The sequence below is a fragment of the Winogradskyella immobilis genome, assembly GCF_021887715.1.
Taxonomy (GTDB): Bacteria; Bacteroidota; Bacteroidia; order Flavobacteriales; family Flavobacteriaceae; genus Winogradskyella; species Winogradskyella immobilis.
In genome coordinates this window covers 115,343-173,013 of the sequence record NZ_JAIQXX010000005.1, presented here as the reverse complement: position 1 = coordinate 173,013, position 57,671 = coordinate 115,343, and the positions used below count along the sequence as shown (strand labels likewise).

Genomic DNA, 57,671 nt, shown 5'->3' with positions numbered 1-57,671 from the left:
CCAAGTGATGCATAGTTATCATATAATTTTACTGGAGCTGCTTTATCTACCTTAGCCGCCTTGCCTTTTGCAGGTGTAAATGTTGATGCTACAGGAATTGAAAAAATATTATATTTCACCTCTTTTTTCTTAATGGTATTGGCATCATCTAAAGACGGAATATCTTTAATTTTAAAAGCATCAGAAATTGTAGGTGTATATGGCTTAATAACATTTACGGTTTGACTATCTATAGTGTCTTTAGTTCTATTTTGAGCATAATTAAATGTAAAACTCAATGCTAAGATTAAGATTAGACTCTGTTTGATTTTCATGCGATTTGATTTTTTAAGATAACTAATTGTTTTAGAATTACGATTTGAATGATTCTTGTTTCTAAAAGATTTTTTTAGTTATCATCTATTTCGATTGATGAATTTGTTTTTGCTTCTTCTGATTTAATTTTTGTCAACTCTGCCTTAGCTTCATTAACGACGTCTTTAAACTCTGGAAAATTAGAAATTACACTTTCTAAGATATAAGTCGCTTGAAATGCATCTTTTAATGCATAGAAGTTCTTGGCCATAATCACTAATCCTTTAGCTGAATACAACTTATAGCTACTGTAGTCTTTAGCTAATTTTTGAATTACTGTATTTGATGCGTCGTGCTGACCGTCTTTATTTTTAAAATATGCATTGTAATATAGTGCTTCTGCTGCTACACTACCCGATGCCAATTTTTCTACTTCAGCATAAGCAGATTTTGCTTTAGATTCGTTTCCTGTTTCTATAGCAGAACGTGCTATAATAAGTTTGGCATCACTTTTAATCTTAGCATCTAAATTAGAACTAGATAATACCTCATCTGCATAGCGTTCTGCATTTGTATAATCTTCGGTTTGGTAATACGCATTCATTAAATTAGATTGTGCATAAATGATATTCTGCGGATAATCGGCTTCTTGCTCTAAACGTTGCAATACAGGTATAGCGCTAGACCAATTAGAGTCGTTTAAATAGATTTCACTTAATTTAACTATAGCTTGCTCTGTGTATTCATTTTTAGAAGCATTAACCACAGACTCATAATGCGGTTGTGCATTTTCAAACAAGTCTTTTTTGTAGTAGAGTTGCGCTAAATAAAAGTGTGATTTTAAAGCATGTATTCCGTTTGAAAAACCATTTAAATATTTATTAAACTGACGAATGGCCTGATCAGTATTTCCATCTAAATATTGTTTTTCGGCAGCTAGATATGTTGTGTTATCTAATTCTGCATCTGTAATTTCCACATAATCTAAACTTCGTACCCATGAAGCATATTCGTCTACTCTACCTAAATCAATGTAAATTAAACGTGCTGTAGATACCGCTTGGATAGATTCTTCCGAACCAGCGTAATCTTTAGCAACTCTTTTAAATTTTGATAAAGCCCGTTCGTTATCATTAGCATTATAATGTACCAAGCCTTGACGTAAAAGTGATTTAGAAATAAATGCACTACGTTGATAATCTTTATTCAAACGATCGTACATGCGCATGGCTTTATCAGTATCACCAGCTTTTACATAAGAGTTTGCCAACTCATACATAGCATCATCTCTTAAACCTGATTTTGGATAGCCGTCAATAAATGTATTTAATTCTGAAATTTTAGTTGGTCCTTTTCCAATATAACCATAACTCATGGCTTTCTGGAATGCCGCATAATCTGTCTCTATTTTATTTAACCGAATTGCTTTTTCGTAGGCCGAAATTGCATCTTGGTATTTACTCGAGACAAAATGACCATCAGCCAGTCTTAAATAAGCATCGTTTTCTCTTAATTTATCTCCAGAATTAGAGCTAATAAATTTTTGAAAATATGCAGAGGCTTGTCCATAATCTTTAAGCTTAAAATAGGTGTATGCTAAATTATAATCTAAATTTTTAGATTCGGTAACTTGAGACGCTTCACCTTCTAACTGAAATTCTTTAAATCCAATTAGTGCTTCATTATAATTGGTGAGATTATAATCGGTTTCTGCTTTCCAGAATGTTGCTCTTGCTAAATAAACAGGATCGCGAGGTTCTTTAAGTGAGCTTTCAAATAAATCTAAAGCCTCGTTATATTTTGTTTCGTTATACAACTCAACTCCTCTATAAAAAGCTACTTTTTGATATGCTAATTTATTCTCAAAACTTCCTTTACTCTTTAATAAACTTAATGCTTCTTTATAATTTTTAGAGGTGATATAAGAATCTATTAATAACGTTTCTATTTCTTCTTTATAAGCTGTAGTTGGATAAGCCTCTAAATACCCTGATAATACTTGCGGTACGGATTGATATGGATTACCAATTTCGTAACTAATCTTAGCATAATTTAGCCAGGCATCTTCTTTAATTTTTTCATCAAAATCCATTTGAGATGCATTTCTAAATGCATTTAGTGCTTCTTGCTTTTTCTCTAAATTAATATAACTTTCACCTAAATGGTAATAGGCATTTTGAGCTACACCATTATTACCATCAATAATTTTGTTAAACTCCGAAATGGCATTTTCAAAATCATCTTGTTTATAATAAGCATATCCTAATTGATAATAATCAGTATTATTCCAACGTCCGCGTTTGCCTTTATAGGCTTTTAAATATGGAATGGCTTCTGCATAGTTGCCGAGGTTAAAATAACTCTCACCAATAATCTTTGATAATTCAGACACTTCTTCAGCATTACTCTTATTTATTTGCGCTTCGGCTAATTCAATAGCTTTTTCAAAACGACCCAATTTAAAATTTAAATCTGCTTGATAATAATTGAGTTTCTCTTTGTATTTTTCATTATCAGCAACCTGATCAAAATAACTGTTAGCTGTATCGTAATCATCGCCTTCATAAGCCATGTAACCGATATAATATTTAGCTTGCGAACCATAGTCTTTAGAGTTAGCAACACGGTTTAAATATTTTGTTGCCCCTCTTTTATCTTTAGTAGCATAAAGGCTATAACCGTAATTAAAATTGAATTTTTCACGTTCTGTACGTGCTATACTTCTATCATCAACTTTATCATACCATTTACGTGCATAAGCGTATTTTGAGTTTTCGAAATAATAATCTGCCACATCTAAAAATGCTGTGTTCCGTTTTGTACTTGTTGGATATTCTTCTACAAATTCTTCAATAAGATCATCTGCATTTTTTTGATTTAATCTTACAGCACAATTGGCAATATAATAGCTGCAATCTGATTTTAAAACTTCGTCTTCCGTGCTGTATTTAATATCGTCAAACAAGGACTGAGCAGCCTTGTATTGTTGATTATTATATAGCGTTAACGCTTTTTGATAATCTTGAAAACTACTCGTATATATGGCTGATTTTTGGGCAAAAAGGAATGTGGTTGTAAATAGAAAAACTAGAATTAGTTGTTTTTTAAATAACGGCATTAGCTTCGTTTTTTGATTTAATTATTTGATGACTTAATATTGATTCAAATATAAATCAATACAAAACCTATAACGACAGAATTCAATGATAATTATAAACCGACTTATTAAATTTTAACATTTGTGTTTTTTAATTAAATGATGGCATTGAATAAGATGTTTTTAAAAATGCCGTTAATCTAATCTGATAAGGTATTTGATATTGAATTATTAAATAATACTTTTACAGGAACTGAATTTTGAATATACATTACATGTCTGAAACTGTTTTACAACTTAAAGATGCAACCATTTACCAAGGTGAAAGTATGGTACTTGCCAATGTAAATTTTGAAATGCAGAAAGGTGATTTTGTATACCTTATTGGTAAAACTGGTAGTGGAAAAAGTAGTTTTATGAAAACGCTTTATGGTGACTTAGAACTTACTAAAGGTAAAGGCTCTATCGTTAACTTTAACCTTAATGGATTAAAAGAAAAGGACATTCCTTTTTTAAGACGAAAACTGGGTATTGTTTTTCAAGATTTTAAATTGTTACCCGATAGAACTATAAAACAAAATCTAGCCTTTGTTTTAAAAGCTACAGGTTGGACAGATAAAGGTAAGATTGCTTTACGTATTGACGAAGTTCTTGATAAAGTGGCCATGAAAACTAAAGGATTTAAATTTCCGCACGAGCTTTCTGGTGGAGAACAACAACGTGTAGCTATAGCTAGAGCTTTATTAAATGACCCAGAACTTATTTTAGCTGATGAACCTACCGGAAACCTTGATCCCCAAACGAGTATTGAAGTGATGGAATTATTATTAGACATTAATAAGAATGGGAATACCATTTTAATGGCTACGCATGATTATGCCTTACTACTAAAATACCCTAGTAAAACTTTAAAATGCGATGAAAACAAAGTTTTTGAGGTTGTACAAAGAAAATCATAAACTTCTCTAAAAAAATTAATCTTTTATTTATTCTAAAGAAAGCAATAAATCTAGAATATAAATGTTTAATTACATAGCTATACCAACTAATCTATTTTAGCTACTATATTTGCCTTAATGTTATCTGTTTTAATACCAACATACAATTACAACATTGTAACACTTGTCAATAATTTACATCAACAATTATCTGCTTTAGCATTTAATTTTGAGATTATTGTTTTAGATGATGCTTCTACTACTTATACAGGAGAGAATTCAGTTATTAATAATTTAAGTCATTCTACATACACAATTTTAAAAAAGAATATTGGCAGAAGTGCTATTAGAAATCATTTGGCGAAAATTGCTAAATACGATACGCTTTTATTTTTAGACGCAGATACTAAACTTATTAGCCAAGTATTTATTAAAAATTATATTGATGCTCTAAATAAGGATACACAGATTATTTATGGCGGTATTTTATATAAAGAAAATCCTAATCACAATCAAACCTTACGTTGGGCATATGGGAGAAAACGTGAAGCTTTGCCTCTAAAAAAACGCTTAAAACAACCACATTTACGATTTCTGACACTTAATTTTTTAATTAAAAAATCTGTTTTTGAGCATATTTCTTTTAATGAAAGTATTCCAAATCAAAGGCATGAAGACACTCTTTTTGCTATGGATGCAAAAACGCATCATATAAAAGTTGATCATATAGACAACCCTGTTTTGCATATTGGCTTAGAGTCAAACTCCGTTTTTTTTAAAAAATCTTTAGAGTCTATAGATGCTCTAAAACTATTTATAAATGAGGGTTTATTAGAAGCAAAACACACAAAATTATCTTATAATGTTGAGCTCATTAAAAAGTATAAACTTTCGGGGATAATTTCTTTTATATATACTGTTCTAAATAAAAGAATGCAAAAAAACCTGCATTCTGAAAACCCTAATCTTATTTTTTTTGATTTCTATAGAGTTGGATATTATTTACAAAACAATTAATTAAATGTCAGCATATATCTCTGTAATCATTCCATTATATAATAAAGCTGAATTTATAGCTGGCACTATAGAATCTGTAATTAATCAATCATTTAAAAATTATGAAGTCATTATTATAAATGATGGTTCTACTGACAATAGCTTAGAAATTGCTAAAGCATACTCATCAGATAAGATATCGATTTACAGTACTGAGAACAAAGGTGTTTCACACGCTCGAAATTATGGGGTTTCTAAAGCAAAAGCAGATTTAATTGCTTTTTTAGATGCTGATGATTTATGGCTAACAAATCATTTAGAAGACTTATATAAGTTATATAAATCTTACCCAGATTGTGGATTATATGCTAATAATTATGATAAAGTTTTTTTTAATAGTGCTGTTGTAAAAACTGTATTTAATGGTATACCTAATAATTTTCATGGAATTATTGACGATTATTTTAAAGCTTCTACAATAGATTGCATTGCTTGGACATCAGCTGTTGCGATACCTAAATCTGTTTTTAAAAATCTAAAAGGGTTTAATACAACTTTAAATTCTGCTGAAGACACCGATCTATGGATTAGAATAGCATTAAAATATAACGTAGCTTTCTCTTCAAAAGTAACTGCTATAAAAAATATCCATAATTTAAACAACCATCTATCTTTAAATATGAAAGCTACTGATGGCTTAACATTGGTTAATCAATTTACTTCTATTGAGAAAGAGAACGCTTCACTAAAAAAGTATTTGGATTTAAATCGTTTTTCTTTTGCAATTGAACGAAAAATGGGGAATGATATGAATTCTTTTAAGAATTTAAAGTCTAATATTGATACTAAAAACCTTAATTACAAACAACTTATTATTCTAAGACTTCCTAGATTAGTCTTAAAACAATTAATGCGTTTAAAATATATTCTTATAAAGAAAAGATTATACATTTCCCCTTTTAAATAATTTAAACTCTTTATAATCTCTTATATAATCTGCCTCACTAAATTCTGTAGACGCTAACACTAAACAAACTGCACCTGAAGAAAAATTTTCGATTTCTCTCCAAATCCCTGTTGATATATATAAACCTTTATCTGGTTTATTTAGCATTATAGATTTCTTTTCTTTTCCATCATCAATTACAACATCAAAACTTCCACTAAGTGCTATTATTACAGATTCTTGCTCTAAATGTGCATGTCCACCTCTATAAGCATCACTAGGAACATCATATAGATAATAAACACGTTTAATTGCAAATGGTAAAGCACCGTTTTCTATAACGGCAAGCTGACCACGTTCTTCATGAACTTTGGGAATCTGTATAATTTTAACTGACATATATCTTATCTATTTCACCTGCCTTTTTTAAGTCTTTATATTTTGAAATTCCTTCAAACCCCACTTTGAGTTTTTTTAATATCTGAAAAAAATTGATATGTCCATATCTCCAAATATGAAAAACATATTTAAAAACCCAAATATAGCTTAAACTGCCATAAAATCGATAATGAAGAGCTGACCTTGCATAAACAGCATTATCACTTCCCATTAATCGACCTGAGCTATGGTTAGGGTGGCTAACAATAGTTTGCTTTTGGTGATGCATCTTTAATTTTTTATCTAATGCATTTCTTAAAAAGACATATTCGGTTTCTCCTTTAAAAACTGATCCTACTCCAAAATAATGATTAAAATATATATTATGTTTTGCAAAAACGTCTCTTTTAAAAGTAATTACCCATGTATAAATTGCTTTAAGCGATTCTATATTGTGTGTTTTTACAGAAGCATAATTTGCATACAATTTTTCATCATCATCAATAGCTTCAAAAGAAATCATATCTGCCGAAGCATTTTTTATATATGCATTTTTTATGTATTCTATAAAATCTGGCATATAAATTATATCGTCATCTGCCATTAAACAAATATCACCAGTTGCTTTAGAAATTGCTAGATTTCTACTTGCAGGTGAGCCACGTTCAAATGAATTAATAACTTTAATGTTTTTGTATTCTGAAACTAATAATTTATCAGAATCTGTTTGGTTTACTATTAATATATTGTAATTTGAAAAGTGTTTGTTGTTTTTAAATATGGCTTCTAAGAATGTCAAGTCTGTTTTATACATCGTAGACATTAAAATTTCAATTTTATAAGCCATATTAAATAAGTATAGAAAGTAATTTATACGATTGCAATTTGATACTTTTGCGTAAAGATAAAAATAAATCTGTATGACCAATCAGCCCTTGGTTTCTGTAATATGCTTATGTTATAATCATGCTAATTACGTTATTGAAGCGCTTAATTCTGTAATTAACCAATCTTACAAAAATGTAGAATTGATTGTTGTTGACGATTGTAGTTCGGATAACTCTCTACAATTGATTAAAGATTGGAATCTGTCTCATAATATTCTGTTTATAAAAAACGAAACCAATTTAGGTCCTACTAAAGCGTTTAATATAGCACTAAAGCAAACAAAAGGCGAGTATATCGTTGATTTAGCCGCAGATGATTTATTAACTCATAAATCTATTGAAGAGCGTGTAAAAACTTTTGAATCTTCAACACATCAGAATTTAGGTATTGTTTTTAGTAATGTAGAATCCATTGACAATAATGGAAACCATATTGAATATCGCTATCCAATAGATAAAAATGGCAAAGCTATTAATCAACCAAAAACGGGAGATGTATATGCTGAGCTCTTAAGCACATATTACATAAGTGCTTCTTCTATGCTTATAAAAAAGGAAGTGTTAGATGATTTAAATGGCTATGACGAATCCCTTAGTTATGAGGATTTAGATTTTTGGATAAGATCTTCAAGGAACTTTACCTATGATTTTACTGATGCTATTTTGATAAAAAAAAGAATTTTGAAAAATTCTTTAGGGAAACAATTTTACCTAAAACAAGGCAAACATCTTGCAAAATCTACCTACATGGTTTGCAAAAAAGCACTTAAATTAAATAGAAATAAAGTTGAACACCGCGCATTAATAAATAGACTTAATTACGAAATAAGATTAAACATTAAAGTGGGCAATTATGCTATTACATTAAAATTTATGCGTTTGTATTTTACAACTCTAATTAAGACTTGGAGTTAATTTACTTCTTCTTATAATAGATTGAAACCATTATTATTACCGCAATAAAATAGAAAATATATCTTATAAAATGAGCTATAACGATGCCTTCTGTTTCATAATATTTTATAAATATTACCGATAAACCATAAAATAATATAAGTGAAAACAACTCTGTAATCACAAAACTTTTTACAAGACGTTTCGCTAGAAATTGATGTGCTAATATTATAGAAGCTAATCTTACAAAATCACCTAATAATTGCCATTTAAATAAAGGTGCCATCCCAGTGAAATTAGGATATATAATAGTTACAACAAGGTTTTTAAATGTATATATCAAAAGCATACCAACAGCAAAAATTGGAAGTACGGTTTTGTAAATATGAAGCACTTCATTTTTAAACGCCTGCTTAGTATGTATCTCAGAGAATTTCGGCAACACATACAGCGTTAAAACTCCCGAAATAAAAACCATATAGTTCTTTGAAATAAATGTCATAGCCGTCCAATTTCCGGCTTCAGATTCATTAATTTTATCTGTGATTAATGTTCTTATATCTAACTCAATATAATTCAATAAAAATGTAGATATAAAAGACATTAAAGTAAACGCTAGTAACTGATTTTTAAAACTAAAAGATGGTTTTATCTGCTTAAAATTGACATAGGATTTAAGTGTTTTTCCGAAAATTAAAAGCAGAACACCTAGTTGAATTATTGGGGAGATTGCTATGGCAAAAATTACGCCTTCTAAATTATAGTAATGCAATCCTAATAATAGTACAGCTGTTGATAATAAATACCCTATTATATCTATTTTAGCATACTTTTTATAATCTGAAAGGCCATTTACAACACCATTAAAAACACGATTAACAGCTATAAAAGGAATAATTACTGCTAGTATTTTAAAAATAAAAGTGTAACCTGATCCTTTAAACAAATAGTTAGAAAAAAAGTCAGCCCCGAAATATAGAATTATACCAGATATCAATGACCCTATAATAACAAACAGAAAAACTGTTGAAAACAGTTTGGTTAAAGTTTTCTCTTCCGATTTAAACTCTGATAAATATTTTACAACACCATTAAAAACACCTAATGTTGATATACTAACCAACATGGTCATTACATTTCTAATCTGACCAATTTTAGCAATCCCTACGTCTCCAACTGCTAAAGCAAGTATACGTTGAATAGCTAAAGAAATTAGTAAACGTACTCCAATAACAACAGAGTTAAGAGATGTTATTTTTAATACTGTATTGTCTGCTATAAATTTTGGAAGTTTCAATACGTGTTATTTATAGATTTTCGTCCTCGGATATTACTCCAAAAAGTGAGCTGCTAAAAAGTAGAAGCACAATACCAAAATACATTAAGTATGTAAAGAAGTGTCCCATAACTGCACCTTTTAAACCAAATACATCTACTAAATAAATACTAGAAAAATAAAGTGTAGTAAATAAAAATACTTCAAGAATTATGAAATGACTAAACATTTTTTTAGCCAAAAACTGGTATGCGATAACCATACCTAGTACTCTTATAAAATCACCTAGCAATTGCCACAAAAACAAATCTTCTGCTGGTAAAAATTCTTCTGTAAATATCAGTTGAATTACATATCTTCTTAGTAGATACATAAGAACTAATAACCCTCCGAAATAAGGCAATAAGCTTTTATAAAAGTTAACAACCTCAATTCTAAACGCTTTTTTAGTATCTATTGTCTTTAGTTTAGGCACTAAATACAATGCTATCAACGAATTTACAAACATTAAGTAATAATCCGAGATTCTATTCATTGCTTCCCAATAACCTGCTTCTTTTAATCCTATTTCTCCTATGATGTAATTTCTTATTAAAATTAAAACAATAGGCACTGCTACTACTGATGTTATTGCCATAATAGAATATGGACTTAACTTAACGAGTATATCTGATGATACTTTAGTAATCTTAACAAATGAAATAAGATTTTTTCTAAATAAGATTCCTACTAGTGTAATTAAAAAAATTAACGCTGGTGTTATCGCTATAGCAATCATTGCACCTTCAATCTTGTATTGCCAGATTAATAATAATGTTACTAATAGACTTGCTATTTGACCTATAATACTAATAACTAAAAGGATTCTATATTTAGAAAATCCGTTCATTATAGAAAAACAAAACAGATTTAAACCATAAAACGGCATTGCTATTGCTAAAATTTTAATAGCATTGGTATAATTATAATCAGCACTAAAAAGAAAGTTATTAATAAAATCTGCATTATAATATGATAAAAATGCAGCTAGCATTGTACTAATAAAACCTACATAAAATGATGTTGACAGTATTTCGCTTAATCGCTCATTATCATCTTTATATTCACCAATATATTTTACAATGCCTTTATAAAAGCCCAATACAGAAAAAGATTGAACCGCTTTTAAAAAGTTACTCAGATTACCTATAAGTGCTAAACCTTCTGCTCCAATAAAAATAGCTATAGCCTTAGATGTAAATATACCAGCAATTATTTTTATACCTAAAGATGTAGAGTTTAGGTTTGCTACATTAAACAGCACGTTGGAATTAATGTAATTATTAAATTTCTTCAATTAATATGCGTTTAAAATTTTAATAACTTTAGTGACGTCATCATCTATCATTACAGGGCTTATTGGCAAACTTACTACAGTTTTATGGATTTGCTCTGTTATTGGTAATGATAATCCATTATATTTTTTTAATGCTTCTTGTTGGTGCGGAGGTATTGGATAATGAATTAAATTCCCAATATTATGTTTATTTAGATACTCTATAAACATTTCTCTATCATCTACTTGAATTACAAAAGCATAAAATACGTGATCTTTTGAACCATTGTAGTACGGCAATTTAATCTTTGCATTTTCAACTTCTAACAGATAGCGTTTAGCTATTAGACGTCGCTTTTCATTATCAGCATCTAAATACTTTAATTTCACAGATAAAAATGAAGCTTGCATTTCATCTAAACGACTATTATAACCTATAATTTTATGATGATATTTTTTATCACTTCCATAATTTCGAAGTTTTAAAAGTATATTGTATAACTCTTCGTCATTTGTTGTTATAGCTCCACCATCTCCTAATGCACCTAAGTTTTTACTCGGATAAAAACTAAACGCAGCAGCATCACCTAGATTGCCTGCTTTTACATTAGATTCATTTATCGCACCATGAGCTTGTGCTGCATCTTCAATACATAAAATATTATATGTTTTACAAAATGTATTTATAGCATTCATATCTGCAAGTTGACCATATAAATGTACTGTAATAATTGCTTTTACATCTTTAGAAAAATGTGTTTTAATTTCTTCTATAGATATGTTAAATGTATTGCTATTAGCATCAATAAAAACGGGCTCTAAACCTGCATAAATAACCGATAATATAGTTGCAATAAATGTTGTTGACGGCACGATAACCTTATCACCTTCTTGCAAACGTCCTGTTGCTATATATCCTTTTAGAATTAGAGTTAATGCATCTAAACCATTACCTGTTCCAATACAATATTTTGTCCCGCAATATTTGGCATAGTCATCTTCAAATTGTTTTAATTTATTTCCTAATATAAAACGTGATGTATTTAGTATTACATCGAATTCTGATTGAAATTCATCATGAAATCTAGCGTTTATTTTATGTATATCTAAAAATGGAATCATTATAACATTATCTTATAAAAATCTTGATAATATGTTGAACATCCTAATTCTTCTTTTTGTTTTAGCAATCCTGGATTATAACCTAATTCTGTGTTTTCTGTTACTGTTCCCATTGAAAAAAAAGATTTGCCTTCATCTTTGTATTTATATATTAGCTTAAGAAACAAATATTCTATTGCCCTTAATTTTTCACCTAAATCTGTTGTAGCTCCATATTGCGATTTTACAATACTTCCTTTATCAAAGATGGTAATTCCTGCTAGAACTTCATCGTTAAAATAAATATTATATTGTTTTATATTATTTGGAAATTTAGATTTTAAATACATCATCTCTTTTAATGTATGCACTGGTTTAGTATTGTGTTTAAGAGCAAGCCTTGGGCAAAGTACTTTATTCCAAAATAGCGAGAAATCGGTTTCTTCTTCAATTACAAATCCTTTAGTTTCATTTTTCCTGTAATTTTTCAATTTAGATTTATGAATATTTAAAGGTTTACTATAATCGATGGCTAAAACTTTTTCCGATTTATAAACTATTGTATTTTCTTCGTTCTGTTTAAAATCTACATATTTTTGATTAGAACTTATATAAAATTCTGGTAACGCTTTTATATATAGATGAGTAATGTTATTCTGCTTTAAATAAGAATACAAATACCCTAACATGTCTGTATAATCTGACGAATCAAAATTTTCTGTAACTATTAATCCTCCATAAGTTAAACCTTGATGAGAATGGATAGAATTCTCTACGCAATTTGCTGGTAAAATCGCCTGTAATCTTTCATTTTCATATATAAGAAGTGAATTATCATGAAACCGATCTGAGTGATACTCCATGAAATCTCTATAGAACAAAAAGGTTGCGCTTTGAGATTGATTAATTACATTATTCCATTTAGCTTTATGTAAGTTTTGGTATGGTTGTATACTGAACACTAGTGTTTATCGGTTTTGACAAATAAAATTACAAGCTTTTATCTAACTTAACATTTGTAGTCTCTATCATGTACAAAGGTCTATTTATTGTATTTCTATTTATTCTACTTATATATTCTCCAATAACACCTATAGATAGAAGTTGTATTCCTCCAAGAAAAGCCGCACTTATAATTAATGATGTCCAACCTGTAATAGTCCGTTCTAAAATGAAATGTGAAATAACAGCCATTATAATAAGTAAAAAAGCAAAGAAAGAAATTAAAAAACCCAAACGACTAACCCACAATAATGGCTTGTCTGAAAACCCTGTAATACCATCTATAGCCAAACGGAACATTTTACTATATGTATATGCAGATTTTCCTTTTTTTCGAGATGCTCTATCAAATAAGACATAGCTCTGTTTAAATCCTAACCATGCTATTTGTCCTCTCAGAAACTTATTTTGCTCAGGCATATGTTGCAATGCTTTAACTACCTTTTTTGATATTAATCTAAAATCTCCAGTGTCTAAAGGAATTTCAAAAGGCACCATTCTTTTAAGAATTCTGTAGTACAATTTTGCTGTTATTCTTTTGAATAATGTTTCTCCTTTACGCTTTCGTCTTTTAGCATATACAACATCGAACCCTTTTTGGTGTTCTGCGTATAATTCTGAAATTAATTCTGGTGGGTCTTGTAAGTCTGCATCTATTATAACCACTGTTTCTGCATTGCAATAATTTAAGCCCGCTGAAACTGCTATTTGATGTCCAAAATTACGAGTTAAATTAACATAAAATACATTGCTATCTTGTTGTGATAAATCAATCAATTTTAATAAAGAATCGTCCTTACTCCCATCATTAACAAAGATTAATTCGTAATGCTTTACTATTTTAGACAATGTATTTTTTAATCTATTGTATAGTTCTTCAATATTTGTTGATTCGTTATAAATAGGTATAATAACTGATATGTCTTTTGTTTTAATCTCCATTAAATCTCTATTGCTTGACTAATATAACTAAACTATTTATGTTTCTTATGGGTTTCATAAATATTAAAATAAGGATTACTCCATACAATTTGGTAGTTATTACGCAGAAGAAAATCATTCATAGCTCCTGTAATTTGATTATTATGAAGATAATTATCTTCAGTTGTTGAAGACATATAATCTATTTTTGGTTCTGAAAATTCAACAATAGTTTCAAATTTTTGAACCACCACAACAGGTAATGTTTTAATCTCTTTCTCGGCTTTATATAATTTTTTATCAAATGTATTAATATCGTAAATCCAAGGCCACGAATTATACATATATGGTTTTGTCTCTGTTAAAAAATGAATCATCGGAATTTTATCATAAGCAAACAAATAATCATCCGGATCTACATAATCTTTTAAATTAACTAATAACTCGTTTATAATATCTGCACGTCTTTGGGTTGTGTATATGCCTTTTGTAAATTCACTATTTATAGCATATGTTTTATCTAATCGACTCCCATAATCAAAATAAGATTGTTGTGATGTATTATAAAATTTAAGTGCTATAAACGCTAAACTAAAAATAAATGCAAAGTATTTTGCGTTTCTTTTATTAATTGAGCTATTATTTATAGCACTTAACTTAAATCTTAAAAGTGGTTTAAGAATTATTGTGTTAAACCTAGAAATGAAATAAAAAAACAATGGTATTGACAACCATAAACACATATAACCAATAGATCTTATGCCACCTCCGCTTCCAAAAGGCAATAAAAATTGCAACACTAATGCCATTAAGGCTATTGATTTTATTTCTATCTGTTTTTTCTCAAATATTAAAACTCCAAAAACTCCGATATAACCTAAAGCATATAGACTATATATGCCACCTTTGTTAAGCCATAAAATAACGATACTAAATGTAATTATATGCGCTATCCATTTTATAATTTGATATTGTTTTATTCTTTTTTGAGTAAAAAAATAGCCCAGAATTAACACACAAAATGCTAACCCATATTTTATAATGCGTATATAATTGGTATAATACACTTTTAATAAATCTGTAACGTTATGGCTGCTGTTTTCTGTGTTTCCTATATCATATAAACTAACAACAGCATCTTTCATAATTTCTAATTGTCCTAGAGCTACCAATAATAAATAAACACTTAGAAATGCAGAAATAATTCCCACACAAAACGACAGCATATATTGTATAGAATTTCTAAATGATTTTTTATTAAAATAAAAGACTATAGGAATAACCATTAAAAAGGCAAATTGTGAAATGTTTGGAAGTCTAGAAAACACATTTAAACCAATAAAAAAACCTGAAAAAAGAAGAAATTTAGAATTAGATTTTATTAATCCTCTTTGAAGAAAATAAATACTTAATACACTTAAAAATGCCGTAATATGATTATTGTAAAAGACAAGAAACCCAAAATCGTTTATAAATAAAGCTATAGCCAAAGCAACTACTAATACATATGAAGATTTTATATAAGGTTTTAAAATATTAAATGATACTATAAAAGTGCCTGTATTAAATACTAAAGCTAAAATCTTAAACCAAAACACACCACCACCTGGGTACAATTGATACCACAATCCACCAACTATACCAGAGAGCCAATACACAAAATTATATTCCACAGATATAGGGTTACTAAAAATCTGTTGATAAAACGTTAATGCAAATCCATCATCACAAACATCAAAACCTTGAAAACCTAGTATCAATTGAATAAAGACTACTATAACAACAGCTAAATAAAAATCTTTTTGATTTGATTTATAATGGTTTATCATTCTTTGATTTTAATAAAGATTTTAAAGATATAAAATATAGGTTTCAATAATTTAATTAATGTAATTTTATAATCTCAAACTTCTATTAGTGTAAGACTATGCCATCTTTAGACCTTAGGCTGTTTTTAAAAATACCTTTTGTATATAGTAGCTATCAATATCTTGTTGGTGGCATTAAGGCAAGACACTTATTTATAAAAAATCATACTAATATTAAAAAAGGAGAAAAAGTCTTAGACATTGGTTGTGGACCTGGCGATATACTAGAGTTTTTACCTGAAGTTGATTATACTGGTTTTGATGTCGATAAAAATTATATAAATACTGCAAAATCTAAATACACTAATCACAAGTTTCAATGTGCTGATGTTAAAACATTTAATCTTGAGCATCCTGAAACTTTTGATATTGTTATTGCTACTGGTGTATTACATCATTTAAACGATAGTGAGTGTCTAACGCTTTTTAACTTAGCTAAAAAAGCTTTAAAACCTAATGGAAGATTTGTCTCTCTTGATGGTTGTTATATTCCTAATCAAAACAAAATATCTAAGTTTTTAATTGATAAAGATCGTGGTGAATTTATAAGAACACCTAATGAGTATCAAACATTGGCTCAATCTTCATTTAACACTATTACCTCAACCGTGGAGGAACATTATTTTAGAATTCCGTATACTTTAGCTATACTACATTGCTCTAATCAGTAACACCTTCTTTTGTTCTACTTTTTTTAGTTAAGTAATATAAATTAACTATAAAAATAGCAGTGTTTGCAATAATAATAGGTAAGCCAATACGTAATGTAGGCATTAAAAAACCATAGGTTATAAATAAAATACAACCCGTCATATTCATCAAACGCAGGCTTTTCATATTTTTCATAGTAAATGATAAAAGCACCATTAATGAAGCTAGATAACCGATATATTCTGTTGCTGTAATTCCAAATAGTTCCATAGTTCTATTTTTATTTTATAAAAAAAGAGAAAATCTAAATTAAGATTTTCTCTTTTCAATATAGCTGTTATCTCTAAAATTTAGATATTCTTATTTCGTTTACGATCAACTTCTTTTAAAAAGACCTTACGCAATCTCAAGTGATTTGGTGTAACTTCAACATATTCATCTTTTTGAATATATTCTAAAGCTTCTTCTAAAGAAAACTTAATCGCTGGTACAATTTTAGCCTTGTCATCTGCACCTGAAGAACGTACATTACTTAACTTTTTAGTTTTAGTAACATTTACAGTCATATCATCACCACGAGAATTCTCTCCAATAACTTGGCCTTCATAAATATCTTCACCTGGATCTACAAAAAACTTACCACGATCTTGTAATTTATCAATAGAATAAGGAATTGCACTTCCGTTTTCCATAGACACTAAAGATCCATTCTGACGCTCAGGAATTCCTCCTTTTAAGGGTTGATATTCTTTAAATCTATGTGCCATAATAGCCTCACCTGCAGTTGCTGTAAGCAATTGATTACGTAAACCTATAATACCACGAGATGGTACAATAAACTCACAAACCATACGATCGCCTTTAGCCTCCATACTTGTCATCTCACCTTTACGCATCGTTACCATTTCTATAGCTTTTCCTGAAACATGTTCTGGTAAATCTATAGTCATTTCTTCAAAAGGTTCGCATTTAACACCATCAACTTCTTTAATGATAACTTGTGGTTGACCGATTTGTAGTTCGTAACCTTCACGACGCATAGTTTCTATTAAAACTGATAAGTGTAATACACCACGTCCAAAGACCATAAACTTATCCGCACTATCGGTTTCTTCTACTCTTAATGCTAAGTTTTTTTCTAATTCTTTAGTTAAACGTTCTTTTATATGACGAGATGTTACAAACTTTCCATCTTTACCAAAAAATGGAGAATCATTAATTGTAAATAACATACTCATCGTTGGCTCATCAATAGCAATAGTTTTTAAGCCTTCTGGTTGTTCTAAATCGGCAACTGTATCACCAATTTCAAAACCTTCTAAACCTACAATAGCACAAATATCTCCTGTTTGTACTGCATCTACTTTTTTACGACCTAAACCTTCAAATGTATGTAATTCTTTAATTCTACTTTTCACAATAGATCCATCTCTTTTTACTAAAGAAATTTGTTGACCAGCTTTTAATTCACCTCTAGTTAATCGACCTATGGCAATACGTCCTGTAAAGGAAGAAAAGTCTAAAGATGTAATTAACATTTGCGTAGTTCCTTCTTCAATTTTTGGTTCTGGAATATGCTCAATAACCATATCTAATAATGGCTCAATATTGTCTGTTGGATTTTCCCAATCTTCACTCATCCAATTGTGCTTAGCTGATCCGTATACTGTAGGAAAATCTAATTGCCATTCTTCCGCACCAAGTTCAAACATTAAGTCAAAAACTTTTTCATGAACTTCTTCTGGAGTACAATTTTCTTTATCGACCTTATTAACAACCACACAAGGTTTTAAGCCTAAATCAATTGCTTTTTGCAATACAAAACGTGTTTGAGGCATTGGTCCTTCAAAAGCATCTACCAATAATAAAACACCATCAGCCATATTTAATACACGTTCTACCTCACCTCCAAAATCGGCGTGACCAGGCGTATCAATAATATTAATTTTAGTATCTCTGTAAACTACAGAAACATTTTTAGATGTAATGGTTATACCGCGTTCTCGTTCAAGATCATTATTATCTAGGATTAAATCTCCTGTATTCTCATTTTCACGAAACAATTGGCAATGGTACATTATTTTATCTACCAAAGTTGTTTTACCATGATCTACGTGTGCAATAATTGCAATATTTTTAATCTTAGCCATAACTGATGCTGATTTTAAGCGTGCAAAGGTACTCATTTATTATTGATAAGTTAATTATATGTTATAATTAAAAAACGCTGTAATATTCTTAAGCACTTTTCGTTTAATTATATATCCGTCAGCTGATCCATAAAAAGTTGATTATTAATTTTATTTTAAATTTAACATGAGTCTGATTAGTCGTTATTCTAAATTTATTCCTTATTTATATTTTATAGCTATTACTGCGTATTGGTTTACTGATATTAACCAAAATGAGGGCCTTAGTGCCTATCCTATTCTACTTTTTGGATTGCCTTTTTTATGGCAGATTATAAAACCTAGTCGAAAGTTAAATTTTACTTTAGGAATAATCTTTGTTTGCTTATCTTCATATATTATTCTTGCCTACTTATCTGATATTTTAAATATTATACACTGGTCTGATAGTACTAAAACATTTTTATTTTACGGAGGTCTTTTTGTTATTAGTAATTTTATAATGTCACTCTGGATTATAAGAAATAGTCTTAAAAAGGTATTTTAAAATGTTATCTTTGCGACTTAATATTTAAGTCTTAAAGATTTGGTTACTATTCCTAAACTAAAACACGTAAATTCTAATAATTTCTTCTTACTCTGTGGTCCATGTGCCATTGAAGGTGAAGATATGGCACTTAGAATTGCTGAGCGCGTTATTACAATTACAGACAAATTAAATATTCCATATATTTTTAAGGGAAGTTTTAAAAAAGCTAATCGAAGTAGAATAGATAGCTTTACAGGTATTGGTGACGAAAAAGCGTTAAAGATTCTTAAAAAAGTTTCTGAAACTTTTGGCGTTCCAACTGTAACTGACATCCATGAAGTCTCTGATGCCACTTTTGCCGCTAATTATGTAGATGTATTACAAATTCCTGCATTTTTAGTACGTCAGACCGATTTAGTTGTTGCTGCTGCTAAAACTGGAAAAGTTGTTAACCTTAAAAAAGGACAATTTATGAGTCCTGAAGCCATGAAGCACGCTGTACAAAAAGTAAAAGATGCTGGCAATGATAATGTATGGATTACAGATCGAGGTACTATGTTTGGCTACCAAGATATGATTGTAGATTTTCGTGGCATACCAACAATGCGAGGTTATGCCCCAACAGTTTTAGATGTAACACATTCATTACAACAACCTAACCAAACCGTTGGTGTTACTGGTGGTCGACCAGACATGATAGAAACTATTGCTAGAGCCGGAGTAGTAAATAATGTTGATGGTTTATTTATTGAAACACATTTTGATCCTGCTAATGCAAAAAGTGATGGAGCAAATATGCTACATTTAGATAACCTCGAGAATCTATTAACTAATCTTATTGCGATTAGAAAAACAATAAATTCACTTTAATAAATTACGATTGTAAATAGTTTTAGTTTCAATAACTAATTGATATGCTCAAAATTAAATCTTATCTGATTTTTATATTTATTTGTTTTTCATCTTTGAGTCTATCAGCGCAAATTAATGAAGAGAATAAACGTTATACAGCTTCTAATAAAGGGAAATTCTTTTTCAGTTGGGGAGGAAATGTAGCATCATATTCTAAATCAGATATACGTTTTAAGGGTGAAGGCTATGATTTTACAATAAATAATGCTACTGCAAATGATAAACCAAAAGGTTGGCATATAGATTATATTAACCCATCTCGCATTACAATTCCTCAAACAAATGCAAAAATAGGTTATTTTATATCTGACCATTATAGTGTTTCTGTGGGTTTAGACCATATGAAATATGTGTTAAATAGAAATAGAGTACGTGATATTGATGGATTTATTAATTTGCCTGAAAGTGAAGCTGGTAGCATTTATAATGGAACGTATAATAATGAAGAATTCTTTGTGTCTGAAGAATTCTTAGAATTTGAACATACCGATGGCTTAAATTATATTCGTGTTGAACTAGCAAGATATGATGATATTTCTAGTCTATTTGGTATTACCAATACGGATAAGTTTCAAGTTAATATTACCGAAGGTATAGGTGGTGGCATCTTATACCCTAAAACAAATACAACGCTTTTACAAAAAGAACGTTACGATCAATTTCATTTATCTGGTTATGGAATATCAGGGAATTTAGGATTAAATCTTACATTTTTTAAACATTTCTTTATGCAACTCGATTTACGGGGCGGTTATATTAATATGAATGATATTAGGACAACACAAGATTCTGCAGATAGTGCAGAGCAAAGTTTTTATTTCTTCCAACGTGTTGTCGCTTTTGGTGGTGTTTTTAGGCTTTTCAAAAATTAATTATAAAATATTAAGCAAGCCAATAACCAACAGTGCAATTCCTATTAGAGCTTTAAACGGACTTAATTTATCAGATATTTTCCTTAGAGTTGCTTCTAAAGCAGGCACTTTACCAAAAGCATGAGTTAATAACAAAATACCACCTGCAATACTAACTATGGCTAATAAACTAAAGTTTAAAATAGGTAGAATAATAAGTGCGCCACCTATTACACTTTGAAATGGTGCCAAAACTCCTGCTATTTTATTAAAGAAGTTTTTATCACCGTCCCATTTATCTAAAGTAGCTAAGCCTAATAATAGACCACCAGCTATGTTTGCTATAGGTAAAAGTAATCCTGTCATGATTGAATAGTTTTAAAGTTAGATTATAAATTTAACTAATATCTTCTATAAATTGGTTTGTAATATTGAAATTATTTTATCTCATACATAATCTTGCTATATTCAATTAGTTTTTATACGCTGGATATTGATTATTTAATACTATCATAATAATCAATGTTCTTGATGAGCGATAATGTAACTCATCTTATTTTCACGTACTATTATCTAAAAATATTTTAAGTTTCTCATAAACCTTAGGTAAAAATCTTACAAATTGAATAACTTAGTTTTTACGACACATATCCTATGTTTTTATGTGTAAATAATAAATATTTAAATTTTTGTGGTATAATTTTTGATACGTAACAGATTATATCACTAACCATTTCTATATAACTTCACCTACATATTTTATAGAATATGTTATTATCCTAAATTAATAATAAGGAGAATCATTGACTATCAAAAAATTACATAGCACTCTAATTGTACTTTGCTTTATTTTTTCATTTTTAAATATTAATGCACAAAATGAAAGAAGCACGTGGTACTTTGGTCAATTAGCTGGAATGAAGTTCAACAATTTTGGCATCCCTTCTAGTTTAGATGATAATACTATACCTAGAAATGTTTTTCTAGGATTTGTCGATGGCCCTAATAATCTCATCTGTGCTAATGATGATGAAGGCAATTTACTCTTTTACTCAGATGGTCGGATTTTTAAAAACAGAATGCAAGAGAATATGCTTAATTCTCCTACAGATAAATTTGCCTTCAGAGGGTCTCAAGCTGCCGTAGCTCGTGATCCTGGTAATCCTAATAGGTATTATGTATTTGTAACCACAATGGAAGGACTTAGAAATAGGCTTACTTATAATATTGTTGACATGTCATTAAACAATGGCTTGGGTGGATTGGATCCATCCATTGACCATGAGGTCTTACTTAATAACGCTGGACAGCATATGGTTACAGCTAGGCATGCAAATGGTAGAGATATATGGTTAATTGCTATGCGAGATGGTAGTTATAATGCGTATTTAATAACAGAAAACGGAATTTCTAGAACTCCTGTTCGATCTCAAGAGGGACTTAGTTTTGTTGACGGTAGTCAAACAGATTTCGGAGTCATGGAAATATCTCCAGATAACACACTAATTGCAGTAGGATTTCCACGTCTTAAAAAATTATTTATCCTCCGATTTAATGACCTCACTGGTAAATTAGATTTAGTATATGAAGAACAGGATGAGACTGGAAATTTATTCCCATATTTTGGTATTGAATTTTCACCAAATAGTAAAGTATTATACACAACATATCTTACCGAAGGTATACGACAATATGATATCGCAGATTTAAATAACATTCCCGACCCAATTAATTTAACTCCTTCACCATCCAGTGTATATCCTTATTTAAAAAGAGGTCCTGATGGCAAAATATATAGTGTTCAAAGAGGACTTCCTTTTATAGGAGCAATAAGAGACCCAAATATTATAGGATTTGATTCTGATTATAGCAGTAATGTTCTAGACTTATCTGGTGCTAACTTACTAGATTTACCTACATTTTTACTTCCTAAACGTCCTATAGGTATTTCTTTTGTTAATATTTGTGAAGGTGAGACAACTGAAATTAACTATGGTATATCTTCATCTTTTAGCCAAAATTCATATCAATGGGATTTGGGTGATGGTAATACAATAACAACAGATAGCGAAAACATACTACACACTTATTTAAATCCAGGAACATATACTGTATCTGTTAAAGTCATTGTTAATTTTTTAGATAATGAACTTATTTTTACAGACTCGAAAGAAATTACAATATTTGAAACACCAAACATTATAGAGTTAGACGATGTTTTTTTATGTTCCGAGGATACTACTGTTTTTTTAATCGATTATGATGAAGAAGTACTAAATGGTTTAGATCCAGATATTTTTAGAGTAACATATTATACTACTGAGCAAAATGCATTATTAAAAAATGATCCAATTATCGATTTAGTGCCAGACATAGGCACTGTAACGATATGGGTAAGAGTAGAAAATGCCGTAAGCCCTACTTGTTTTGATATTTCTAGTTTTAATATAACTACGCCAGAGTTTATTACTATAGACATCCCTACTGAACAATTTATATGTGATGTTAAAGATGGCCTAATCCTTAGTGCTCCAGATGGTTTTATTAGTTATGAATGGTCTACAGGAGAGACTACTCAAGATATTACGGTAATGGCTACTGGACGCTATATACTAACTGTTGTACAAGATTTTGGGACTTTTACCTGTGAAGCTCAAACTACAATATTTGTTAGCCTAGGTGATAATCCGCCTATTATTGAAGACATAAAAGTTATAGATTGGAGTCAAAACCATAATTCAATAGAGGTGATACTGGCTGAAAATGGAGACTATGAATATTCAGTAGATGGTATTAATTATCAAACATCACCAATATTTTTGGATCTCCCTATAGACGATTATAGAGTATATGTAAGAGATATAAATTGCTTAAGAGAAGTGGTTAGTGATACTCTCTTTTTATTGTATCACGATCGATTTTTTACTCCAAATGGAGATGGTGTTAATGATTATTGGCGTGTTATTAACTCTAATAGAGAAGAAAATATAGAAATATCTATCTTCGATCGTTATGGCAAACTCCTAACCACGTTCGATTTTAAAGATAGAGGTTGGGATGGGACATTTAATGGGCAACCAATGCCTACGTCTGATTATTGGTTTAGGGTTGTACGTAATAATGGCAATGTACATTATGGACATTTTACTTTAAAGCGATAAAATGCTTAATCCATTCCATCTACATAATCTTGTAAATAACTAAAACGTTTAGTCAGTTTTTTGTTTTCAGTCATTTTAGAGCGTTGTAAAATACCATCTTTATCATTATTGAAGAATGCTGGTATTACATGCTTTAAAAATGTATCTCCAAAACCTTCACTGGCATCTTTTGGTAATTCACATGGTAAATTATCTACAGCCATAACAGTTATAGCATTTTTAGCATCGAATGTTGTTTCAGACTCATTTTTAGGATCGTAACCATAAAATGGTTCTGCTATGGTTGAAGGTCTAATTGTACTTGCCACTGGGCCATCTATATCACAAGAAATATCTGCAACAAGATTAATTTTAAATTCTGGATGTTTGGCATCTTCTCTTGTAAATAAATATGGAGCTCCATCCCCATAAAAATGACCCGCTATAAAATAATCTGTCTCTTTAGCATAAGCCATAAAATTACTTTTATAACCACTAGGGTCTACATAAAACTCTTCAGTACTGCCTACTTTTCCATCTTTACGTTTTGCGTATTCCATAACATCAGCCATAACATATACAGGTTCCATAAATTGAGAGGTTAAATACAGCGCATCGCTAATTTCTTTTACACCTAGGTGATCTAAAATTTCTTTTGCTCCTTTAGCGACTTTGCCTGTACCAGTAAGTAGTATTTTTATGTTTGGTAAGGTAATCTTATCTAACTGCCGTTTTACATCATCTAAATCGGACAGTGTTTCTACTTTTGGAAGTTTAAACAGGTTATCTCTTAATCCTAATGCTCTAAAACCATTATAAGCACCAACCAAACCTGCATAACGCCCAAACCCTATAAGGCGAAATCCATTATTACCGACAATAGTTTCATGATCAAACATTTCTATGTTCTTCTCTAACATTGCTACTAATAGCTTTCTGTTATAAGGTTGCTTTTTAATAGTATGACTAAAAAAGAAATATTTTTTATTAGGTATTAAATGATCAATAGGCACTTCTTTAACTCCTATCATTACATCACAATCACTAATATCATCAGTAACTTTAAATCCTAGTTTTGCATAGGCTTCATCCGGAAACACACGGATATCTGAAGACTCTACAACAAATTCTGCATTAGGAAATTGTTCTCTAGCTTCTGCTAATTTTTGTGGTGAAAATACAACACGTCTATCTGGTGGGCTTTTGCGTTCTTTTATAATGGCGAATTTTAGGCTCATGCTAATTTGTCTAATTAGTTACTTGTTTAAAATGAATGAAAATCGTCATTATAAACTGCCAACTGAAAATTGGAATAATTTTTGTTCAAAAATACTTGGATTTAAGAGGTTGCACAACTTTTTTTGTAACTTCGCTATCCTTTTTAAATTAAAATTGGGGTCGACTGGTTTTGACAGCGAGATTAATTAAATGGTAAGCACGTCGTGTAATGGCATTGATACACGTAAAAGGCTAGACCAAATTTTAAACGGCGAGAATAACTACGCTTTAGCTGCATAATCTGAATTATAGTAAGATTGGCCTAGGCTCACAAGGTGAGCAAGCTAAATGTCTCCAGAAAGCCTTGGTTAATGGCGTTCTCCCGATAACTATCGGGATTAGAGGCATCGTAAATATTAACTAAGATTAGGTAGTGCTTTGATGCCTTTTCGAGATTAAGAAGTTAAGTTATAAGTAGGTTGTCTTTAACCAGTTTATAATCGAAAACCTAAGAATAGACTAAGCGTGTAGAAAACTCTTTAGTTACTTGTTTGGACGAGAGTTCGATTCTCTCCGACTCCACAAAAAACGCTCCGTATGGAGCGTTTTTTATTTAATATTTAACTGCTAATAGTAAAGAAAATGAAGGCACCGTTTTTAGCCTTGTATTTTAACCTAACTACTTTTTAAAGTTTTCTAAGCCTTTTTCTAACCATTTAAAATACTCATCTTCATTTGGTGTATAAGCTGTAGTATGATTTAGCAATTCCATATCATGATTTAACAACACATAATACGGTTGCGAATTGTTTTGAAAATTCATTGTCTGTAATGTCGCCCACCTATCACCTATAGTTTCAATATCTTTAACATTACCGTTCGACTTTAAAAATTGGAATTGTTGATCTTTTTGCAATTCTTTGCGATCATCAACATATAAAGATATAATCACATAATCTTCATTAAGCATATTATAAATCTTGTCTTTACTCCACACTTGTTCTTCCATCTTACGGCAATTAACACATGCCCAACCCGTAAAATCTAACATAACAGGTTTATTTTCTGCTTTTGCAGCTGCTAAACCTTCTTCTAAATCTTTATAACAATTGAGACCAAGTGGGCATTCTGAATCTTTCTCATAAACACTATAAGGCAATGGTGGTGGAAAACCACTAAGCAGAGTTAAATTGGCTTGTTTTGTATTTGTCAATCCAGGAATTAAATACACTACAAAAGCAAATACCAAAAAGATAAAGGACCATCTCCAAGGAGTAATTTTCTTTTTAGGTCCATCATGCGGAAATTTTATAATACCCAATAGATATAGCACTAAACCAATCCCTGTAACTATCCATAATCCAATAAAGACTTCACGTTTTAACAAGCCCCAATGTTCTACTAAATCTGCATTAGATAAAAATTTCAAGGCCAAAGCAATTTCAATAAACCCTAAAACTACTTTTACTGTATTTAACCAACCTCCAGATTTTGGCAATTGATTTAACCACTTAGGAAACATTGCAAATAAAGTAAACGGTAGTGCTAATGCTAAACCAAAGCCACTCATACCCATAGTTAATTGTGTTGCTCCTGCATCACTAGATAAAGAACTACCTAAAAGTGTTCCTAAAATTGGACCTGTACAAGAAAACGATACTATGGCTAATGTTAGTGCCATAAAAAAGACGCCTATAAGTCCACCAATGCTATTGGCTTTACTATCTAAAGACGCACTCCAAGATTGCGGTAATGTGAGTTCGAAATAACCAAAAAACGAAAATGCAAATGCTATAAATATGATAAAGAATATAATATTTAAAGTTACATTGGTTGAAATATTATTTAAAATCTCAGGATCTAAACTATCTAAAACATGAAACGGTAAACTCAATAAAAAGTAAATTAAAAAGATAAAGAAACCATACATAACCGAATTAGCAATACCTTTTTTAGAATCGCCTGCACTCTTTGTAAAGAAAGAAACCGTTAAAGGAATCATAGGAAACACACAAGGTGTTAATAACGCAATCAACCCACCAAGAAAACCTAAAAAGAAAATAGTGAAGTTACTTTTTTCAGCAACGTCTTCTCTTTCATATTTATCCCAGCCAGTAACATTTAAATCTAATGCATTTGATAACGCTTTACTCCTTTCGTCAATCGCTATGTTTTTTTCTTCTATTATTTCACCATTCAGTGCTGTACTTATTTCAAAGGCACTAGGTGCTAAGCAACGTTCAGAATTACAAACTTGATAATAGATTTCTGCTTTGATTATATTAAGCTCTGGATTTTTGGTTTTTATTTTTTGCTTAAAAATCGCTTCATTTTCAAAATAACTAACATTCATTTCAAAAGCAGGCTCATAAGTTTCAATCGTCTTAGATTGAGATGTTTCACCTATTAACTCATAATTATTCTCTGAATCTTTAAATGATAATTCAGTAGCAATTGGCCCTAATCCTGTTGTATCTTCTGAAAATTGAGAATAAAAATGCCAATCCTTTTCAATAGCTGCTTTATATACCAATTCATATTCTGTGTCAGAAATTTTATTTATTTCTGAAGTCCATTTTACTGGATCTAGAATTTGTGACACATTACCTTTATTAAATAAAGTCGTTGAAGATTCATCTCCTATAGGTATTGTAAATTTATTATCTGCTGGAATACATTTTTCGTCATCACAGGTCATATAATCTACAGAAACACTTATGGTTTTAAGCTCTTTATTTAGTAATCGGATGCGTTGTTTAAAATCGGCTTTATCATTAAAGAATTTAATATCTAAATCGAAAACCTTATCATGATAAGGTTCTACTTTAGGCTCACTTACATCGCCTATTAATTCATAATTACCTTCAGCAGCAGCAAACTCAAAAACTGTTGGTAATGGTCCTAAACCATCTGGTTCTTCTTGTGAGTAAAGTTTCCAGTTTTTTTCTATTGTAGCTGAAAAAACAAGCTCGTAATCTGTATCTGAAATTTTGTTAACACTAGATAACCATTTTATGGGTTCTAATATTTGAGAAAAAATTGAAGTACTAAATATTGCGAAAAGGCTAAATAGGAACAGCTTTTTTAAAGACATAGGCTTATGATTATAACACAAATGTAACTCTTGTATTTTTTATTTGCATATTACAGCTGCCTAATTTATAAAAATCTTAAGAATAAAGATTTAAGGGAATTGTATAAAAAAACCGAACACATTGTTCGGTTTTTTTATATTATGATTTTTCGGGTTGTTGAGATTCTTTGGCATGCTTCCATTTAGATATGCCTCCATCAAGCTCGTATATTTTTTCAAATCCTGCTTCCTTCATTTTCTTAACGCACTTAGAACTTCGCCCTCCAGATTTACAATACAAAACAACAGGTTTAGATTTATCGAGTTTAGTAATATCCGCTTCAAAAGTTGGAGATCTAAAATCTATATTCTGTGCATTTGGAATATGTTCTATAGCAAATTCTTCAGCTGAACGCACATCTACGAGTTGTACATCTTCTAGTTCTAATATAGATTGCATTTCTTCAGCACTAACCAATTTTACTTCAGCTTTAGTATCTTTTGCATCAATACAACTACTAAAAAATAAAACCAATAAAAAACTAAATCCTGTAAGTAACTTTCTCATACCTATAATTTATTATATTGAACTCACTTCTCCTTGCCATTCATTAAAACCTCCAAGTAAGTTATACGCATTTTTAATACCTATTTGGTTCATTACGGAGCAAGCTTTTGCACTTCTAGCTCCCGATCTACAATAGACATAGTAATTTTTAGATTTATCTAGATTCTCTATAGCATTTATAAAATTTTGTCCTTGATAAATATCTATATTAATTGCTTTTGGTATAAACCCTAAATCAACTTCTTCCTCTGTTCTAACATCTAAAATCACTGAATTATTGTCTTCAGTGAGTTGTTTTGTCCAATCTTCTTGGTTTAAATCCATCATTTAAGTAAAATAATTAAACAAAATTAACAATTACTTATGAAATAGACGTAAAAAAACCCGAAGTGTTACACCTCAGGTTCAATATTTAACGTTTAAATGCTTAAAGTCTATTTCACTTTTATTGAGCAACCTATAGCTCTAGTTTCTTTTTGTTCTACTTCTTTACCACTTAATAACGCATCTACAGCATTTTCAACATACTTTGTTTTTACGGCCGCTGCATCCTTATAATTATCATCGATTGCCCCAATATATTTTACTTCGTTTCCTTTTCTCGTTTTTTCTAAAACATATACATGTGGAGTTTTAGTAGCACCATACTGCGGATATATCTTTTGACCTTTATCCATTAAATACGGAAATGTAAATCCTTTTGCCTTGGCTCTTGCTTGCATAGCTTTCATATTATCACCTGGCATTACGTCCGTATCATTTGGCATAATAGCTATTACTGGATAGTCTTTAGACGCATATTTTTTATCTAAAGCTACTATTCTATCTTCATAAGCTACAGCATAAGGGCAAGTATTACATGTAAATACAACAATAAATCCTTTTGCTTGCTCATAATCTGATAAGGATACCATTTTACCATCAATATTCTCTAATTTAAAGTCAGTAGCAATATCTCCTACTGAATAGCCTTCATCTTCTGTTGACATTGTAAAAGCAGATAATGTAACCATACATATAACTACTGCAATCATTTTTAGTGTTTTCATAATTTCTAATTATCTATTTAGTTTAAAAAGTTTTTAAGTTCGGCTTCTAAGTTCTCCATGGTAAATGAACCTTCATAAAATTTACGCTTACCATTTTTATATATTAAAGTAGCTGGTATAGCACCAGACCAATCTTTGTCAATTGCCGGTATCCATGTGTTTTGATCTATATCATCAAAACAAATAACCTTTGAGTTGAGTTGCTCTTTTTTTAAAAAAGGTTTCAATTTAGTATCGTATTGTCTCGGAAAATCTAGACTAACTAATAATACTTCTACATTTTTATCTGCATAATTTCTGTTTACCGTTTCAAAATACGGAAGTTCTTTTACACATGGCGCACACCAAGTTGCCCAAAAGTTAACAACATGAATCTTATCATCTTCTTGATTTAAAAAAGGTTTCAAACCCTCAAAATCATAAATCTCTAAATCCGTTTCTATAGATTCTATCGGCTCAATTTCTTCTACAGGTTGAACTTCATTTGAATTTTTACAACCGAACACAACAAGTATTATAATAACTAAGAATTGCTTCATTCTATAAAATTAGGAATGTGAATGTTAAAGATTAAATATTTAACATAAAATTAATTCGCTAAGTATGTTAAATAATAGTACATTTGTATATACAATTGTTGTATATGAAAGAGTTACAAGAAATATTTAAAACTACAGTTCAAATGCCTGATTCTAGGGCTGCTGTAATTAATATATTTCACTCTAACATTTATGTTAAAGATCAATTGTTAGCTCAATTAAAACCTTACGACTTATCTCTAGAACAGTTTAATGTTTTAAGAATTTTACGAGGTCAAAAAGGAAAATCTATTAACTTGCAAGATATTCAACAGCGCATGGTAAATAAAATGAGTAATACCACGCGATTAGTAGACAAACTTTTAAAAAAGAATTTTGTAGAACGTCACTTAAGTCAACAAAACAGACGTAAAGTAGATATTTCTATTACTAAATTAGGTTTAAAAATTTTAAAAGGTTTAGACCCTTTAATTTTATCCGTTGAAAACTCAATCACTGAAAACCTATCCTCTGATGAGTTAAAACAATTAAATATTTTATTACTAAAACTGAAATCATAAAATTATGAAAATTAAAAATTTAAAAATTGCAATTATAGCTATACTTGCTGTATCTCTAATGTCCTTCACTGCTGTGAAAGAAAAAATGGTAAACGTTAATGAAAGTACTATTACTTGGATAGGAAAAAAAGTAACGGGAGGGCAACACCAAGGTACTATTGCGCTTAAAAGTGGTATGCTTAAATTTGATGACAACACGTTAACCGGTGGAGCATTTGTTATGGATATGGCCAGTATTAACAATACTGATCTACAAGGTGGCGGAAAATCTAAATTAGAAGGTCATTTAAAATCTGAAGATTTCTTTGGTGTTGAAAAACACCCAACTGCAACTCTAAATATTACTAAGACTGAAAAACAAGATGGAAATATGTATGCTGTAACTGGTAATTTATCTATTAAAGGCATTACAAATCCTATAACCTTTAATATGAATGTTGAAGAACATACAGCATCTGCTTCTGTAAAGGTAGATCGTACTAAATACGATATTAAATACGGATCGTCAAGTTTCTTTGATGGACTTAAGAATAAAGCAATCAATGATGATTTTGATCTAAATGTAACTTTAAAGTTTTAGGACTTCAAATGGTTAATAGCAACATTTAGACATAGGATTCCCGTAATAACCCTCAAAGTAGTTTGACCGGGAATCTTTTTTATTTAATAGTTTGATATAAAAATTATCATTTCTATATTTGTCTCGCTAAAAAAATTAATAATGCAAACAACTAAAACATGGTGGTGGAAATTAACTAACGAAACGTTCGTGAAATAGTCCATTGTGTTTATTTAAAATATAAAAAGGCTTGTCATTCACGACAGGTCTTTTTTAGTTTAAATAAAAAAACGTCACACAGAGTGTCGTCTCTGTGTTTCGAATAAACAAATCAAAAAATACTGAAATAAACTCAGCATAAATGAAAATATTTAATCTATATACGCACTATAAAAAGATATTAGCGGATACTATTACTCCTGTAAGTATCTATCTTAAAATAAGAGATAAATTTCCTAATAGTATCTTATTAGAAAGTGGTGACTACCATAGAAATCACAAGAATTTTTCATATATCTGTTGTAATCCTATTGCCTCTATTAAGGTCGAAAATGAAGTAATTACACAAATTTTCCCAGATGGCAGCACTACTAAAACACCAATAACAGATGATGTTAGTGTGGTTGAAGAGATTTATAATTTCACAAAACGATTCAACACCAATTCTGAAGACGATTTCAAATTCATAAACAACGGTATTTTTGGTTATACGGCTTACGATGCTGTAAGATATTTTGAAGACGTAGAGATATCTAAAAAAGAAGATTCAATCAAAATTCCAGATATCTACTATGCGGTATATCAAAATATTATTGCTATCAATCATTTTAAGAATGAAGCGTATATTTTCGCACATTGCCCAGATGATATAGACAGTAATATTGACGACATCGATGAACTTATAAATGTTCAAAATTTTGCATCTTTCAATTTCAATAGTAAAGAAGATATTACATCTAATTTAACAGATAATGAATTTTTGCAACATGTAGATTTGGCCAAAAAGCATTCTGCAAGAGGAGATGTATTTCAGTTGGTATTATCAAGGCGTTTTTCGCAAGAATTCACTGGAGATGATTTTAATGTCTATCGTGCTTTAAGAAGTATAAACCCTTCGCCTTACTTATTCTATTTTGACTATGGAAATTTCAAAATTTTTGGTAGTTCACCAGAGGCGCAATTAATAGTTACTGATGGTTTAGCTGAAATTCACCCCATCGCAGGAACATTCAAAAGAACTGGTGATGATACTAAAGATGCCGAACTCGCCGAACAATTAATCAATGACGAAAAAGAAAATGCAGAGCATGTAATGCTCGTTGATTTAGCACGCAACGATCTAAGTAGGAATGGAAATAATGTAAATGTTGAAACTTATAGAGAAGTTCAGTTTTTTTCTCATGTCATTCACTTAGTAAGTAAGGTTACCGGTAATAAACATAATTCTGCCTCAACAATGCAGGTTGTAGCAGATACATTTCCTGCTGGCACATTAAGTGGGGCACCAAAACATAGAGCCATGCAATTGATAGAACAGTACGAAAAAACAAGTCGAGGCTATTATGGTGGAGCCATAGGCTTTATGGATTTTGATGGAAACTTTAATCATGCCATTATGATTAGAACATTTTTAAGCAAAGATTATAAACTCAACTGGCAAGCTGGAGCTGGTATTGTTGCCAAATCTAAACCTGAAAATGAGTTACAAGAAGTATATAATAAATTAGGAGCATTAACAAAAGCCATTAAAATGGCAGAAGATATATAAAAAGTGAGAAGTGAGAAGTGAGAAGTGAGAAGTGAGAAGTGAGAAGTGAGAAGATAATTAAAAAAGTGAAATTCCGACAAAGTCGGAAACATCAAAATTCAGAAATAATGAACAAAGAAATGAAGATGCGAAGCAAAGCTTCATGCACGCAATTTCGAGAGTGAATGTTACTTTAGTAATTTCCTAATTTTGATTGTGATTTTTTGATTCGTTTTGTATCAAGACAAAATGAATAAAATTAAAAAAAAGGTTGAATTTAAAGACACCCGTTTTTTCGGGCATAAAATGAAAAAAGTATTAGTCATAGACAATTATGATAGCTTTACCTATAATTTGGTACACTATCTAGAAGATTTAGATTGTGAGGTCACCGTAAAACGTAACGACAAACTCGCTATAGAAGAAGTTGATGCATTTCACAAAATTGTATTATCACCTGGTCCAGGAATTCCAGATGAAGCAGGCTTACTCAAAGCGATTATAACAGAATATGCGCCTACTAAAAGTATCTTAGGAGTTTGTTTAGGTCAACAAGCTATCGGAGAAGTTTTTGGTGGCACATTAGAAAATTTAGATACAGTTTATCATGGTGTTGCAACCAAAGTAACACTAAGTGTCAACGACGAAAGTTTATTTAATGGACTAGATCAAACTTTTGAAGTAGGAAGATATCATTCTTGGGTAGTAAATACAGATTTACCAGAGGCATTAGAGGCTACATCCTATGATGAAAATGGACAAGTAATGTCTTTACGCCATAGAGTTTATGATGTTAAAGGAGTTCAGTACCATCCTGAATCTGTATTAACACCAAATGGAAAACAGATACTAAAAAATTGGATTGAAAATTAGACTGTCATTCCTGTGCAGACAGGAATCTATTAAAAATGAATTAATATTAAAAAGATTACCGCTTTCGCGGAAATAAGATGAAGCAAATACTTAATAGACTTATTAATCACGAAACCATTTCTACTGAAGAGGCTAAGCAAGTTATTGTTAATATATCTAATGATATGTACAATTCAAGTGAGATTGCATGCTTTTTATCAGTATATATGATGCGTAGCATTACTATTGAAGAACTACAAGGCTTTAGAGATGCGCTTTTAGAACTATGTATTCGTGTAAATCTTAGTGATTATAATGCCATAGATATTGTAGGTACAGGCGGAGATGGCAAAAATACTTTTAATATATCTACCTTATCTTCTTTTATAACTGCAGGCGCAGGTGTACATGTAACAAAACATGGAAATTATGGAGTATCTTCAACTTCTGGGTCATCTAATGTTATGGAATATCTCGGTGTTAAGTTTTCAAATAATGAAGACTTCTTGAAACGCTGTTTGGACCATGCTGGAATATGTATCTTACATGCCCCACTATTCCATCCTGCAATGAAAAATGTAGCACCTATTCGTAAAGCATTAGGAGTCAAAACATTTTTTAATATGCTAGGACCTATGGTAAATCCATCATTTCCTAAACACCAATTATTAGGAGTATATAGCTTGGAAATATTACGACTATATAGCTTTTTATATCAAAAGACAAATAAAAATTACAATATCATTTTTGCTTTAGATGGTTATGACGAAATTTCTTTAACCGGAAAGGCTAAACTAATTTCAAATCATTCTGAAACCATATTCTCACCTGAAGATTTAGGCTTAGACACTATTAATCAGTCAGATATTTTTGGAGGAGATACTATAAAAGATGCTGCAAATTTATTTATGGATATTATCAGCGGAAACGGCACAGAGGCACAAAATAATGTAGTTTGTGCTAATGCTGGTTTAGCCATAGCTACTGCCAAACAAATCTCACATAAAGAAGGTTTTGAATTGGCTAAAGAGTCGTTATTAGGAGGGAAAGCAAAAGAGAGTTTAAGTAAACTTATTGAATTGAGTAAATGAACATTTTAGATAAAATAGTAATCGACAAGCGAAGGGAAGTAGATTTACGCAAATCTCTTATCCCAATTCGTCAATTGGAATCCTCAGTTCTTTTTGAAAGAAACACTAACTCGCTTGCTCAAAATTTAACAGCTAGCAAGTCTGGCATTATTGCAGAACACAAGAGACGATCACCTTCAAAATCTGTGATTAATCAAAATTTAAATGTTCAAGATGTTGCAAAAGGCTATGAAGATGCAGGAGTTTGTGGGATGTCTGTATTAACAGATGGTAAGTATTTTGGTGGTTCTTTAGACGATCTATTAGTTGCTAGAGCAAGTTGTAATCTTCCGCTATTAAGAAAGGAATTTGTAATTAATGAATATCAAATTATTGAAGCCAAAGCCTATGGTGCTGATGTGATTTTATTAATTGCAGCTATTTTGAGTAGAGATGAGATTAAACAATTTTCAGAATTGGCAAAAAGTCTAAAGCTAGATGTTTTGTTAGAAGTCCATAATGAAGAAGAGTTACATAAATCTATTATGCCTTCTATAGATATGTTAGGTGTTAATAATAGAAATCTTAAAACTTTTGAAGTTAGTTTAGATATATCAAAACAATTGAGTCAACTTATACCAAACGACTTTGTAAAAGTTTCGGAAAGTGGAATAAGCTCAGTTGAAGCCATTAAACAATTACAACCTTATGACTATAAAGGTTTTTTAATAGGTGAAAATTTTATGAAAACAAATAATCCTGGAGCTAGTGCAACAACATTTATAGAAAAATTAACTGAAAAAAACATAATCTAAAATAGATTCTTGCCTTCGCAGGAATGACAAAAACAAGAAGCGTGGTGAGATTCCCGCTTTCGCGAGAATAAAATGAAACTAAAAGTCTGTGGCATGAAATCTAATACGTCTGAAGTTGCAAAAGTGCAACCAGATTATCTTGGGTTTATTTTTTATAATAATTCACCTAGAGATTTTGATGATAACATTCCAAAGCTACCAAATGGCATTAAAAAAACTGGCGTTTTTGTTGATGAAAAAGTAGAGGTTATTGTAGCTAAAATTGAAAAATACAATCTAGATGCTATTCAGTTACATGGTCATGAATCACCTGAAATGTGTAGATTATTAAGATCTACTCAGAAAGAAATTATTAAAGTCTTTTCTATAAAAGATGAGTTTGATTTTTCTGTCCTTAATGATTATGAAGACGTATGTGATTACTTCTTATTTGACACTAAAGGAAAATCACCAGGAGGCAATGGTTATACTTTTAATTGGGATGTATTAAAAGATTATCCATCTACAAAACCTTACTTTTTAAGCGGAGGTATTGGGTTAAATTCAATAGAAAAAATCAAAGCGTTTAAAGAAAGTACAGCATCAAAATACTGTTACGCCATAGATGTCAATAGCAAATTTGAAATTGAACCTGGACTAAAAAATATTGAAGAATTAGAAAAATTTAAAAAGAGTTTAAATAGAACTTGAAGTTCCGACAACGTCGGAATCATCAAAATTCAGAAATAATGAACGAAAGAACGAAGATGCGAGGCGCAGCCTCAAGCACGAAGTTCTGAAAGTGAATGATGCTTTAGCAATTTCCTAATTTTGATCGTGATTTTTTGGTTCGTTTTGTATCAAGACAAAATGAACAGAATAAATTAATAATGAGATCCTGAAAACAAGTTCAGGATGACAAAGGATTATGAAAAAAACGTATAACATTAATGAAAAAGGCTATTACGGCGAATTTGGTGGAGCATTTATTCCAGAGATGCTTTATCCAAATGTAGAAGAACTACGCCAAAATTACCTAAAAATAATGGCAGAACCTTCATTTAAAGAAGAGTTCCACCAACTCTTAAAAGACTATGTCGGACGCCCTTCACCACTCTATTTCGCCAAACGTCTTTCAGAAAAATATAACACAAAGGTTTATCTAAAACGAGAAGATCTTAATCATACAGGTGCCCATAAAGTCAATAATACTATTGGTCAAATTTTAATGGCTAAACGTTTGGGTAAAAACCGAATTATTGCCGAAACTGGTGCTGGTCAACATGGTGTAGCCACAGCAACTGTTTGTGCACTTATGGGGATTGAATGCATTGTTTATATGGGTGAAATTGATATTGCTAGACAAGCACCAAATGTTGCGCGCATGAAAATGTTAGGCGCAGAAGTTAGACCTGCTTTATCTGGTAGTCGAACATTAAAAGATGCTACAAATGAGGCCATACGCGATTGGATTAACAATCCTGTAGACACCCATTACATCATTGGCTCTGCAATTGGACCTCATCCCTATCCAGATATGGTAACTAAATTTCAATCTATTATTTCGGAAGAAATCAAATGGCAATTAAAAGAAAAAGAAGGTAAAGAAAATCCTGATTATGTAGTGGCATGTATTGGTGGTGGCAGCAATGCCGCAGGAACCTATTATCATTTTTTAGATAATGAAGCTGTTGGTATCATAGCTGTTGAAGCTGCAGGAAAAGGTGTTCATTCTGGTGAAAGTGCTGCAACTTCAGCACTCGGAAAAGAAGGCATTATCCATGGTTGCAAAACACTTTTAATGCAAACTACAGATGGGCAGATTACAGAGCCTTATTCTATCTCTGCTGGTTTAGATTATCCTGGTGTTGGACCTTTACATTCTCATTTATATAAGTCTGGTCGCGGTGAGTTTTATTCAGCCACTGATGATGAGGCTATGACTGCAGGATTAGAATTATGCCAACTTGAAGGCATTATTCCAGCTATTGAAAGTTCGCATGCTTTAGCCATTTTTGAGCACAAAACCTTTAAACCAGATGATGTGGTTGTAATCAGTTTATCTGGTCGTGGCGATAAAGATTTACAGAACTATATTGATTATTTCAAGCTTTAACAGATTAGAGATATGAGATAAGAGACAGCAGAGTACGTAATTATTGCACTATTAATCTCTTATCTTATTTCTTAAATCTCATTTCTAAATACTATGAACAGAATAAATCAAAAACTAAAAGAAGATAAAAAACTTCTATCCATATACTTTACCGCTGGATATCCAAACATAGACGACACAGCAATTATTATTCAAAATCTAGAAAAAAGTGGTGTTGATATGATTGAGATAGGATTACCATTTAGTGATCCTTTAGCCGATGGACCAACCATACAAGCGAGTTCTACACAAGCGCTTAAAAACGGTATGACAAGTGAGGTTTTATTTGATCAAATCAAAGACATTCGTCAATTCGTTTCTATTCCATTGATAATCATGGGTTATTTTAATCCAATGTTGCAATATGGTATTGAAGCCTTTTGTAAAAAATGTCAAGAGATTGGTATAGACGGATTAATTATACCCGATTTGCCAGTTGATGTGTATCATAGTGAATATAAAGCAACGTTTGAAAAGTATGAGTTAATCAATGTGTTTTTAATAACACCTCAAACCTCAGATGAGCGTATTCACTTTATCGATTCTGTTTCTGATGGGTTTATCTATATGGTAAGTTCTGCAAGTACTACAGGCGCAAAAGTGGGGTTTGGTAATACACAAACCGAATATTTTGAACGTATCGCTAATATGAATCTTAAGAATCCGCAAATTGTTGGTTTCGGAATTTCAAATAATGAGACCTTTACGCAAGCAACAAAGTATGCCAAAGGTGCCATAATAGGAAGTGCTTTTGTAAAGCATGTGACCCAGAATGGCATTGATACTATTGACACTTTTGTAAATAATATTAAAAATTAAATGAAAAATCTTCAATTTAGAACAGCAACTTTAGAAGATTTACCTGTTTTATATCAATTTGAACAAGGTATAATCACAGCTGAGCGTCCTTTTGATCCAACGCTAAAGCCAGATCCAATTAATTATTACGATCTTAAAGAACTTGTTTTATCAGGCAAAGCTGAAGTTATTGTTGCTATTATTGATAATGACATTGTAGCTTCTGGTTACGCAAAAATACTTCAAGGCGAACCCTTTCATAAACATAATGATTATGCATACTTAGGGTTTATGTTTGTAAAACCTGAACACCGCGGGAAAGGTATTATTCAAGGTATTGTTGATGAATTAAAACTTTGGACAAAAGCAAATCATTTATCTGAAATACGATTAGAAGTCTATGACGATAATGATGCCGCTATTAGAGCTTATGAAAAATCAAATTTTAAAAAACATATGATTGAAATGCGTATGCTTATTGAATAATTACAATGAAAAAAGATGGACAAGTTGTTTTATTTCTATTTATATATCTGCATATATTTACGATTCTATATGCTTCAATTTTCCATGAAATCTCAGTCGAAGCATATTTTTTCTTATTAATTTTATTTATGACAATCAATATACCTTCTCTATTTTCTGTATTAATATTATTAGCTTTCGAAAGATTAAAAAAAAGAATCATTTCAGAATACATCTATATAATTATTTCTATAACAATTACTTCAGTTATATTATTAAACTGGAATAGATGGAATGAAGGAACTAAAAATGTTTTTCCAATTTTTGAAGAATCATCATTAGTTTTATTTTCTATATGTGTTGTGTCTCATTTAATACCTTTAATTATTGTTAAACTAACTAAAAACAGATTCCTGCCTTCGCAGGAATAAATAAAATGCCACTTAACATTGTCCTTATAGAACCCGAAATCCCAAATAATACTGGTAATATTGGCCGTTTAGCTTTAGCATCTGGTTCTAATTTACATTTGGTAAAACCTTTTGGTTTTAATATTGATGATAAACGCCTTAAACGTGCTGGATTAGATTATTGGCAACATCTAAATGTTACTTATTATGATAACGTTGATGATTTCTTTAAAATTAATAAAGACAAGAAAATGGTCTTTTTATCTAGTCATGGTGCACAGTCGCATTGGGATATAAATTATACAGAAGATTTATTCCTGGTTTTTGGCAAAGAATCTGTTGGACTCTCAAAAGATATTACCGAAAGACACCTTAAAAGTCTTTTTAAAATCCCTATGTATAGTGATAAAATTAGAAGCCTCAATCTAGCTAACGCTGTGAGTATTGTTGTTTACGAAGGTTTAAATCGTCTCAAATAATATATATTAATATTATGAAATATCTTGTTTTACTTCTTTTTATAATTAATAGTTCTTGTCATTCACAAATAGAAATTGATAATATTACAGACATACCCCAAGTTACTCAAGCCGATAAAACATTAGCAAATGTGTATAAACCTCTAGATGGGACTTGGAAAGGTGTTTTTTTAGTAAAACAAGATGATAGCCTTGTTAAAAAACCTAAAAACCTTCAAGATAAAGCTGTAATGCTTAAGTTTATTAATGCTGCTAAAACGGTAAATACTATAAACGTTACACAAGTATATACGTCTGAAAGTCCTTATTTTCAAAAAGTTTCTATTACCGATTTTTATCCAGATACTGGTAAAACAGAACAAAGTAAAGGCGTTAATAAAATACAAGATGGTAAGATGTGGTGTGTAGTCCACAAGCCTAGTGATACCGTTATACACGAAGGAAGCACACCAAACCTAGAAACCATTATTTGGCAAAGTAATAAACCAAAACGTATAGAATATTTTTACGAAACTGTAACCAAAGATTATTACGAAATCATTGGTTATGGATATTACAATGATGACGATACTTCTCTAAGTCCTAAGCTTTGGTTTTATGGAAAATATGAGCGTCAGTAGTTTTTTGATAATTCCTATTAAATCAACAGGGTTCAATGAATAATGAACATTTGGGTTTATATAAACTATAAAACCTAAAATGACAATTCTAAATAAAGTCTACATTAATTTTTGTCATATTTCCGTAACTTCTGTCACTAAACCGTTAAAGAGACAAAATAAGTACGTGCAAGACTTAAATTTCGGACACCTTCTCAAGGCTAACAAAGAAACAATCTATCGCATCTGTAGAATATACGCTGTATCACCTATAGAGCCACAAGATTTGTTTCAAGAAGTAACATATCAAATTTGGAAGTCCTTAAAAAGCTTCAAAGGAAAATCTAATATCAATACTTGGATATATCGTATTGCGCTAAATGTATGTATGAGCTCTAAGTTGAAACTAGAAAAAAAGCGAGAAAAAACGGTTCGTTTTGATGCCATTCAATTTAAAGCAAGTAATGATTCCTTAAATGAAGAAGATGAAAAATACAAATTCTTAAAGGAATGTATTACTACATTAAATGAAAGCGACACGTCTATTATTGTACTATACCTTGAAGAATTATCTTATAAACAAATTGCGGAAATCACAGGTTTAACTGAAAATCATATTGCCGTTAAGATGAAACGCATTCGAAAAAAATTATTCGATTGTATTAATCCTAAATTAAGTTGATATGGAAGAACAAGAATTAAAAAATATATGGAAACGCTCTTCTAATAAAGAAGACATAACAATTAATAATAATCAACTTATAGTGAATTTTAAATCTAAAATGGAACGTCGCGAAAGCATTGTACGTCGTAGAGATCGTAGAGAAGCTATTGGCGCTGTATTTGGTGTTAGTTACTTTCTTTATTTTATTATTAAAGCCCCTCTAACCATATCAAGCATTGGTGCAGCTTTAATGATACTTTCTATGATACATGTGCTATACCAGCTATATCGCAATAGAAAAAGTAGATTTACACAAAACCTCTTTTTACCTTTAAAACAACAACTACAGCAACAACGTACTTTTATGCTACGTCAAGCAAAGTTATTAAACTCTGGTGTCCTAATCATGTTTCTGCCTATTTTTATAAGTTCCTGCATTTTTACATGGGGAAACTATGCATTACACAACCTTAATCATGAATTATCAGATGACATTTTAACTACGAAGTTGCCCGCAAAACTTATTGCAACGCTCTTTATGGTTGGAGTTGGTATTTATTTAATCCGACAAAACAAACGTGCCGCTAAAGTGAATTGGGAACCACTTATTAAGGATATAGATCTCATTATTGAAAATTTAGATAAAGAAAAATAACTACAGCTGTCATATTTTCTAAACGCTTGTCACTAAATAATTAGAAACTAGAAAACAAGCGTTATTATGTCTAAAGAAAAAACACATTTCATCTTACGAATTATAGGGGTAATCATTATGCTTATTGCATTTATAGTAATCCCTGATGCTAAACCTTGGTATTACGAAGTTTTACTATTTGATTTTGGATTGATACTTACTCTAATTCCAAAATTTCCTAAGATTAGAAAAAGATTTTCAAAAACTAATAGTGCAAATCTGTAATTCTACAGCACACTTTTTAACATACACTATAAAAATTACGATACAATGAAAAATTCAAACACTATTAAAAAAATAGGATATGCATTAATGATAATAGCCAGTATTATGACACTATTAAGAATTATGGATATACTACCAAGAGATTATTATACCACTCACGATTTGCGAAATTACATCTTTTTAGCTGGTGCTTTATTAGTCGTTATTCCTCAATTCTATATAAAATTCAAACAAAAAAGAGCCACTGTAATCGTTTTAACTCTCTTTTCCTCAGCAACTATTTTTGCTCAAGATTATTCTAAACAAATTGATGCTTTTGCAAAAAGTTTTGCAGATAAAACTACTGAAGCCATACAACCTTATATGAGTTCTAAGTTGCAATTTGGTCAAATTCCTATTGCTAATACAGTTCCTATTATGGGTAATATTGTCAAAAATTTACCCAAACTAAATAGTATATCTATTATTGAAAGCGAACAGGGTAAAGCAAAAGTGGCTTACGATTTTGTAGGTTTTAAAAATGAATCGTTTATTCATTTTGATGACAAAGGAAAAATGACCAAGATTCAATTGGTAGAAGATTTAATAAATCAAGAAGCTGAAGCGCGTAGACAACAACAGAACAGTGTACAGCTACCAACACCTGGAGAACTAGGCAAAAAACACATTTCTATTAAAGTTGAATTCTTAGCTCCCGATGGACTAACCGTTAGTGGTAATCTTTATGAGGTTGATAAAAACAAGCCTATTATATTACTAATGCATCAAGCAGGTTATAACCGTATGGAATATGCAGATATAGCGCCAAAGCTTAACGAAATGGGATACAATTGTCTCGCTGTAGATTTGCGCTCTGGTGGTCCTTTTGCAGGGAAACCGAATAACACCAATACACGTGCTACAGAAAAAGGTTTGAAGCCAGAAATGATAGATGCACAACAAGACATTGCTGCAGCTATTGATTTTTTATATAAAAAATACAATCAAAACGTGATTGTTTGGGGAAGCTCATTCTCATCAAGTTTAGCACTTTTAGAAGGCGTAAATAACTCTAAAGTAAAAGGAATTATTTCATTTAGTCCTGGTGATTATTTTAGTGATGCTGCACCATCACTAGCAACTGTATTTTCAAAGATTGATAAACCTTATTTAGTAACCTCTTCTAAAGCAGAAGCAGAAACTTTAAAAGCTCTAATTAATGATTCAAAACTAAAAGAAAATCAATCACAATTTATTCCAACATCTAATGGGTTTCACGGTTCACGTGCGCTTTGGGAAGGGCAAGAAGGTGCTGAAGACTATTGGAATGCGGTGACAGATTTTTTGTTTAAGATAGAATAATCATCTTTTCTTCTCTAACATCTCTAGATACATATTTTCAACTTTAGTGCGAGCCCAAGGCGTACGTCGTAAAAATTTTAAAATCGATTTTACAGAAGGATTGTCAGTAAAACAACGAATATTAATCATATAGCCCATATATTCCCAACCATAATGTGCTTGTAAATCTGTAACAATCTGTTCCAGTTTTACACCATGAAGTGGATTATTTGGCTGCTCAGACATTAATTTCTTTTATCGTTATTACGGCGTCTATTGCGGTTTTTATTACGATTAGAATTCTTTGATTTTACTGATTTATTTGAGTTAGAATTTCTACCTCGATTTCTATTTGCATTTTGACCTTGCTTAATAGGTTCTGTAGATGCATTAGGATCGGGTTCAAAACCTTCAACTATTTCTACAGGAATCTTCGTATCTATTAATTTCTGAATATCTCTTAAATAAGTTGTTTCATCAGCACTTACTAAAGAAATGGCTTCACCACTCGCTCCTGCCCTACCTGTTCTACCTATACGATGCACATAATCTTCAGAAATATTAGGTAGCTCAAAATTAATAACGTGTGGTAATAACGGGATATCTAAACCTCTTGCTGCAATATCTGTAGCAACTAATACTCTAATTTTACTACTCTTAAAACCTGCTAAAGCTTTTGTTCTCGCTCCTTGACTTTTATTACCGTGTATTGCAGCTGCAGAAATTCCAGCTTTTTTCATTTTTTCACAGAGTCTGTTAGCGCCGTGTTTTGTTCTTGTAAACACTAAAACTTGTTTCCAATTGCCATCGGAAATCAATTTAATGATTAGTCCTGTTTTTTTGCTTTTAGCAACACGATATACTTTTTGTTCAATAACCTCAACAGCAGTATTTTCTGGTGTAGCTTCAACTTGTACTGGATTGTTTAAAATAGAATAGGCTAACTTCTTAATCTCTTTAGAGAATGTTGCCGAAAACATAAGGTTTTGTCGCTTCTCGGGCATTAATTTCATCACACGCTCTATATCACGCAAAAACCCCATATCGAGCATACGATCGGCTTCATCCAACACAAATACTTCTATGCGCTTTAATGAGAGTGCGCCTTGGCTTTGTAAATCTATTAAACGCCCAGGTGTAGCTACTAAAATATCAATACCTTGTCTAATTGTAGCTATTTGTGGTTTTTGATTAACTCCACCAAAAATAACAGCGCTTCTTAAATTTAAAAATTCAGAATATTCTTTAACATTAGCATAGACCTGTGCTGCTAATTCACGCGTTGGCGTTAGAATTAACGCTCGGATGGGTCTAAATTTTTGTTTAGGATTTTCTGATAGGTAATGTAATAGTGGTAAGGTAAAACCTGCTGTTTTTCCGGTTCCCGTTTGGGCAGATGCTAAAACATCTTTTCCTTCTAAAACAGGTGGAATGGCTTTTGCCTGAATTGGCGAAGGTGTTTCGTACCCTTTTTTAGAGATTGCTCTCAATAAGGGTTCTGATAACCCTAAAGATTTAAATGACATACATCGTTTTAGTTAAGATGGATATCGTTACAAATCACACCTCCATTGGTTTTGAGCAAAGTTACTGTTAATTTTCATCAAAGTTTAGAGATTAAATGTATTTAGAAGCAACATCTATCTTATATCATAAAAAAAAGGCGAACTTCGTTAATCACATAGCGACTATATGCTAAAATTTGAATTAGGAATTATAGTTCTAACGCTACTTCAATAATAAGAGCATATATGGAAATGATTCAAAAAGCTAGTATTGGTGTTTTTGCAATTACTTGGTGAGGAAAAAGCAGCTACGAGGATCAACCATTTTATTATGTTTATGATTCTTATAAAATACGAATTCCTTATTTTTAAGGGCAAATATTTTTTCAAACCTTAAAGACAGATATCTTGAAAATTAAAAGATTCTGGAAACGGATTTTAATAGCACTAATCTTAGTTCCTGCTTTAATAGTAGTAGGACTTATGTTATACATACAAAGCAATCAGTCTGAAATTATTAAAGGAGAAATTGCAAAACTAAACCAAGAACATAAAGGGCGTATTAGTGTGAGCAAAAGTGATTTATCACTTTTCGGTAACTTTCCGCATATTTCTATAAAAGTAGATGATGTAAAAATCTTTGAAACTAAAGCAGATAATGCTCCTGTAATAATGGATGTCAAAGATATTTATGTAGGTTTTAACCTATGGGATATCGTAAGTGGTGATTATGATATCCAATCCTTATTAGTTGAAGAAGGTGTGTTCAATATTGTTATTCACGAAAACAATACTACTAATATTCAAAATTCCTTAGCAAGTAGTTCTGAAACAGAATCTGATCCTACAAATCTCAGTCTAAATAAAATTAAATTTAAAAACTTAGATATTCATACTTTAGATGAAGCAACCAATACAGATGTCGAGAAATTCGTATATACAGGTATAGGAGGTTTTAGCAAAAAAGATGGAGTCATTGCTGGTCATATTGATACCGATTTTGAATTAAATGTAATAAAAGATGGAGACACTACTTTCATCAATAAAAAACATTTCGAAATACATACAGATCTTGTATTTAATGAAAAATCAGGCATTCTTGATATACAGCCTTCTGGTATTACTATGGAAAATGGCGATTTTGAGTTAGAAGGATCTATAGACACAAAAAATGATGTAGATCTCAACCTTTTAATAAAAGGCATAAAACACAATTTTGATACGTTTATTGCTTTTGCTCCTGTTGATCTTATTCCTCTATTAGAACGCTATAATAATGCTGGTGATATTTATTTTAACGCCAGTATTCAAGGTGCTGCTAATAAAGGAAATAGACCTGCTATCAATGCAACTTTTGGAGCTGGAAAAGCATTTTTAGAAAATACTGCTAGAGCTAAAAAGATTGATAATATGGGATTCAATGGGCACTTTACTAATGGCACTAACAGAGATGCAAGTACCATGGAATTTTCGCTCACCAATATGAAAGCCTCATTAGAAGAAGGAGAATTTAAAGGTTCTATTATTGTCAAAAATTTTGAATCCCCAGAAGTAGATATGCAAGTCAATTCTAATTTTAATCTCGATTTTGTTGCAGAGTTTTTTGAATTAGAGCAAGTACAAAATGTCTCTGGAGAAGTTTCATTGAAAATGAATTTTCACGATATTATTGATATTGACAATCCTCAAAAAGCATTACAAAAACTAAATCAAGCCTACTATGCTGAATTAAAGGTAGACGACTTAAGCTTAGCAGCGAAACAACTTCCTGTACCTTTAGATACATTGAATGTAAATCTGATAATGAATGGCAAAGAAGCTACCTTAAATCAGTTTGAGTTATCTATGGGAAATTCAGATATATTTGTTTCTGGTTTTCTTTCAGATTTACCATCTATTGTACACCATACAAATATCCCAGTAGAAGCACATTTAGACATCACTTCTAATTACATAGACCTCAGTGAGTTGACTCATTTTTCTAAACAAGATACCATCCAAACTGGTATTGATGAGCAAATAAAAGATTTAAGCTTAGGATTATCTTTCAAAACTTCAGCAAAAGATTTTACTGAATCTGAATACTTACCTAAAGGCGAATTTTTTATCGATAGTTTATATGCAAATTTAGAGCATTATCCGCATCAGCTTCACGATTTTCATGCTGATATATTAATTGATAATGTAGACTTAAAAATAGAAAACTTCGCAGGATATATAGATGATAGCGATTTTCATTTTAATGGCCTTATACACGACTATTCGTTTTGGATGCAACCTGAGCTTAATGGAGATGTAGATTTAGATATCAATCTTAGATCTAAAAAATTACAGCTAGAAAATGTATTCTCTTATCAAGGAGAAAACTATGTCCCAGAAGAATACAGACACGAATCGTTTGATGATTTAGCATTACATTTCTCCTCTAGTATGCATTATAAAGATTCTGCGTTGCACTCTATTGATTTAGCTTTAGACAAGTTAGATACAAAAATGAAATTACATCCACAGCGTTTTCATGATTTTAGAGGAAATATTCATTATGAAGATCAACACATTGTCATAAAAGATTTTCATGGTGAGATTGGAACTACCAATTTTAATTTTGATTTAAACTATTATTTAGGAGACGACTTACAGATAAAGAAAAGAGATAATTACCTAGCTTTAAAAGCAAACTACATTGATTTTGATGCCCTTTTTAATTTTAACTTAAATCCTCCAGAACTAACAAAAAATGTAAGCTCTACAACAGCAGATATAAAAGCACATGCTGAAGCTTTTAACATCTATGAATTGCCCTTTACAGATATGCAATTCAAAGCAGATATTTCTCACTTTATATACCATAGAATAGATCTTAAAAAGATCAAAGCCGATCTTAGAACCACACCAGATCATTATATCTATATAGATACACTTACTATGGATGCTGCTGGAGGCAATATTAAATTGGGTGGATATTTTAATGGTAGTGACCCAAAACACATATATATGCAACCCGATTTGATAATGAATAATGTAGATTTAGATAAATTGCTATTTAAATTCGAAAATTTTGGACAAGATCATCTCGTTTCAGAAAATTTACAAGGAAAACTCACCTCTAAAATTAAAGGTAAAATTAGAGTCTACCCTGATATGGTACCAGATCTCGACCAATCCACATTAGAAATGGATGTAAAAGTTTTAAATGGTCGATTAAAAAATTACAATCCTATGTTGGCACTTTCTGACTATATGGGTGATAAAAATCTACAAAACATTCGGTTTGATACTTTGCAAAATAGTTTAGGTATTGAAAATGGAGAAATTAATATTCCTACGATGACGATTGAATCTACTTTGGGTCATATAGAATTGTCAGGCACTCATGATAGCGATCAAAATATCGATTATTATATCCGTATTCCTTGGAAAACCGTAAGAAAAGCCTCTTGGCAAAAATTATTTGGAAACAAGAAAGATACAATTGTTAACCCAGAACAAGTTGATGCAATTGTGGAAGTTGACCCTAATAGAAAAATCAGGTATCTCAACCTAAAAGTTAAAGGTATTATTGATGATTATAAGGTTTCGTTAGGTAAGAAAAAAGGGAAATAGACACTAATTTAAATATTTGACTTTCTAATTTAAATCAACGAACTTCGTTTAACAATAGTTGTACGCAAGCTGTGAAAACCTATGAGAACCATTAAAATCTTTATTCTATTTATATTATTTAGCCAAGTTTCATTTGGACAGAATAACTGCGGAGATTTTAAAAATTATGAGGAATCTCAAAAGTGGATTAAGGAAATTAAACAGCTGAATTCTGACGAACGCAAAAGCAAAATTTTTAAAAGAATTAATTGTGAGCAAGAATCAGAACAAAATGAAATTGACTTTTGGCTTAACATTGTGATTTCTGGTAATGTTATTTCAACCGCAAATGACTTTTCAAAAGAACAAATTGAAACTCTTAAACTATTTCCATCTGAAAATATTGAAATTGCGCCATCTCTTTGCGAATCTGACGGAGTTTATCCTCAAAAATGTAATCTTGGTTTTGTTCTAATAAATAGACCAAACAAACCAATAATGAACGAGATAACCGAATTGAAAAACATTAGAATAAAAAGGAGAAAAGGAAAAATAATTATCAAATTGGAATCCGAAATCGAAAGTGACATTGAATTTGAAGTAAACCATTTATTGAAAAACCATAGTACAACTCTCTTCGCTAAAGCTAAATTGAAAAGAGAAAATAATAGATTTGTTTTTAAAAGGAGTAATAATTTACAACTTGTCGAATTAAAAATAAACGGAAAGAAATTAATTATAATAATATAAAAGCCAGCCTACAACAACGTGTATAATTCATTGCTAGTACTTGCCTACTTACGAAAATCCTCGCGGATTTTCTATTCGGTTTGTATGTGCTAAATTAGTTACTGAAACACGCAACGAAATCATACACAAACACGATATCATTCATTAAAACAGAACGATATCGATATATTAAACCAAACTTCAGAAAAACTCCCGATACTGCATTACTCTAAAATCAAAAGTATTAAACTTTGGGTTTTTAGCTTTTAGTTGTTTGTATAAAGGCATTCTACTAATAGAAATATTTGCTGCGCCCGATCCTGAGGTAAGTGATACAGTTTTGATAATGCGGTTGTCATTCCGAGAAGAGTGCAACGATTGAGGAATCTCTATTTTAGATTCTTCGCTTTCATTTCGACTGCGCTCAATGTGACAGCTTGAATGACAAGGTAAAGAGAATTGATGAATACGTGGCACTTCATTAGAAACCAATTCTAATTTTATATTATAATCTTTTATGTGTTTTCTAAAGAAATATTCTGGTCCATTTTTACTATTACCTCCTGTGAATAATAAGGTTTCAATATTTGGATATTGCTTTAAGTAGCCAATAATATCCCGAAGTTTTATATTTTTCATCCCCAAATCAGAAGCATCAATTTTTTCGCGCTCTGCACTTTCTACAATATCACACACGCCTATTTGATGCTGTATTAAAAATGCTTTGCGTTCTTCAATAGCTTCTTGAGAATTATCGTAACGTAAGTTAAGATTATGAATTTTATCAATTTTTAACCAAAGCGAATTATAACAACTCCCATAACAAAAATCAACATCCTTTTCTAATAATGCTCCTGTTGAAAATCGCGGTGGCGGCAAAGTACCAACAATTAATTTTTTAGTATCTTTTTGGATAAACGGTTTGTAAGGATGTTGATGAAAAAACATATCTATTCCTGCGTAGGCAGGAATCTTATTATAGGATTAATACTATTTTAGCAAACGCTCCACCTCAATTATTGTTGTTTTAAATAAACGTCTGTTAGGTTTAGTCATATGCTGAGATTCTTCATAGATTTCTTTTAACAAAGCATGAGCTTCTTCTTTCCTATTATTTCCAAGGTAAAACTTTGCCAATTCTAAACGTTCGTTGTAATTAGAGTAAGGTCTATCTATTGCTTTTAATTGTTCTTCTGCAGCTTCTAAATCTCCTTTTTCGCGTAATGCCAAACCATAACAAAATTGTTGTTTAGAACCTTTAAATTCTGATTTATTTTTAATGTATTCAACCTGTGTTAAAACAGATTCATAATCTTTTATATTAAAATAACATAACACCAATTGTTGACGCGTATAGTAAGAATCTTGTACAGTATCTTCTAGTGTTTTGTTATAATTTATAATGGCATTGTTAAAATCGTTGATCCCATAATACGCATCTGCTAACTCTAATTGATTGGCATAAGTATTAGAAAATTCAACTTTCCGTTCTAAGTCTTTAATTTTCTTAGTCGGGTTAATAATTGTAGTAATCTCACTCTGTATTTTATCGACATCTCTTGTCGTTAAAACCTGAGTTATGATGTAGAAAATAGCACCAAAAACAGGAATAAAAAAAATCACAAAGAACCAAAAATAAGGTTTGCGATTTTTATAAATATGATATAAGCAAAATAGCTTTAGAGCAATAATTAGATAGTACAGCATTGAAAATACATTGATGACTGAAAGATAAAAACTTATTACAAATTAAAGTATAACAATATAGATTATAATTTTAAATTTGAATACTCATAATCGAGATTATACATGAAAACATTTTTAGATTTTTCTTTAACTACAGGAATTATTATTACCTCGATTATATTATTTGTATTACTTAAGCAAAAGAATAAAAGTCAAGCTAAAAAAGTATTATTGAGCATTTTTATTTTAATTTTTTTAGAGTTTGTTTTTAGTTATAGCTATTTAAATAAAATTGTTGTTTTAATTTTAACAACTTATATTTTAGAAACTTCTATTGTAGTGTTAATAGGTCCTTTACTTTTTTTATATGTTAAGGCTATAACCAAAAATTCGAAACTAATTTTTAAAGAAAACTTAGTTCATTTTATTTTCCCTTTTATATTCATTTGCGTTATATCTATTCCTGGATTTATTGACTTAGTAAATAAAAGTTATTCATTTAAATATCTACAAATATTAGATCCTATCGTTTCTTTCTCAATTCTCTATTCCTTATTCTATATTTTATATTCTTTAAAAATTCTTAAAAGATTTAGCCGTTTAGTTAAGCATAGTTATTCTAACTTAAACAATAAGGATTTAAAATGGATTGAGTATTTCTTAAAAGGCACTATTCTTATTATTAGCATTGATATTATAACAACTAGTTATGAGTTACTTTTAGGTGAGTTAGATTGGAATATTGGATATCTAACAATTATACCTATTGTATTTTTAATTGCTTATTTAGGGTATTACGGCATATCTCAAACTAAAGTACTATTACCCAATTTTCTATTGACAGAATTGAATAAAGGTCAAACCTCAGAAATTAAAAAAAAGCAAATTGAATATGACAAAAGTGAAATGAACGCTTTAGAAGTGGCGCTAAAAAAGCTAATGAGTGACGAGAAACCTTACTTAACAGAGAATCTTACACTACGTTATTTAGCAGAGTTACTTTCTACTTCGGACAAAAAATTATCGTTATTATTAAATCAACATATGAATATTTCTTTTTACGATTACATTAATAGTTATAGAGTTAATGAAGTAAAAAGAATGATAGATAATAATATTTCTGAAACATATACCTTGCTAGCAATAGCCTATGATTGTGGTTTTAATTCTAAAACTAGTTTTAACAGAATATTTAAAAAAATTACTGGGCTTTCTCCGTCTGCATATAAAAAGCAATTAAAACCCATTTAAAAGGTACCAACTCTTCTATTGGGGCGTTCAAATCAATACTGATGCTTTTATTTGTTCCTATAATTAATAAAATAAGTTAAATGAACACATCAATTAAAACATCAAACCTTGTATTAACAGCATTACTTTTGTTACTTACATTAAACTGTTCCGTAGTTAAAGATCAAAAAAGAGGTAGTGTATCTCCTAATACTTTTCATTACAAAACTGATTTTACATCTATAAAATCGATAATAGTACTTCCTGTAAAAGTGGATGGAGTGTCTAAAAATTTTTTATTTGATACTGGTGCGCAACTCAGTATTATTCAACGTAAAGAGCTAGTTGGTAAAACTGGTAAAGTTATTGGTGCATCTAACAGAAAAGCGCTCTTTGGTAGTGAAGTGGTATCATCTATTAAAATTGGTAATATAGATTTTAAAAATACCTATGCTTTAAATAGAGATTTAGCCGATTTAAAAGAAAAGGTTCCAAATTTTGGTGGAATTGTAGGACAACCTATTATAAAAAAAGCGAATTGGCTCATTAATTATCCTAAAAGAGAAATTGAGATTTCAAACAAACACTTAGTAGATGATACTTATAGATCTATTAAAATAAAAAGAGAAGGAGGCTCTCCATACACATACATTACTATTAATGGACAAAAGTATAAAGCAGTTATAGACTTAGGTTCTTCTAGTAAAGGATTAAACATTCCGAAAGATCATCCTCTTGCTGAAAAAATATTGTCTACATATAATTTTACGGACAATGAAAGAGAGATTTATACTATAGGTGGTAACCAAATGGTGAAAGAAAAAATTGGAACTGTGCCATCTATTTTATTAGGAGATATTGAATTTAAAAATGTTTTAACAGACATAAGGCATTCTAGTCAATTGCGATTAGGTATTGGCTTTTTTAAAGATTATAGTATTTATATTGATAATATAAACGGTGATTATAAAATCAAAAAACACAGATAACATAAAAAGTGAAGCCTATTTAAATTAAATAGGCTTCACTTTTTATTATATTTTTAATGTTTTTATCTCACAAAAACCAATTCGTTCTCTGAAGATAATTCTTCACTAAATCCGTAATTATCGATATTAAATCCTTTAATATCATCAATAGTTTGGGCATTGATATCCACAACATAACGCGCCATTAAACCTCTTGCATATTTAGCAAAAAACGAAATCATTTTATATTCGCCATTTTTAAAGTCTTTAAAGTTTGCAGTAATTACAGGCACTTTTAATGCTTTTTTATCTATAGCTTTAAAGTACTCGTTACTTGCTAAGTTTAAGAACAATTCTCCATCTTCTAACTCATCGTTTAACTGAGCTGTTAATTTTGTTTTCCAGAATTCATATAAATTCTTTTTCACACCTACAGGAAATTTTGTGCCCATTTCTAAACGGTAAGGTTGTATTAAATCTAATGGTTTTAGCAAACCATACAACCCTGAAAGAATCCGAACAGAATCTTGTAGTTTCTCTAATTTATCTTTAGGTATTGTATACGCATCTAATCCACGATAAACATCGCCACTAAATGCAAAAGCTGCTTGCCTAGCATTATCACTACTAAATGGTAAAGCCCATTCTTGATTGCGTTCATAATTTAACTGCCCTAAGGCATCAGAAATACTCATCAGTTTTGATAAACCTTTTGCAGATTTCTTTTTTAATAATTTATTAATACGCTCAGAATCTTTTAAGAATGTGGCTTCTGATGTTATAGTTGTTGGCAGTTGCGATTCAAAATCTAAAGATTTTGCTGGAGATAATACTAATTTCATTGAAAATTTCTTTTTCATTTCCATCCTAATAGCTGTTAGGATAGAAATCTCTTTTTATAAGTTCAAATTTACAACTAAGACCTTATAATTAAAATAGATAATAAAAATAATTAACTATACAACTATTCATTTTCTTGATGCTTTGCGTATTGTCTCCATTTTTCAATACACAATTGTATATCTTCAGGAATCTCAGTAGTAAAACGCATAAACTTTCCAGTAGTTGGGTGCTCAAAACCTAACGTCTTAGCATGTAAAGCTTGTCTTGGTAATATTTTAAAACAATTATCTACAAATTGTTTGTATTTGGTAAAGGTTGTTCCTTTTAATATTTTTTCGCCTCCGTAACGTTCGTCATTAAAAAGTGTATGTCCAATATGTTTCATATGTACACGGATTTGATGTGTACGTCCTGTTTCGAGCTTACAACTTATTAGTGTAACATATCCTAAACGTTCTAACACTTTGTAATGCGTTACTGCTGGTTTTCCTTTTTCGGCATCTTCACCTTCAAAAACAGTATTTTGTAATCTATTTTTTGGATGACGTCCTATATTGCCTTCTACAGTTCCGCTTTCATCTTTAACATTTCCCCAAACCAGTGCTACATACTCACGCTCACTCGTTTTATCTTTAAATTGTTTAGACAAATGTACCATAGCGTGTTCGGTTTTTGCAACCACTAATAACCCGCTAGTATCTTTATCTATTCGGTGTACTAAACCTGGTCGATCACTTGAGTTTTTTGGTAAGTTTTCGAAATGAAAAATTAATGCATTAATTAAAGTGCCAGAATAATTACCATGTCCTGGATGCACTACAATACCTGCTAGTTTGTTTACTACCAATAAAGTATCATCTTCATAAACGATATCTAAAGGTAAATCTTCACCAACTAATAAATGCTCGTGCGGAGGATGCTCAAATTTTACAGTAATAACGTCATTAGGCTTTACTTTATAATTCTGTTTTACAGGAACATCATTGACAAAAATACTACCGTTTTTTGCTGCAGCCTGAATTTTATTTCTGGTTGCATTCTCTATAAAATTCATTAAATATTTATCGATACGGAGTGCTTGTTGCCCTTTTTCTACTTTAAAAGCATAATGCTCATAGAGCTCTTCATTATCCTGAAATTCTGGAATTGTATCCATAAATTAATTTGAAACGCGTTTACCATTTCCTAAAACAACATCAATTTTAGATTTTAGAGGTAACATTTCACCAGAGTCGATAGGTTTCCCTTTATAAGTAATACCTAAAACAATATCTTTACCGATATCATCTTTATAAGTAATATCTCCAACCATAAAACCTAATGCTTCTAATGTTGGTTTTGCTTGTCTAAACGTACGCTTTACTACATTTGGAACAGCTACTTTTCTATAACCTGATGGGTTTAATGTTAAGTAAATTTTACGGTCTTCTTTAACTTGAGCTCCTGCAATAGGATCTTGTTCTATCACAGAATACTTTGGGTACTTTGGATTGTAATTTGCAGAATCTTGAATTTCCATTACCAAATCGTTGTCTTCCAATTCTATTTTAACGGTTTCAACAGACTTACCTTTTAAATCAGGCACTGTAATAAACTCACCATTATTTGTGGTTACATCTAACCACTTAAGTATTAAAAAGCAAAATACAACAACGGCTACAGCAGCTAATGCTATTTGTTTAAAAAAGACTTTACTTGTTAAGAATTTAATAAGACTCATACCCTAAATTATTGTTGACAAAACTAATGAATTTAACACTGTAATTAAAACGCAATCTATTTGCTTTAGTATATACGTATATAATTAGTAATTTGATTATAGCATTAAAAAATAAAATAAATGATATTTTTACATCACAACTATTTCGTTTAAAAATGATAAAGCATATTGCAATTATAATGGGTGGCTATTCTAGTGAATATGAAATTTCACTAAAAAGTGGTGCTGTCGTTTACGAGACTTTAGCAAAGACATCTTACATACCGTATTCCGTTCATATCTTTAAAAATAAATGGGTATATGTTGACGAAGCAAAAAATGAATATGTTATAAATAAAGATGATTTCTCTGTTATAGTTGACACAAAAAAAATCATATTCGATTGCGTATTTAATGCCATACATGGCTCACCAGGAGAAGATGGTTTAATTCAAGGTTATTTTGAATTGTTAGGTATTCCGCATACCAGTTGCAGTATGTATCAAGCTGCGCTTACATTTAACAAACGAGATCTTTTAGCTACTCTAAAACCTTTTGGTATTAAAACCGCTGAAAGCTATTATCTTAACTATGGAGATGTTGTTAATGAAAATGCTATTATTGCAAAAGTAGGCTTGCCGTGTTTTGTAAAAGCCAATAAGGCAGGCAGTAGTTTTGGCATTTCTAAAGTTTATAAAAAAGAAGATCTCAACGCTGCTATTGAAAATTCATTTAAAGAAGATAATGAAATTATTATTGAGCAATTTTTAGATGGAGTTGAAGTTTCAGTTGGAGTTATTTCCTATAAAGGTGAAGTAAAAGTATTACCAATCACCGAGATTGTTTCTGAGAACGATTTTTTTGATTACCAAGCAAAATATGAAGGAAAATCTCAAGAAATTACACCTGCCCGTATTTCTGAAGATTATAAACAAAAAACGATAACCATTGCTAAAAAGATATATCGAGTTCTTGGAATGACAGGTTTTTCGCGAAGTGAATTTATCTTTAAAAATGATGAACCCTATTTATTAGAAGTGAATACTGTACCTGGATTAACTAAAGAAAGTATACTACCACAACAAGCACAAGCTGCTGATATATCTTTAGAAGCTTTATTTGTAAATGCTATTGAAGAAGCGTTGAATTAGAAGTTAGATCGCTTTGCTCATAGAAACTAGAACATAGATTGCATCTTAGGTTTTTTAATGTTTTCTTTTTTCTATTTAAAACCTCTATATTTGAAAGTGAATTAAAAAAGATTCCTGCCTACGCAGGAAACACATATGAAACGTGCATTATTCCCAGGATCTTTTGACCCCATTACTTTAGGACACTACGATATTATACAACGTGGCCTTAAACTCTTTGATGAAGTTATTGTTGCTATTGGCATTAATGCTGAAAAAAAATATATGTTTTCGTTAGAGCAACGCAAACAATTTATTGAAGCTGCTTTTAAAGAT

Annotated in this window: 58 protein-coding genes and 1 other RNA gene (2 of these 59 running past the window's edge); 33 read left to right on the top strand and 26 right to left on the bottom strand. The window is 30.6% G+C overall.

Annotated elements, in window-relative coordinates:
• Together K8Z87_RS05820 and K8Z87_RS05815 are read right to left on the bottom strand one after the other, a co-directional pair.
• Positions 1-314, bottom strand: partial view of a TonB-dependent receptor gene (locus K8Z87_RS05820; RefSeq protein ID WP_227476548.1) — the beginning only. Its footprint begins 1,411 nt before the window's first position; 314 of the gene's 1,725 nt are visible here — the first part of the coding sequence; it begins with the start codon at positions 312-314; its stop codon lies beyond the left edge, outside the window.
• Between the two features lie 74 nt (positions 315-388).
• Positions 389-3,412, bottom strand: a complete 3,024-nt coding sequence (locus K8Z87_RS05815) for a tetratricopeptide repeat protein (protein ID WP_227476547.1) — start codon at positions 3,410-3,412, stop codon at positions 389-391.
• Positions 3,413-3,666: 254 nt separating this feature from the next.
• On the opposite strand from K8Z87_RS05815, the gene K8Z87_RS05810 reads away from it, so the two are divergent.
• The 3 genes from K8Z87_RS05810 (at position 3,667) to K8Z87_RS05800 (ending at position 6,292) form a co-directional block, all read left to right on the top strand.
• A complete protein-coding gene (locus K8Z87_RS05810) occupies positions 3,667-4,350 on the top strand; it encodes a cell division ATP-binding protein FtsE (protein ID WP_227476546.1) in 684 nt (227 codons plus the stop codon).
• Positions 4,351-4,467: 117 nt separating this feature from the next.
• Complete coding sequence (locus tag K8Z87_RS05805) at positions 4,468-5,346, top strand: glycosyltransferase family 2 protein (RefSeq protein ID WP_227476545.1); 879 nt, start codon at positions 4,468-4,470, stop codon at positions 5,344-5,346.
• Positions 5,347-5,350: 4 nt separating this feature from the next.
• Entirely contained in the window at positions 5,351-6,292 is a 942-nt protein-coding gene (locus tag K8Z87_RS05800) for a glycosyltransferase family 2 protein (protein WP_227476544.1), read from the top strand.
• On the opposite strand, the gene K8Z87_RS05795 is transcribed toward K8Z87_RS05800, so the two are convergent.
• The gene (locus K8Z87_RS05795; protein WP_227476543.1) at positions 6,269-6,670 is read right to left on the bottom strand and encodes a sugar 3,4-ketoisomerase; all 402 of its coding nucleotides are present in this window, start codon (positions 6,668-6,670) and stop codon (positions 6,269-6,271) included. The two genes, K8Z87_RS05800 and K8Z87_RS05795, sit on opposite strands and share 24 nt — an antisense overlap.
• A complete protein-coding gene (locus K8Z87_RS05790) occupies positions 6,660-7,496 on the bottom strand; it encodes a glycosyltransferase family A protein (RefSeq protein ID WP_227476542.1) in 837 nt (278 codons plus the stop codon). The genes K8Z87_RS05795 and K8Z87_RS05790 overlap by 11 nt, the downstream gene beginning before the upstream one ends.
• A 73-nt stretch (positions 7,497-7,569) precedes the next feature.
• On the opposite strand from K8Z87_RS05790, the gene K8Z87_RS05785 reads away from it, so the two are divergent.
• Positions 7,570-8,451 (top strand): glycosyltransferase, encoded by an 882-nt coding sequence (locus K8Z87_RS05785; RefSeq protein WP_227476541.1) that lies wholly within the window; start codon positions 7,570-7,572, stop codon positions 8,449-8,451.
• Between the two features lies 1 nt (position 8,452).
• Here the strand turns inward: K8Z87_RS05785 and K8Z87_RS05780 are convergent, their stop codons facing one another.
• The 6 genes from K8Z87_RS05780 to K8Z87_RS05755 are packed head-to-tail and all read right to left on the bottom strand — an operon-like array spanning position 8,453 to position 15,874.
• Complete coding sequence (locus K8Z87_RS05780; RefSeq protein WP_227476540.1) at positions 8,453-9,727, bottom strand: O-antigen translocase; 1,275 nt, start codon at positions 9,725-9,727, stop codon at positions 8,453-8,455.
• A gap of 10 nt (positions 9,728-9,737) precedes the next feature.
• Positions 9,738-11,042: an O-antigen translocase gene (locus K8Z87_RS05775; RefSeq protein WP_227476539.1), complete on the bottom strand. Its 1,305-nt coding sequence runs from the start codon at positions 11,040-11,042 to the stop codon at positions 9,738-9,740.
• Positions 11,043-12,143, bottom strand: a complete 1,101-nt coding sequence (locus K8Z87_RS05770; protein WP_227476538.1) for a DegT/DnrJ/EryC1/StrS family aminotransferase — start codon at positions 12,141-12,143, stop codon at positions 11,043-11,045.
• Positions 12,143-13,084 (bottom strand): FemAB family protein, encoded by a 942-nt coding sequence (locus tag K8Z87_RS05765; RefSeq protein WP_227476537.1) that lies wholly within the window; start codon positions 13,082-13,084, stop codon positions 12,143-12,145. The genes K8Z87_RS05770 and K8Z87_RS05765 overlap by 1 nt, the downstream gene beginning before the upstream one ends.
• A 28-nt stretch (positions 13,085-13,112) precedes the next feature.
• Positions 13,113-14,066: a glycosyltransferase family 2 protein gene (locus K8Z87_RS05760; RefSeq protein ID WP_227476536.1), complete on the bottom strand. Its 954-nt coding sequence runs from the start codon at positions 14,064-14,066 to the stop codon at positions 13,113-13,115.
• 32 nt (positions 14,067-14,098) lie between these two features.
• Positions 14,099-15,874 (bottom strand): glycosyltransferase family 39 protein, encoded by a 1,776-nt coding sequence (locus K8Z87_RS05755; RefSeq protein WP_227476535.1) that lies wholly within the window; start codon positions 15,872-15,874, stop codon positions 14,099-14,101.
• 98 nt (positions 15,875-15,972) lie between these two features.
• On the opposite strand from K8Z87_RS05755, the gene K8Z87_RS05750 reads away from it, so the two are divergent.
• The gene (locus K8Z87_RS05750; protein ID WP_227476534.1) at positions 15,973-16,584 is read left to right on the top strand and encodes a class I SAM-dependent methyltransferase; all 612 of its coding nucleotides are present in this window, start codon (positions 15,973-15,975) and stop codon (positions 16,582-16,584) included.
• On the opposite strand, the gene K8Z87_RS05745 is transcribed toward K8Z87_RS05750, so the two are convergent.
• Both K8Z87_RS05745 and typA read right to left on the bottom strand, forming a co-directional pair.
• A complete protein-coding gene (locus K8Z87_RS05745; protein WP_227476533.1) occupies positions 16,574-16,834 on the bottom strand; it encodes a uroporphyrinogen decarboxylase in 261 nt (86 codons plus the stop codon). The two genes, K8Z87_RS05750 and K8Z87_RS05745, sit on opposite strands and share 11 nt — an antisense overlap.
• An 80-nt stretch (positions 16,835-16,914) precedes the next feature.
• Positions 16,915-18,714, bottom strand: coding sequence for a translational GTPase TypA (gene typA / locus K8Z87_RS05740; protein WP_227476587.1), 1,800 nt, complete (start codon positions 18,712-18,714; stop codon positions 16,915-16,917).
• A 166-nt stretch (positions 18,715-18,880) separates the two neighbouring features.
• Between typA and K8Z87_RS05735 the strand changes: the two genes are divergently transcribed.
• The 3 genes from K8Z87_RS05735 to K8Z87_RS05725 are packed head-to-tail and all read left to right on the top strand — an operon-like array spanning position 18,881 to position 21,006.
• Entirely contained in the window at positions 18,881-19,240 is a 360-nt protein-coding gene (locus K8Z87_RS05735) for a hypothetical protein (RefSeq protein ID WP_227476532.1), read from the top strand.
• 39 nt (positions 19,241-19,279) lie between these two features.
• A complete protein-coding gene (gene kdsA / locus K8Z87_RS05730; protein ID WP_251059561.1) occupies positions 19,280-20,092 on the top strand; it encodes a 3-deoxy-8-phosphooctulonate synthase in 813 nt (270 codons plus the stop codon).
• A 44-nt stretch (positions 20,093-20,136) separates the two neighbouring features.
• Positions 20,137-21,006 carry a hypothetical protein gene (locus K8Z87_RS05725; RefSeq protein WP_227476531.1) on the top strand — a complete coding sequence of 290 codons (870 nt, stop codon included), beginning with the start codon at positions 20,137-20,139 and terminating at the stop codon, positions 21,004-21,006.
• Here K8Z87_RS05725 and K8Z87_RS05720 read toward each other — a convergent pair whose 3' ends face one another.
• Entirely contained in the window at positions 21,007-21,351 is a 345-nt protein-coding gene (locus K8Z87_RS05720) for a hypothetical protein (RefSeq protein ID WP_227476530.1), read from the bottom strand.
• 551 nt (positions 21,352-21,902) lie between these two features.
• Here K8Z87_RS05720 and K8Z87_RS05715 point away from each other — a divergent pair.
• Positions 21,903-24,146, top strand: coding sequence for a T9SS type B sorting domain-containing protein (locus tag K8Z87_RS05715; protein ID WP_227476529.1), 2,244 nt, complete (start codon positions 21,903-21,905; stop codon positions 24,144-24,146).
• Between the two features lie 5 nt (positions 24,147-24,151).
• On the opposite strand, the gene K8Z87_RS05710 is transcribed toward K8Z87_RS05715, so the two are convergent.
• A complete protein-coding gene (locus K8Z87_RS05710) occupies positions 24,152-25,363 on the bottom strand; it encodes an NAD(P)-dependent oxidoreductase (RefSeq protein ID WP_227476528.1) in 1,212 nt (403 codons plus the stop codon).
• A gap of 156 nt (positions 25,364-25,519) precedes the next feature.
• Between K8Z87_RS05710 and ssrA the strand changes: the two genes are divergently transcribed.
• Positions 25,520-25,928, top strand: a transfer-messenger RNA (tmRNA) gene (ssrA, locus tag K8Z87_RS05705).
• Between the two features lie 94 nt (positions 25,929-26,022).
• On the opposite strand, the gene K8Z87_RS05700 is transcribed toward ssrA, so the two are convergent.
• The 5 genes from K8Z87_RS05700 to K8Z87_RS05680 form a co-directional block, all read right to left on the bottom strand.
• Positions 26,023-28,437, bottom strand: coding sequence for a protein-disulfide reductase DsbD family protein (locus K8Z87_RS05700; RefSeq protein ID WP_227476527.1), 2,415 nt, complete (start codon positions 28,435-28,437; stop codon positions 26,023-26,025).
• A 139-nt stretch (positions 28,438-28,576) separates the two neighbouring features.
• Positions 28,577-28,984, bottom strand: coding sequence for a rhodanese-like domain-containing protein (locus K8Z87_RS05695; RefSeq protein ID WP_227476526.1), 408 nt, complete (start codon positions 28,982-28,984; stop codon positions 28,577-28,579).
• Between the two features lie 12 nt (positions 28,985-28,996).
• A complete protein-coding gene (locus tag K8Z87_RS05690; protein ID WP_227476585.1) occupies positions 28,997-29,308 on the bottom strand; it encodes a rhodanese-like domain-containing protein in 312 nt (103 codons plus the stop codon).
• Between the two features lie 110 nt (positions 29,309-29,418).
• Positions 29,419-30,033: a thioredoxin family protein gene (locus K8Z87_RS05685; RefSeq protein ID WP_227476525.1), complete on the bottom strand. Its 615-nt coding sequence runs from the start codon at positions 30,031-30,033 to the stop codon at positions 29,419-29,421.
• A 17-nt stretch (positions 30,034-30,050) separates the two neighbouring features.
• Entirely contained in the window at positions 30,051-30,572 is a 522-nt protein-coding gene (locus K8Z87_RS05680) for a TlpA family protein disulfide reductase (RefSeq protein ID WP_227476524.1), read from the bottom strand.
• Between the two features lie 104 nt (positions 30,573-30,676).
• Between K8Z87_RS05680 and K8Z87_RS05675 the strand changes: the two genes are divergently transcribed.
• From K8Z87_RS05675 to K8Z87_RS05595, 17 genes are all read left to right on the top strand, one after another.
• A complete protein-coding gene (locus K8Z87_RS05675; protein ID WP_227476523.1) occupies positions 30,677-31,132 on the top strand; it encodes a MarR family winged helix-turn-helix transcriptional regulator in 456 nt (151 codons plus the stop codon).
• Between the two features lie 4 nt (positions 31,133-31,136).
• On the top strand, positions 31,137-31,712 hold the full coding sequence (locus K8Z87_RS05670) for a YceI family protein (RefSeq protein WP_227476522.1): 576 nt from the start codon (positions 31,137-31,139) through the stop codon (positions 31,710-31,712).
• 340 nt (positions 31,713-32,052) lie between these two features.
• Complete coding sequence (locus tag K8Z87_RS05665) at positions 32,053-33,459, top strand: anthranilate synthase component I family protein (protein WP_227476521.1); 1,407 nt, start codon at positions 32,053-32,055, stop codon at positions 33,457-33,459.
• 285 nt (positions 33,460-33,744) lie between these two features.
• Complete coding sequence (locus tag K8Z87_RS05660; RefSeq protein ID WP_227476520.1) at positions 33,745-34,311, top strand: anthranilate synthase component II; 567 nt, start codon at positions 33,745-33,747, stop codon at positions 34,309-34,311.
• 77 nt (positions 34,312-34,388) lie between these two features.
• Positions 34,389-35,381, top strand: coding sequence for an anthranilate phosphoribosyltransferase (trpD, locus tag K8Z87_RS05655; RefSeq protein ID WP_227476519.1), 993 nt, complete (start codon positions 34,389-34,391; stop codon positions 35,379-35,381).
• On the top strand, positions 35,378-36,175 hold the full coding sequence (trpC, locus tag K8Z87_RS05650) for an indole-3-glycerol phosphate synthase TrpC (protein WP_227476518.1): 798 nt from the start codon (positions 35,378-35,380) through the stop codon (positions 36,173-36,175). The genes trpD and trpC overlap by 4 nt, the downstream gene beginning before the upstream one ends.
• 72 nt (positions 36,176-36,247) lie before the next feature.
• Positions 36,248-36,865 carry a phosphoribosylanthranilate isomerase gene (locus K8Z87_RS05645; protein ID WP_227476517.1) on the top strand — a complete coding sequence of 206 codons (618 nt, stop codon included), beginning with the start codon at positions 36,248-36,250 and terminating at the stop codon, positions 36,863-36,865.
• Between the two features lie 217 nt (positions 36,866-37,082).
• Complete coding sequence (gene trpB, locus K8Z87_RS05640; protein ID WP_227476516.1) at positions 37,083-38,270, top strand: tryptophan synthase subunit beta; 1,188 nt, start codon at positions 37,083-37,085, stop codon at positions 38,268-38,270.
• A gap of 93 nt (positions 38,271-38,363) precedes the next feature.
• Positions 38,364-39,128, top strand: a complete 765-nt coding sequence (gene trpA, locus K8Z87_RS05635; protein WP_227476515.1) for a tryptophan synthase subunit alpha — start codon at positions 38,364-38,366, stop codon at positions 39,126-39,128.
• The gene (locus K8Z87_RS05630) at positions 39,129-39,593 is read left to right on the top strand and encodes a GNAT family N-acetyltransferase (protein ID WP_227476514.1); all 465 of its coding nucleotides are present in this window, start codon (positions 39,129-39,131) and stop codon (positions 39,591-39,593) included.
• Between the two features lie 128 nt (positions 39,594-39,721).
• On the top strand, positions 39,722-40,003 hold the full coding sequence (locus tag K8Z87_RS05625) for a hypothetical protein (protein ID WP_227476513.1): 282 nt from the start codon (positions 39,722-39,724) through the stop codon (positions 40,001-40,003).
• A 5-nt stretch (positions 40,004-40,008) separates the two neighbouring features.
• Positions 40,009-40,461, top strand: a complete 453-nt coding sequence (locus K8Z87_RS05620; protein ID WP_227476512.1) for a tRNA (cytidine(34)-2'-O)-methyltransferase — start codon at positions 40,009-40,011, stop codon at positions 40,459-40,461.
• 14 nt (positions 40,462-40,475) lie between these two features.
• A complete protein-coding gene (locus K8Z87_RS05615) occupies positions 40,476-41,081 on the top strand; it encodes a hypothetical protein (protein WP_227476511.1) in 606 nt (201 codons plus the stop codon).
• A gap of 166 nt (positions 41,082-41,247) precedes the next feature.
• Complete coding sequence (locus tag K8Z87_RS05610; protein ID WP_227476510.1) at positions 41,248-41,742, top strand: RNA polymerase sigma factor; 495 nt, start codon at positions 41,248-41,250, stop codon at positions 41,740-41,742.
• Between the two features lies 1 nt (position 41,743).
• Complete coding sequence (locus K8Z87_RS05605) at positions 41,744-42,379, top strand: hypothetical protein (RefSeq protein ID WP_227476509.1); 636 nt, start codon at positions 41,744-41,746, stop codon at positions 42,377-42,379.
• Positions 42,380-42,445: 66 nt separating this feature from the next.
• A complete protein-coding gene (locus K8Z87_RS05600; RefSeq protein WP_227476508.1) occupies positions 42,446-42,643 on the top strand; it encodes a hypothetical protein in 198 nt (65 codons plus the stop codon).
• 45 nt (positions 42,644-42,688) lie between these two features.
• A complete protein-coding gene (locus tag K8Z87_RS05595) occupies positions 42,689-43,984 on the top strand; it encodes a dienelactone hydrolase family protein (protein ID WP_227476507.1) in 1,296 nt (431 codons plus the stop codon).
• Here the strand turns inward: K8Z87_RS05595 and K8Z87_RS05590 are convergent, their stop codons facing one another.
• Positions 43,985-44,209, bottom strand: a complete 225-nt coding sequence (locus K8Z87_RS05590; RefSeq protein ID WP_227476506.1) for a VF530 family protein — start codon at positions 44,207-44,209, stop codon at positions 43,985-43,987.
• Positions 44,209-45,489, bottom strand: coding sequence for a DEAD/DEAH box helicase (locus tag K8Z87_RS05585; protein ID WP_227476505.1), 1,281 nt, complete (start codon positions 45,487-45,489; stop codon positions 44,209-44,211). Before K8Z87_RS05585 ends, K8Z87_RS05590 begins: the two co-directional genes overlap by 1 nt.
• A gap of 387 nt (positions 45,490-45,876) precedes the next feature.
• Between K8Z87_RS05585 and K8Z87_RS05580 the strand changes: the two genes are divergently transcribed.
• Positions 45,877-49,071, top strand: coding sequence for an AsmA-like C-terminal region-containing protein (locus K8Z87_RS05580; protein ID WP_227476504.1), 3,195 nt, complete (start codon positions 45,877-45,879; stop codon positions 49,069-49,071).
• 81 nt (positions 49,072-49,152) lie between these two features.
• On the top strand, positions 49,153-49,800 hold the full coding sequence (locus K8Z87_RS05575) for a hypothetical protein (protein ID WP_227476503.1): 648 nt from the start codon (positions 49,153-49,155) through the stop codon (positions 49,798-49,800).
• A 180-nt stretch (positions 49,801-49,980) separates the two neighbouring features.
• Here the strand turns inward: K8Z87_RS05575 and K8Z87_RS05570 are convergent, their stop codons facing one another.
• Both K8Z87_RS05570 and K8Z87_RS05565 read right to left on the bottom strand, forming a co-directional pair.
• Complete coding sequence (locus K8Z87_RS05570; RefSeq protein WP_227476502.1) at positions 49,981-50,727, bottom strand: uracil-DNA glycosylase family protein; 747 nt, start codon at positions 50,725-50,727, stop codon at positions 49,981-49,983.
• Positions 50,728-50,769: 42 nt separating this feature from the next.
• Positions 50,770-51,402: a tetratricopeptide repeat protein gene (locus tag K8Z87_RS05565; RefSeq protein WP_227476501.1), complete on the bottom strand. Its 633-nt coding sequence runs from the start codon at positions 51,400-51,402 to the stop codon at positions 50,770-50,772.
• A 186-nt stretch (positions 51,403-51,588) separates the two neighbouring features.
• Between K8Z87_RS05565 and K8Z87_RS05560 the strand changes: the two genes are divergently transcribed.
• Both K8Z87_RS05560 and K8Z87_RS05555 read left to right on the top strand, forming a co-directional pair.
• On the top strand, positions 51,589-52,716 hold the full coding sequence (locus tag K8Z87_RS05560) for a helix-turn-helix domain-containing protein (protein ID WP_227476500.1): 1,128 nt from the start codon (positions 51,589-51,591) through the stop codon (positions 52,714-52,716).
• Positions 52,717-52,796: 80 nt separating this feature from the next.
• Positions 52,797-53,684, top strand: coding sequence for a pepsin/retropepsin-like aspartic protease family protein (locus K8Z87_RS05555; protein WP_227476499.1), 888 nt, complete (start codon positions 52,797-52,799; stop codon positions 53,682-53,684).
• A 62-nt stretch (positions 53,685-53,746) separates the two neighbouring features.
• Here the strand turns inward: K8Z87_RS05555 and yaaA are convergent, their stop codons facing one another.
• The 3 genes from yaaA to K8Z87_RS05540 form a co-directional block, all read right to left on the bottom strand.
• The gene (yaaA, locus tag K8Z87_RS05550) at positions 53,747-54,505 is read right to left on the bottom strand and encodes a peroxide stress protein YaaA (RefSeq protein ID WP_227476498.1); all 759 of its coding nucleotides are present in this window, start codon (positions 54,503-54,505) and stop codon (positions 53,747-53,749) included.
• A 122-nt stretch (positions 54,506-54,627) separates the two neighbouring features.
• The gene (locus K8Z87_RS05545; protein ID WP_227476497.1) at positions 54,628-55,662 is read right to left on the bottom strand and encodes an RluA family pseudouridine synthase; all 1,035 of its coding nucleotides are present in this window, start codon (positions 55,660-55,662) and stop codon (positions 54,628-54,630) included.
• Positions 55,663-55,665: 3 nt separating this feature from the next.
• The gene (locus tag K8Z87_RS05540; protein WP_227476496.1) at positions 55,666-56,226 is read right to left on the bottom strand and encodes a PASTA domain-containing protein; all 561 of its coding nucleotides are present in this window, start codon (positions 56,224-56,226) and stop codon (positions 55,666-55,668) included.
• A gap of 155 nt (positions 56,227-56,381) precedes the next feature.
• On the opposite strand from K8Z87_RS05540, the gene K8Z87_RS05535 reads away from it, so the two are divergent.
• Positions 56,382-57,356: a D-alanine--D-alanine ligase gene (locus K8Z87_RS05535; protein ID WP_227476495.1), complete on the top strand. Its 975-nt coding sequence runs from the start codon at positions 56,382-56,384 to the stop codon at positions 57,354-57,356.
• 135 nt (positions 57,357-57,491) lie between these two features.
• Positions 57,492-57,671, top strand: partial view of a pantetheine-phosphate adenylyltransferase gene (gene coaD, locus K8Z87_RS05530; protein WP_227476494.1) — the 5' portion only. Its footprint extends 276 nt past the window's final position; only the first 180 of its 456 coding nucleotides appear in the window; its start codon is at positions 57,492-57,494; the stop codon falls past the right edge of the window.

Bases quoted from the DNA above. Each gene is read 5' to 3' on its own strand.
- K8Z87_RS05815 (WP_227476547.1), bottom strand. From the start codon at position 3,412: ATGCCGTTATTTAAAAAACAACTAATTCTAGTTTTTCTATTTACAACC.
- K8Z87_RS05810 (WP_227476546.1), top strand. From the start codon at position 3,667: ATGTCTGAAACTGTTTTACAACTTAAAGATGCAACCATTTACCAAGGT.
- K8Z87_RS05805 (WP_227476545.1), top strand. From the start codon at position 4,468: ATGTTATCTGTTTTAATACCAACATACAATTACAACATTGTAACACTT.
- K8Z87_RS05800 (WP_227476544.1), top strand. From the start codon at position 5,351: ATGTCAGCATATATCTCTGTAATCATTCCATTATATAATAAAGCTGAA.
- K8Z87_RS05795 (WP_227476543.1), bottom strand. From the start codon at position 6,670: ATGTCAGTTAAAATTATACAGATTCCCAAAGTTCATGAAGAACGTGGT.
- K8Z87_RS05790 (WP_227476542.1), bottom strand. From the start codon at position 7,496: ATGGCTTATAAAATTGAAATTTTAATGTCTACGATGTATAAAACAGAC.
- K8Z87_RS05785 (WP_227476541.1), top strand. From the start codon at position 7,570: ATGACCAATCAGCCCTTGGTTTCTGTAATATGCTTATGTTATAATCAT.
- K8Z87_RS05770 (WP_227476538.1), bottom strand. From the start codon at position 12,143: ATGATTCCATTTTTAGATATACATAAAATAAACGCTAGATTTCATGAT.
- K8Z87_RS05760 (WP_227476536.1), bottom strand. From the start codon at position 14,066: ATGGAGATTAAAACAAAAGACATATCAGTTATTATACCTATTTATAAC.
- K8Z87_RS05755 (WP_227476535.1), bottom strand. From the start codon at position 15,874: ATGATAAACCATTATAAATCAAATCAAAAAGATTTTTATTTAGCTGTT.
- K8Z87_RS05750 (WP_227476534.1), top strand. From the start codon at position 15,973: ATGCCATCTTTAGACCTTAGGCTGTTTTTAAAAATACCTTTTGTATAT.
- K8Z87_RS05745 (WP_227476533.1), bottom strand. From the start codon at position 16,834: ATGGAACTATTTGGAATTACAGCAACAGAATATATCGGTTATCTAGCT.
- typA (WP_227476587.1), bottom strand. From the start codon at position 18,714: ATGGCTAAGATTAAAAATATTGCAATTATTGCACACGTAGATCATGGT.
- K8Z87_RS05735 (WP_227476532.1), top strand. From the start codon at position 18,881: ATGAGTCTGATTAGTCGTTATTCTAAATTTATTCCTTATTTATATTTT.
- K8Z87_RS05725 (WP_227476531.1), top strand. From the start codon at position 20,137: ATGCTCAAAATTAAATCTTATCTGATTTTTATATTTATTTGTTTTTCA.
- K8Z87_RS05720 (WP_227476530.1), bottom strand. From the start codon at position 21,351: ATGACAGGATTACTTTTACCTATAGCAAACATAGCTGGTGGTCTATTA.
- K8Z87_RS05715 (WP_227476529.1), top strand. From the start codon at position 21,903: ATGAAGTTCAACAATTTTGGCATCCCTTCTAGTTTAGATGATAATACT.
- K8Z87_RS05710 (WP_227476528.1), bottom strand. From the start codon at position 25,363: ATGAGCCTAAAATTCGCCATTATAAAAGAACGCAAAAGCCCACCAGAT.
- K8Z87_RS05700 (WP_227476527.1), bottom strand. From the start codon at position 28,437: ATGTCTTTAAAAAAGCTGTTCCTATTTAGCCTTTTCGCAATATTTAGT.
- K8Z87_RS05695 (WP_227476526.1), bottom strand. From the start codon at position 28,984: ATGAGAAAGTTACTTACAGGATTTAGTTTTTTATTGGTTTTATTTTTT.
- K8Z87_RS05690 (WP_227476585.1), bottom strand. From the start codon at position 29,308: ATGGATTTAAACCAAGAAGATTGGACAAAACAACTCACTGAAGACAAT.
- K8Z87_RS05685 (WP_227476525.1), bottom strand. From the start codon at position 30,033: ATGAAAACACTAAAAATGATTGCAGTAGTTATATGTATGGTTACATTA.
- K8Z87_RS05680 (WP_227476524.1), bottom strand. From the start codon at position 30,572: ATGAAGCAATTCTTAGTTATTATAATACTTGTTGTGTTCGGTTGTAAA.
- K8Z87_RS05675 (WP_227476523.1), top strand. From the start codon at position 30,677: ATGAAAGAGTTACAAGAAATATTTAAAACTACAGTTCAAATGCCTGAT.
- K8Z87_RS05670 (WP_227476522.1), top strand. From the start codon at position 31,137: ATGAAAATTAAAAATTTAAAAATTGCAATTATAGCTATACTTGCTGTA.
- K8Z87_RS05665 (WP_227476521.1), top strand. From the start codon at position 32,053: ATGAAAATATTTAATCTATATACGCACTATAAAAAGATATTAGCGGAT.
- K8Z87_RS05660 (WP_227476520.1), top strand. From the start codon at position 33,745: ATGAAAAAAGTATTAGTCATAGACAATTATGATAGCTTTACCTATAAT.
- trpD (WP_227476519.1), top strand. From the start codon at position 34,389: ATGAAGCAAATACTTAATAGACTTATTAATCACGAAACCATTTCTACT.
- trpC (WP_227476518.1), top strand. From the start codon at position 35,378: ATGAACATTTTAGATAAAATAGTAATCGACAAGCGAAGGGAAGTAGAT.
- K8Z87_RS05645 (WP_227476517.1), top strand. From the start codon at position 36,248: ATGAAACTAAAAGTCTGTGGCATGAAATCTAATACGTCTGAAGTTGCA.
- trpB (WP_227476516.1), top strand. From the start codon at position 37,083: ATGAAAAAAACGTATAACATTAATGAAAAAGGCTATTACGGCGAATTT.
- trpA (WP_227476515.1), top strand. From the start codon at position 38,364: ATGAACAGAATAAATCAAAAACTAAAAGAAGATAAAAAACTTCTATCC.
- K8Z87_RS05630 (WP_227476514.1), top strand. From the start codon at position 39,129: ATGAAAAATCTTCAATTTAGAACAGCAACTTTAGAAGATTTACCTGTT.
- K8Z87_RS05625 (WP_227476513.1), top strand. From the start codon at position 39,722: ATGACAATCAATATACCTTCTCTATTTTCTGTATTAATATTATTAGCT.
- K8Z87_RS05620 (WP_227476512.1), top strand. From the start codon at position 40,009: ATGCCACTTAACATTGTCCTTATAGAACCCGAAATCCCAAATAATACT.
- K8Z87_RS05615 (WP_227476511.1), top strand. From the start codon at position 40,476: ATGAAATATCTTGTTTTACTTCTTTTTATAATTAATAGTTCTTGTCAT.
- K8Z87_RS05605 (WP_227476509.1), top strand. From the start codon at position 41,744: ATGGAAGAACAAGAATTAAAAAATATATGGAAACGCTCTTCTAATAAA.
- K8Z87_RS05600 (WP_227476508.1), top strand. From the start codon at position 42,446: ATGTCTAAAGAAAAAACACATTTCATCTTACGAATTATAGGGGTAATC.
- K8Z87_RS05595 (WP_227476507.1), top strand. From the start codon at position 42,689: ATGAAAAATTCAAACACTATTAAAAAAATAGGATATGCATTAATGATA.
- K8Z87_RS05590 (WP_227476506.1), bottom strand. From the start codon at position 44,209: ATGTCTGAGCAGCCAAATAATCCACTTCATGGTGTAAAACTGGAACAG.
- K8Z87_RS05585 (WP_227476505.1), bottom strand. From the start codon at position 45,489: ATGTCATTTAAATCTTTAGGGTTATCAGAACCCTTATTGAGAGCAATC.
- K8Z87_RS05575 (WP_227476503.1), top strand. From the start codon at position 49,153: ATGAGAACCATTAAAATCTTTATTCTATTTATATTATTTAGCCAAGTT.
- K8Z87_RS05570 (WP_227476502.1), bottom strand. From the start codon at position 50,727: ATGTTTTTTCATCAACATCCTTACAAACCGTTTATCCAAAAAGATACT.
- K8Z87_RS05560 (WP_227476500.1), top strand. From the start codon at position 51,589: ATGAAAACATTTTTAGATTTTTCTTTAACTACAGGAATTATTATTACC.
- K8Z87_RS05555 (WP_227476499.1), top strand. From the start codon at position 52,797: ATGAACACATCAATTAAAACATCAAACCTTGTATTAACAGCATTACTT.
- yaaA (WP_227476498.1), bottom strand. From the start codon at position 54,505: ATGAAATTAGTATTATCTCCAGCAAAATCTTTAGATTTTGAATCGCAA.
- K8Z87_RS05545 (WP_227476497.1), bottom strand. From the start codon at position 55,662: ATGGATACAATTCCAGAATTTCAGGATAATGAAGAGCTCTATGAGCAT.
- K8Z87_RS05540 (WP_227476496.1), bottom strand. From the start codon at position 56,226: ATGAGTCTTATTAAATTCTTAACAAGTAAAGTCTTTTTTAAACAAATA.
- K8Z87_RS05535 (WP_227476495.1), top strand. From the start codon at position 56,382: ATGATAAAGCATATTGCAATTATAATGGGTGGCTATTCTAGTGAATAT.